Origin of the sequence: Pseudomonas sp. MH9.3, assembly GCF_034354675.1 — a bacterium.
Taxonomy (GTDB): domain Bacteria; phylum Pseudomonadota; class Gammaproteobacteria; order Pseudomonadales; family Pseudomonadaceae; genus Aquipseudomonas.
On sequence record NZ_CP133785.1, the window covers coordinates 115343 to 171908 of the forward strand.

At 59.7% G+C, this 56566-nt stretch carries 51 protein-coding genes, 1 tRNA gene and 3 pseudogenes (2 of these 55 cut by a window edge); 29 read left to right on the plus strand and 26 right to left on the minus strand.

All coding sequences use genetic code 11. From position 1 onward, the window contains the following. The 3 genes from RHM60_RS00515 to mnmH all read left to right on the plus strand — a co-directional run. On the plus strand, nucleotides 1-698 hold the 3' portion of the coding sequence (locus RHM60_RS00515) for a TerC family protein (protein ID WP_209980917.1). Its footprint begins 52 nt before the window's first position; only the last 698 of its 750 coding nucleotides appear in the window; the start codon falls outside the window, past its left edge; its stop codon occupies nucleotides 696-698. A 93-nt stretch (nucleotides 699-791) separates the two neighbouring features. Beyond that, the gene (gene selD / locus RHM60_RS00520; protein WP_209980919.1) at nucleotides 792-1826 is read left to right on the plus strand and encodes a selenide, water dikinase SelD; all 1035 of its coding nucleotides are present in this window, start codon (nucleotides 792-794) and stop codon (nucleotides 1824-1826) included. Further along, nucleotides 1826-2929 (plus strand): tRNA 2-selenouridine(34) synthase MnmH, encoded by a 1104-nt coding sequence (mnmH, locus tag RHM60_RS00525; protein WP_322213248.1) that lies wholly within the window; start codon nucleotides 1826-1828, stop codon nucleotides 2927-2929. Before selD ends, mnmH begins: the two co-directional genes overlap by 1 nt. A gap of 118 nt (nucleotides 2930-3047) precedes the next feature. On the opposite strand, the gene RHM60_RS00530 is transcribed toward mnmH, so the two are convergent. Both RHM60_RS00530 and RHM60_RS00535 read right to left on the minus strand, forming a co-directional pair. Beyond that, on the minus strand, nucleotides 3048-4103 hold the full coding sequence (locus RHM60_RS00530) for a permease (protein ID WP_231421735.1): 1056 nt from the start codon (nucleotides 4101-4103) through the stop codon (nucleotides 3048-3050). 58 nt (nucleotides 4104-4161) lie between these two features. Beyond that, nucleotides 4162-4863 carry a histidine phosphatase family protein gene (locus RHM60_RS00535; protein ID WP_231421736.1) on the minus strand — a complete coding sequence of 234 codons (702 nt, stop codon included), beginning with the start codon at nucleotides 4861-4863 and terminating at the stop codon, nucleotides 4162-4164. A 253-nt stretch (nucleotides 4864-5116) separates the two neighbouring features. Between RHM60_RS00535 and RHM60_RS00540 the strand changes: the two genes are divergently transcribed. The 3 genes from RHM60_RS00540 (at nucleotide 5117) to hemB (ending at nucleotide 7739) form a co-directional block, all read left to right on the plus strand. Continuing rightward, nucleotides 5117-5815 carry a glutathione S-transferase N-terminal domain-containing protein gene (locus RHM60_RS00540; RefSeq protein ID WP_231421737.1) on the plus strand — a complete coding sequence of 233 codons (699 nt, stop codon included), beginning with the start codon at nucleotides 5117-5119 and terminating at the stop codon, nucleotides 5813-5815. 3 nt (nucleotides 5816-5818) lie between these two features. Further along, a complete protein-coding gene (locus tag RHM60_RS00545; RefSeq protein ID WP_231421738.1) occupies nucleotides 5819-6649 on the plus strand; it encodes a PhzF family phenazine biosynthesis protein in 831 nt (276 codons plus the stop codon). A gap of 115 nt (nucleotides 6650-6764) precedes the next feature. Further along, entirely contained in the window at nucleotides 6765-7739 is a 975-nt protein-coding gene (gene hemB, locus RHM60_RS00550; RefSeq protein WP_209980932.1) for a porphobilinogen synthase, read from the plus strand. 105 nt (nucleotides 7740-7844) lie between these two features. Here hemB and RHM60_RS00555 read toward each other — a convergent pair whose 3' ends face one another. From RHM60_RS00555 to RHM60_RS00585, 7 genes are all read right to left on the minus strand, one after another. After that, nucleotides 7845-8153 (minus strand): contact-dependent growth inhibition system immunity protein, encoded by a 309-nt coding sequence (locus RHM60_RS00555; RefSeq protein ID WP_322213249.1) that lies wholly within the window; start codon nucleotides 8151-8153, stop codon nucleotides 7845-7847. A 122-nt stretch (nucleotides 8154-8275) separates the two neighbouring features. Further along, the gene (locus RHM60_RS00560) at nucleotides 8276-8632 is read right to left on the minus strand and encodes a hypothetical protein (protein WP_322213250.1); all 357 of its coding nucleotides are present in this window, start codon (nucleotides 8630-8632) and stop codon (nucleotides 8276-8278) included. Between the two features lie 722 nt (nucleotides 8633-9354). Continuing rightward, on the minus strand, nucleotides 9355-9711 hold the full coding sequence (locus RHM60_RS00565; RefSeq protein ID WP_322213251.1) for a hypothetical protein: 357 nt from the start codon (nucleotides 9709-9711) through the stop codon (nucleotides 9355-9357). A gap of 491 nt (nucleotides 9712-10202) precedes the next feature. Beyond that, nucleotides 10203-10580 (minus strand): hypothetical protein, encoded by a 378-nt coding sequence (locus tag RHM60_RS00570; protein ID WP_322213252.1) that lies wholly within the window; start codon nucleotides 10578-10580, stop codon nucleotides 10203-10205. A 2-nt stretch (nucleotides 10581-10582) separates the two neighbouring features. Continuing rightward, nucleotides 10583-10714, minus strand: a complete 132-nt coding sequence (locus RHM60_RS00575; RefSeq protein WP_322213253.1) for a hypothetical protein — start codon at nucleotides 10712-10714, stop codon at nucleotides 10583-10585. Between the two features lie 129 nt (nucleotides 10715-10843). Continuing rightward, entirely contained in the window at nucleotides 10844-11248 is a 405-nt protein-coding gene (locus tag RHM60_RS00580) for an Imm50 family immunity protein (protein WP_322213254.1), read from the minus strand. Continuing rightward, nucleotides 11245-15966, minus strand: a complete 4722-nt coding sequence (locus RHM60_RS00585; protein ID WP_322213255.1) for an RHS repeat-associated core domain-containing protein — start codon at nucleotides 15964-15966, stop codon at nucleotides 11245-11247. Before RHM60_RS00585 ends, RHM60_RS00580 begins: the two co-directional genes overlap by 4 nt. 245 nt (nucleotides 15967-16211) lie before the next feature. Between RHM60_RS00585 and RHM60_RS00590 the strand changes: the two genes are divergently transcribed. The 3 genes and pseudogenes from RHM60_RS00590 to RHM60_RS00600 form a co-directional block, all read left to right on the plus strand. Beyond that, nucleotides 16212-17297, plus strand: coding sequence for a DUF1615 domain-containing protein (locus tag RHM60_RS00590; protein WP_322213256.1), 1086 nt, complete (start codon nucleotides 16212-16214; stop codon nucleotides 17295-17297). Nucleotides 17298-17505: 208 nt separating this feature from the next. Continuing rightward, nucleotides 17506-17607: pseudogene (locus tag RHM60_RS00595) on the plus strand (DUF1615 family protein); the annotation flags it as partial. A 218-nt stretch (nucleotides 17608-17825) separates the two neighbouring features. Next, nucleotides 17826-17927 (plus strand): annotated as a pseudogene (locus RHM60_RS00600) (DUF1615 family protein); the annotation flags it as partial. A 150-nt stretch (nucleotides 17928-18077) separates the two neighbouring features. Here the strand turns inward: RHM60_RS00600 and RHM60_RS00605 are convergent. Genes RHM60_RS00605 through RHM60_RS00615 form a run of 3 tightly spaced genes read right to left on the minus strand, consistent with a single transcriptional unit; the run spans nucleotide 18078 to nucleotide 20663 of the window. After that, complete coding sequence (locus RHM60_RS00605) at nucleotides 18078-19259, minus strand: acetyl-CoA C-acetyltransferase (protein WP_322213257.1); 1182 nt, start codon at nucleotides 19257-19259, stop codon at nucleotides 18078-18080. 11 nt (nucleotides 19260-19270) lie between these two features. Continuing rightward, nucleotides 19271-19930, minus strand: a complete 660-nt coding sequence (locus RHM60_RS00610) for a CoA transferase subunit B (protein ID WP_322213258.1) — start codon at nucleotides 19928-19930, stop codon at nucleotides 19271-19273. Nucleotides 19931-19964: 34 nt separating this feature from the next. Next, entirely contained in the window at nucleotides 19965-20663 is a 699-nt protein-coding gene (locus RHM60_RS00615; RefSeq protein WP_231421746.1) for a CoA transferase subunit A, read from the minus strand. 131 nt (nucleotides 20664-20794) lie between these two features. On the opposite strand from RHM60_RS00615, the gene RHM60_RS00620 reads away from it, so the two are divergent. Beyond that, entirely contained in the window at nucleotides 20795-21697 is a 903-nt protein-coding gene (locus tag RHM60_RS00620) for a LysR family transcriptional regulator (RefSeq protein ID WP_322213259.1), read from the plus strand. Nucleotides 21698-21754: 57 nt separating this feature from the next. On the opposite strand, the gene RHM60_RS00625 is transcribed toward RHM60_RS00620, so the two are convergent. The 6 genes from RHM60_RS00625 to RHM60_RS00650 all read right to left on the minus strand — a co-directional run bounded on the left by RHM60_RS00625 (nucleotide 21755) and on the right by RHM60_RS00650 (nucleotide 29638). Further along, nucleotides 21755-22084 carry a hypothetical protein gene (locus RHM60_RS00625; protein WP_057009060.1) on the minus strand — a complete coding sequence of 110 codons (330 nt, stop codon included), beginning with the start codon at nucleotides 22082-22084 and terminating at the stop codon, nucleotides 21755-21757. A gap of 695 nt (nucleotides 22085-22779) precedes the next feature. Further along, complete coding sequence (locus RHM60_RS00630) at nucleotides 22780-23625, minus strand: NAD-dependent protein deacetylase (protein WP_322213260.1); 846 nt, start codon at nucleotides 23623-23625, stop codon at nucleotides 22780-22782. An 8-nt stretch (nucleotides 23626-23633) separates the two neighbouring features. After that, the gene (locus RHM60_RS00635; protein WP_209980949.1) at nucleotides 23634-24074 is read right to left on the minus strand and encodes a CBS domain-containing protein; all 441 of its coding nucleotides are present in this window, start codon (nucleotides 24072-24074) and stop codon (nucleotides 23634-23636) included. A 128-nt stretch (nucleotides 24075-24202) separates the two neighbouring features. Then, nucleotides 24203-26152, minus strand: coding sequence for a DNA topoisomerase III (locus RHM60_RS00640; RefSeq protein ID WP_322213261.1), 1950 nt, complete (start codon nucleotides 26150-26152; stop codon nucleotides 24203-24205). A gap of 151 nt (nucleotides 26153-26303) precedes the next feature. Continuing rightward, the gene (locus RHM60_RS00645; RefSeq protein ID WP_322213263.1) at nucleotides 26304-27926 is read right to left on the minus strand and encodes an MFS transporter; all 1623 of its coding nucleotides are present in this window, start codon (nucleotides 27924-27926) and stop codon (nucleotides 26304-26306) included. A gap of 65 nt (nucleotides 27927-27991) precedes the next feature. Next, the gene (locus RHM60_RS00650; protein WP_322213265.1) at nucleotides 27992-29638 is read right to left on the minus strand and encodes a GMC family oxidoreductase; all 1647 of its coding nucleotides are present in this window, start codon (nucleotides 29636-29638) and stop codon (nucleotides 27992-27994) included. 129 nt (nucleotides 29639-29767) lie between these two features. Between RHM60_RS00650 and RHM60_RS00655 the strand changes: the two genes are divergently transcribed. Continuing rightward, on the plus strand, nucleotides 29768-30661 hold the full coding sequence (locus RHM60_RS00655) for a LysR family transcriptional regulator (RefSeq protein ID WP_322213266.1): 894 nt from the start codon (nucleotides 29768-29770) through the stop codon (nucleotides 30659-30661). A gap of 304 nt (nucleotides 30662-30965) precedes the next feature. Here RHM60_RS00655 and RHM60_RS00660 read toward each other — a convergent pair whose 3' ends face one another. Then, entirely contained in the window at nucleotides 30966-32312 is a 1347-nt protein-coding gene (locus tag RHM60_RS00660; protein ID WP_322213268.1) for a glutamine synthetase family protein, read from the minus strand. 11 nt (nucleotides 32313-32323) lie between these two features. After that, nucleotides 32324-32881, minus strand: coding sequence for a helix-turn-helix domain-containing protein (locus RHM60_RS00665; protein WP_209980961.1), 558 nt, complete (start codon nucleotides 32879-32881; stop codon nucleotides 32324-32326). A 394-nt stretch (nucleotides 32882-33275) separates the two neighbouring features. Between RHM60_RS00665 and RHM60_RS00670 the strand changes: the two genes are divergently transcribed. After that, a complete protein-coding gene (locus RHM60_RS00670; protein WP_057009067.1) occupies nucleotides 33276-33584 on the plus strand; it encodes an RcnB family protein in 309 nt (102 codons plus the stop codon). Between the two features lie 95 nt (nucleotides 33585-33679). Here the strand turns inward: RHM60_RS00670 and RHM60_RS00675 are convergent, their stop codons facing one another. Both RHM60_RS00675 and RHM60_RS00680 read right to left on the minus strand, forming a co-directional pair. Further along, entirely contained in the window at nucleotides 33680-33952 is a 273-nt protein-coding gene (locus RHM60_RS00675) for a DUF1652 domain-containing protein (RefSeq protein WP_057009068.1), read from the minus strand. 103 nt (nucleotides 33953-34055) lie between these two features. After that, entirely contained in the window at nucleotides 34056-35552 is a 1497-nt protein-coding gene (locus tag RHM60_RS00680) for a helix-turn-helix transcriptional regulator (protein ID WP_322213269.1), read from the minus strand. 196 nt (nucleotides 35553-35748) lie between these two features. Between RHM60_RS00680 and RHM60_RS00685 the strand changes: the two genes are divergently transcribed. The 8 genes from RHM60_RS00685 to RHM60_RS00720 all read left to right on the plus strand — a co-directional run bounded on the left by RHM60_RS00685 (nucleotide 35749) and on the right by RHM60_RS00720 (nucleotide 47148). Beyond that, nucleotides 35749-36717, plus strand: a complete 969-nt coding sequence (locus RHM60_RS00685) for a hypothetical protein (RefSeq protein WP_322213270.1) — start codon at nucleotides 35749-35751, stop codon at nucleotides 36715-36717. Between the two features lie 120 nt (nucleotides 36718-36837). Beyond that, nucleotides 36838-37458 (plus strand): hypothetical protein, encoded by a 621-nt coding sequence (locus RHM60_RS00690; protein WP_122457676.1) that lies wholly within the window; start codon nucleotides 36838-36840, stop codon nucleotides 37456-37458. Between the two features lie 69 nt (nucleotides 37459-37527). After that, nucleotides 37528-37872, plus strand: a complete 345-nt coding sequence (locus RHM60_RS00695; protein WP_322213272.1) for an FKBP-type peptidyl-prolyl cis-trans isomerase — start codon at nucleotides 37528-37530, stop codon at nucleotides 37870-37872. Between the two features lie 656 nt (nucleotides 37873-38528). After that, complete coding sequence (gene mgtA, locus RHM60_RS00700; protein ID WP_209980975.1) at nucleotides 38529-41234, plus strand: magnesium-translocating P-type ATPase; 2706 nt, start codon at nucleotides 38529-38531, stop codon at nucleotides 41232-41234. Between the two features lie 93 nt (nucleotides 41235-41327). Then, nucleotides 41328-42044 carry an MgtC/SapB family protein gene (locus RHM60_RS00705; RefSeq protein ID WP_057009078.1) on the plus strand — a complete coding sequence of 239 codons (717 nt, stop codon included), beginning with the start codon at nucleotides 41328-41330 and terminating at the stop codon, nucleotides 42042-42044. Nucleotides 42045-42340: 296 nt separating this feature from the next. After that, a complete protein-coding gene (locus tag RHM60_RS00710) occupies nucleotides 42341-42967 on the plus strand; it encodes a response regulator transcription factor (RefSeq protein ID WP_209980979.1) in 627 nt (208 codons plus the stop codon). A gap of 36 nt (nucleotides 42968-43003) precedes the next feature. Then, complete coding sequence (locus RHM60_RS00715; protein ID WP_322213273.1) at nucleotides 43004-46597, plus strand: transporter substrate-binding domain-containing protein; 3594 nt, start codon at nucleotides 43004-43006, stop codon at nucleotides 46595-46597. Between the two features lie 134 nt (nucleotides 46598-46731). Then, on the plus strand, nucleotides 46732-47148 hold the full coding sequence (locus RHM60_RS00720; RefSeq protein ID WP_209980983.1) for a chemotaxis protein CheY: 417 nt from the start codon (nucleotides 46732-46734) through the stop codon (nucleotides 47146-47148). A gap of 2 nt (nucleotides 47149-47150) precedes the next feature. Here the strand turns inward: RHM60_RS00720 and dkgB are convergent, their stop codons facing one another. Further along, nucleotides 47151-47969: a 2,5-didehydrogluconate reductase DkgB gene (gene dkgB, locus RHM60_RS00725; RefSeq protein WP_209980986.1), complete on the minus strand. Its 819-nt coding sequence runs from the start codon at nucleotides 47967-47969 to the stop codon at nucleotides 47151-47153. A gap of 162 nt (nucleotides 47970-48131) precedes the next feature. Continuing rightward, nucleotides 48132-49217 (minus strand): 3-deoxy-7-phosphoheptulonate synthase, encoded by a 1086-nt coding sequence (locus RHM60_RS00730; protein WP_322213274.1) that lies wholly within the window; start codon nucleotides 49215-49217, stop codon nucleotides 48132-48134. Between the two features lie 611 nt (nucleotides 49218-49828). Between RHM60_RS00730 and RHM60_RS00735 the strand changes: the two genes are divergently transcribed. Together RHM60_RS00735 and RHM60_RS00740 are read left to right on the plus strand one after the other, a co-directional pair. After that, complete coding sequence (locus tag RHM60_RS00735; protein WP_322213275.1) at nucleotides 49829-50578, plus strand: carbon-nitrogen hydrolase family protein; 750 nt, start codon at nucleotides 49829-49831, stop codon at nucleotides 50576-50578. Beyond that, nucleotides 50579-51010 (plus strand): GNAT family N-acetyltransferase, encoded by a 432-nt coding sequence (locus RHM60_RS00740; RefSeq protein WP_209980992.1) that lies wholly within the window; start codon nucleotides 50579-50581, stop codon nucleotides 51008-51010. Nucleotides 51011-51044: 34 nt separating this feature from the next. Here RHM60_RS00740 and RHM60_RS00745 read toward each other — a convergent pair whose 3' ends face one another. Further along, complete coding sequence (locus tag RHM60_RS00745) at nucleotides 51045-51224, minus strand: DNA-binding protein (protein ID WP_231421757.1); 180 nt, start codon at nucleotides 51222-51224, stop codon at nucleotides 51045-51047. Between the two features lie 142 nt (nucleotides 51225-51366). Between RHM60_RS00745 and RHM60_RS00750 the strand changes: the two genes are divergently transcribed. The 5 genes from RHM60_RS00750 to RHM60_RS00770 all read left to right on the plus strand — a co-directional run bounded on the left by RHM60_RS00750 (nucleotide 51367) and on the right by RHM60_RS00770 (nucleotide 55096). Further along, nucleotides 51367-51750, plus strand: a complete 384-nt coding sequence (locus RHM60_RS00750; RefSeq protein ID WP_209980994.1) for a helix-turn-helix domain-containing protein — start codon at nucleotides 51367-51369, stop codon at nucleotides 51748-51750. Nucleotides 51751-51900: 150 nt separating this feature from the next. Continuing rightward, on the plus strand, nucleotides 51901-52542 hold the full coding sequence (uvrY, locus tag RHM60_RS00755; protein WP_003190387.1) for a UvrY/SirA/GacA family response regulator transcription factor: 642 nt from the start codon (nucleotides 51901-51903) through the stop codon (nucleotides 52540-52542). 1 nt (nucleotide 52543) lies between these two features. Beyond that, nucleotides 52544-54367: an excinuclease ABC subunit UvrC gene (gene uvrC / locus RHM60_RS00760; RefSeq protein ID WP_209980996.1), complete on the plus strand. Its 1824-nt coding sequence runs from the start codon at nucleotides 52544-52546 to the stop codon at nucleotides 54365-54367. A gap of 32 nt (nucleotides 54368-54399) precedes the next feature. Then, complete coding sequence (gene pgsA, locus RHM60_RS00765) at nucleotides 54400-54960, plus strand: CDP-diacylglycerol--glycerol-3-phosphate 3-phosphatidyltransferase (RefSeq protein ID WP_003232771.1); 561 nt, start codon at nucleotides 54400-54402, stop codon at nucleotides 54958-54960. A gap of 60 nt (nucleotides 54961-55020) precedes the next feature. Beyond that, nucleotides 55021-55096: transfer RNA gene (locus RHM60_RS00770), tRNA-Gly, on the plus strand. A 175-nt stretch (nucleotides 55097-55271) separates the two neighbouring features. Here the strand turns inward: RHM60_RS00770 and RHM60_RS00775 are convergent. Continuing rightward, a pseudogene (locus RHM60_RS00775) lies at nucleotides 55272-55608 on the minus strand (dienelactone hydrolase); the annotation flags it as partial. Between the two features lie 174 nt (nucleotides 55609-55782). Between RHM60_RS00775 and RHM60_RS00780 the strand changes: the two are divergent. Both RHM60_RS00780 and RHM60_RS00785 read left to right on the plus strand, forming a co-directional pair. Continuing rightward, on the plus strand, nucleotides 55783-56397 hold the full coding sequence (locus RHM60_RS00780) for a TetR/AcrR family transcriptional regulator (RefSeq protein WP_322213281.1): 615 nt from the start codon (nucleotides 55783-55785) through the stop codon (nucleotides 56395-56397). Nucleotides 56398-56470: 73 nt separating this feature from the next. Further along, a protein-coding gene (locus RHM60_RS00785) for an efflux RND transporter periplasmic adaptor subunit (protein ID WP_322213282.1) crosses the window boundary here: on the plus strand, nucleotides 56471-56566 show its 5' portion. 1005 nt of this gene lie beyond the right edge of the window; the window shows 96 of its 1101 coding nt (coding positions 1-96); it begins with the start codon at nucleotides 56471-56473; its stop codon lies beyond the right edge, outside the window.

The following is a 56566-nucleotide window of genomic DNA, read 5'->3' on the forward strand; positions in this document are numbered from 1 at the left end:
CGACCCTGATCGTCATGGAAATCGTGCTGGGCATCGACAACCTGATCTTCATCTCGATCCTCACCAACAAACTGCCGGAGAAACATCGGGCGAAGGCGCGGCGCATCGGTATCAGCATGGCGCTGATCCTGCGTCTGGGCCTGTTGAGCACCATCGCGTTCATCGTGCAACTGACGGCCCCGGTGTTCGAGATCTTCGGCCAGGCGTTTTCGTGGAAAGACATGATCCTGATCGCCGGTGGCCTGTTTCTGGTGTGGAAGGCGACCACCGAGATCCATCACAGCATGGACCCGGAGCCAGAGGAAAAGACCAGCACCGGCAACGCCGTTACCATCGGTTTTGCCGCGGCCATCGGCCAGATCCTGCTACTGGACCTGGTGTTCTCCATCGACAGCATCATCACCGCCGTGGGCATGACCGAACACTTGCCGATCATGATCATTGCCGTGGTGACCTCGGTGATCGTGATGCTGGTGGCGGCCGAACCGTTGGCCAGGTTCATCAACGACAACCCGACCGTGGTGATGCTGGCCCTGGGCTTTTTGATCATGATCGGCATGACGCTGATCGCCGAAGGCTTCGGTGCCCATGTGCCCAAAGGCTACGTGTATGCGGCCATGGCCTTCTCGGCGGTGATCGAATGCCTGAACATCGCCCGGCGTAACCGCCACAAGCGTTTGCTTGCTGCCCGTCAGTAAGCGCTGAAACAAACAGGCCGGCTGCGCTCACAAGCGCAAGCCGGCCTTTTGCTGTCTGCTAGAATCGTCCCACTTGATAGCTTGAGGTTTCCCATGAACGAGCCGATTCGCCTTACCCAGTACAGCCATGGCGCGGGATGTGGCTGCAAGATTTCGCCCCAGGTGCTGGAAGTGATCCTTGCCGGCAGCGGCGCGCAAAACCTCGACCCCAAGCTGTGGGTGGGCAACGCCTCGCGCGACGATGCGGCGGTGTACGCCATCGACGACGAGCGTGGCGTGGTCTCCACCACTGACTTTTTCATGCCGATTGTCGATGACCCCTTCGACTTCGGCCGCATCGCCGCCACCAATGCCATCAGCGATATCTACGCCATGGGCGGCGACCCACTGATGGCCATCGCGATCCTTGGCTGGCCGGTCAATGTGCTGGCGCCGGAGGTGGCTCGCGAAGTCATCCGTGGCGGCCGTTCGGTGTGCGACGAAGCCGGCATTCCATTGGCGGGCGGTCACTCGATCGACGCGCCCGAGCCGATCTTCGGCCTGGCCGTTACGGGCCTGGTGCACAAGCGCCACATGAAGCGCAACGACACCGCCACCGCCGGTTGCCGGCTGTACCTGACCAAGCCCCTGGGCATCGGTATCCTCACCACGGCGGAAAAAAAGGGCAAGCTGCGCGAGTCGGATATCGGCCTGGCCCGGGACTGGATGTGCACCCTCAACAAACCGGGCAGCCGCTTTGGCAAGTTGGCCGGGGTGACCGCCATGACCGACGTCACCGGTTTTGGTCTGTTGGGCCATCTGGTGGAAATGGCCGACGGCAGTGGCCTTACGGCGCGCATCGAATACGAAAAGGTCCCACGCCTGCCAGGGGTGGAATACTACCTCGACCAGGGCTGCGTGCCCGGCGGCACCTTGCGCAATTTCGACAGCTACGCGAAAAAGCTTGGGCGCGTGCAGGAGCTGCACAAGCGCGTATTGTGCGACCCGCAAACCAGCGGTGGCCTGCTGATCGCCGTCACGCCTGAAGGCGACGCCGAGTTTCACGCCGTGGCGGCGGAGCTGGGCCTGAACCTTACGCCAATCGGCGAATTGCTCGAGCGACAGACCAACGCGGTCGAGGTGATTTGATGGCGGCCGACATCACCGATTACCGCGACATTTTCCTCAACGACCGGCCGATGATGGACATCCGCGCGCCGGTTGAATTCACCAAGGGCGCGTTCCCGGGGGTGATCAATCTGCCGCTGATGACCGACCACGAGCGCCAGCGGGTCGGCACCTGCTACAAGCAGCAGGGCCAGCAAGCCGCAATCGTCCTGGGCCACGCGTTGGTGTCCGGGGCGATCAAGGCTCAGCGTATCGAGCAATGGGCGCACTTCGCCCAGGCCCATCCCCATGGCTACCTGTACTGCTTTCGCGGCGGGCTGCGCTCGCAGATCGTGCAGCAATGGCTGAAGACCGAAGCCGGCATCGAATACCCCCGCGTCGGCGGTGGCTACAAGGCCATGCGTACGTTCCTGGTGGACACCATCGAGCAAGCGACTGCCCAGTGTGATTTCGTGCTGCTCGGTGGCATGACCGGCACCGGCAAGACCGAGGTGCTCGGCCAGTTGCACAACGCCCTTGACCTGGAAGGCCACGCCAACCATCGCGGCTCCAGCTTCGGCAAGCGCGCCACGGCGCAACCGTCCAACATCGACTTCGAGAATCGCCTGGCGGTGGACCTGCTGAAAAAACGCGCCGCCGGCGTCGAGCAGTTCGTAGTCGAGGACGAGAGCCGCATGATCGGCAGTTGTGCGTTGCCGCTGCCGTTGCACAAAGGCATGCAGCGCTTTGCGATGGTGTGGCTGGAAGACAGCGTGGAAGGGCGCGTGGAACGGATCCTGCGCGACTATGTGGTGGACCTGTGTGCCGAGTTCATTACAGTGTTTGGCGAGCAGGGCCAGGCGCTGTTTGCCGAACGCCTGACCCAGAGCCTGGCCAATATCCACAAGCGCCTGGGCGGCGAACGCTTCCAGCGGTTGCAGGCGATTCTGCAGGACGCTCTGGCGGAGCAGGCGCGCAGTGGCGAGGTGCATTTGCACCGGGTGTGGATTGAGGGGTTGTTGCGTGAGTACTACGACCCGATGTACGCCTTCCAGCGCGAGAGCAAAGGTGCACGGATCGAGTTTGCGGGGGAGCAGGGGGCTGTCGTGGAGTATTTGCGCGAGCGTGGTATACGGCACGGTTAAAGGGTTGGTCTGACGGGCCTCTTCGCGAGCAAGCCCGCTCCCACCTTTTGGATGTATTTACAGATCAAAATGTGGGAGCGGGCTTGCTCGCGAAAGGGCCATCAGCCTCATCCGAATTCTAGAGAATCACCGCCCCGATCAAGCCACAGACCACCCCGATCAGCATGGTCAATCCGGCCACCGTCACCAGCACCCGCGCATCGAAATCCTTGCGCAGCATCAACAGCGACGGCAGGCTCACGCTGGGCAGGGTCATCAGCAGCGCCACCGCCGGGCCGGTGCCCATGCCAAGGGCCATCATGGTTTGTACGATAGGAATCTCCGCCGCCGTAGGAATCACGAACAGCGTGCCGACAATCGCCAGCGGCACCAGCCACACCAGGCTGTTGGCCATTGCGCCGTCCACGTGGGGGAACAGCCACACCCGTGCCGCGCCCAGGACCAGCACCGCCAGGATGTACACCGGGATGGTGCTCCAGAACAGCTGCCACAGGGTACGCAGCCAGCGGCCGAGAAACGGTTGCGCGTCCACCGTGCTCACATCGGCCACAGCTTCCAGCGCGGCCTCCGGCACCTGCTCGGGGCGTGCGATACGCTGCGCCACGAGGGACACGCCCACCACCAGCACAATCCCTGCCACCAGCCGCAACGCGGTAAAGCCCCAGCCCAGCACGAAGCCCATGAACACCAGAGTGGCCGGGTTCAACACCGGGTTGGCGATCCAGAACGCCAGCGCCGCGCCCACCGATACCTGCTGACGGCGCATACCCGCCGCCACAGGCGCGGCGCAGCAACTGCACATCATCCCCGGCAGGGCGAACAACCCACCGCGCAGGGTCGAGCCAAGCCCGGCACGGCCGAACAGGCGCAGCAGCCAGTCACGGGGGATCAGCACTTGCAGCAATGAGCCAAGAATCACCGCCAGTACGGCGGCTTTCCAGATCGCCAGGAAATACACCTGGGCGTAGGCCAGCGCGGCCGCCAGGGGCGCGCTTTGCTGGTCATTGAGAATCGAGGCGCCGATGCTGTGGTTGTCGGCCGCGACAAACGCCTTGAAGTAGTAGGGCGACCACTTCACATAGTAGAGGCCGACACAGGCCACCAATAGGAACAGCGCCGGCTTCCACCAGAAAGACCAGCCCCGGTTGGGCTGGGTGGAGATGAGGTTGGACATGCTGATAATCCGCAGAGGAGTCGATAGCGCAGCATCATACGCCCCTGCCGCTCAACCTTCAGATATCTGCACTCACCTGTGTCGCTTCCGGGCAGCTTTGCTCGCCGTTGTTCAGGCCCTGCTTATAGTTGCGACTCAACAACGACGCCTTGCCGTTGTGCCAGGTCAGCGTGAGCACGTAGAGGGTGTCGTAATCGCTGCCGGACCAGTCTTCGGTGATGGTGTGCTTCTCGCCCACCGCTTCGCTGGCCACCTTGTTGATCAGTTCCGGCAGATAGCCGTGAGACCAGGCGGTATAGATGGTCGCGTTGTGGTACTTGTCTTCCACCAACTCGTCGGCCAGGGCGCTGGTGTCGTTGGCCGAGAACTTGATGTTGACCGGCAGGCCGAGCTTGATCGCGCTGGGGCTGATGGTCATCAGCGGACGAATGTAGCTGTAGGAATTATCCTTCTCGCCTTCCTCGATATTGCGCGTCGGGTTGGCTGCAAACACGTAATTGGCCTTGCCGAATTTTTCCGGCAGCACCGTGGCCAGGTTCATCGCACGGTTAAGGCCCTGGCAATTGAGCTGACCGAGGCCGCCGGCCGGTTTTTCGCCGTGGCGCAAAAATACCAGGGTTTGCACGCCGTCCACCGGCTGCGCGCGGCTTTCACGGGCGTCAAGGACGGCAACCATGGCGCCGCTGACCAACAGCATCGGTAACATAATGTATGAATAGCGTTTGAAACGTTGCACTAGGCGCAGAGGCTTGATCTTCATGATAGGTTCGAGTCTTCGTGCGTCAGGTTAAGGCCGACAGGCCCGGCCACAGTGGCGCTTGGTGCGTGCTGCGGTGTTCCTTGTCGATATAGCAAGGTGCCTCCATTCACCCAAGAGGGCGCACTTAAGAGTGCATCGGGGCACTTTGGTTCGCGCTCGCGGCAGATTAGCGCACCATTGTTGCGCAATGATGACGCATGCACGAAGGCGGGCAGATGACTATGATGGTGAGTTTCCGCCCAGGGGTTTCCCGATGAATCCACTCGCTGCCTTCCCGATCAACGCCAAATGGCCCGCCCAGCACCCCGAACGCCTGCAGCTGTATTCGTTGCCCACGCCCAACGGTGTCAAAGTCTCGATCATGCTGGAGGAGCTGGGGCTGCCCTATGAGGCGCACAAGGTCAGTTTCGACACTCAGGACCAGCTCTCCCCCGAGTTCCTGTCGCTCAATCCCAACAACAAGATTCCCGCCATCATCGACCCCAATGGCCCCAGCGGCCAGCCGCTGGCGTTGTTCGAGTCCGGCGCGATCCTCATCTACCTGGCGGAAAAAACCAGCCGGTTGCTCTCCGAAGACCCGGCCACCCGTTACGAAACCCTGCAATGGCTGATGTTCCAGATGGGCGGCATCGGCCCGATGTTCGGCCAGCTCGGATTCTTCAACAAGTTCGCCGGCAAGGCTTACGAAGACAAACGCCCCCGCGATCGCTACGCCGCCGAATCACGGCGCCTGCTCGAGGTGCTGGAAAAACGCCTGCTGGGCCGTACCTGGATCATGGGCGACGACTACAGCATCGCCGACATCGCAACCTTCCCCTGGATTCGCAACCTCATCGGCTTCTATGAGTCCGGCGACGTGGTGGGCATCGCCGACTTCCCCAATGTACTGCGCGCGCTGGATGGCTTCGTCGCCCGGCCGGCAGTGATCCGTGGCCTGAGCATACCGAGCTGACCCATGCCGACTTTTGATTTCAAGCAACTGGATGTGTTCAGCAGCGTGCCGCTCAAGGGCAACCCGCTGGCGGTGGTGCTGGGCGCTGACAGCCTGACCGACCAGCAGATGGCCGATTTCGCCAAGTGGACCAACCTCAGCGAAACCACGTTTTTGCTGACGCCACGCGATCCAAGGGCTGACTACCGCGTGCGCATCTTCACCACCCTGCGGGAACTGCCGTTCGCCGGGCACCCGACCCTTGGCAGCTGTCACGCGTGGCTGCAGGCCGGCGGTGTGCCGAAGGGCGAAGAGATCATTCAGGAGTGCGAAATCGGCCTGGTGCGTATCCGGCGCCAGGGCGACGAACTGGCGTTTATTGCGCCGCCGTTGTTGCGGTCCGGCGAGGTGGAGGCTTCATTGCTGGAGCGCGTTCGCCTGGGGTTGGGCCTGGCGCCCGGTGCCATCCTGCGCAGCCAGTGGGTCGACAATGGCGCCGGTTGGCTAGCTGTGATGTTGGCCGACCGACAGAGCGTGCTGGACCTGCAGCCCGATTACGCGCAACTGCTTGGCCTGGCGGTCGGCGTGATTGCGCCGAGCGACGTGGGCGACACTCAGTTTGAGGTCCGCGCCTTTGTCGCGGGCGACGGCGCTCCGGAAGATCCGGCCACCGGCAGCCTGAACGCGGGTGTCGCACAATGGTTGCTCAGTGAGGGCCTGGCGCCTGAACATTACGTGGTCAGCCAGGGCACGGCGATGGGCAGGGCAGGGCGCATCCACATCGAACGCCAGGGCGATGAGATCTGGGTCGGTGGCGCCGTTGCGGTGTGTATCGACGGGCGTTTGCAGCTCTAGCGCAAGGCAATTGTTACAGGCCATGCAACAGACTATTGGGCCTTCGGCGTTTGTGCCGTGCAATCAAGGGGCATAAGCTTTTGCCCAACTGTTTCCGCCGTTTTTCAGGAGTTCCATGACCAGCCAGTTCCCCCAGTCCCGTCCCCGCCGCCTGCGCCGCTCACCACAGTTGCGCGGCTTGTTCCAGGAAAACGAATTCACCCTCAATGACCTGGTGCTGCCGATCTTCGTCGAGGAGGAAATCGACGACTTCGTGCCGATCACCAGCATGCCGGGCGTGCAGCGTATCCCCGAGAAGAAGCTTGCCGGTGAAATCGAGCGCTACGCCCGCGCCGGCATCAAGTCGGTAATGACCTTCGGCGTGTCCCACCACCTGGACGCCAACGGCAGCGACACCTGGCAGGAACGCGGCCTGGTCTCGCGCATGTCGTCGATCATCAAGGACGCCGTGCCGGAAATGATCGTGATGTCCGACACGTGCTTCTGCGAATACACCGATCACGGCCACTGCGGTGTGATGCACGGCGCCCATGTCGACAATGATGCGACCCTGGTCAACCTCGGCAAACAAGCCGTGGCCGCCGCCCGCGCCGGCGCCGATGTGATCGCCCCGTCAGCCGCGATGGACGGTCAGGTCCAGGCCATCCGCCGCGCCCTGGATGACGCCGGCTTCACCCACATCCCGATCATGGCCTACTCCACCAAATTCGCCTCGGCCCTCTACGGCCCCTTCCGCGAAGCCGGCGGCAGCGCCCTCAAGGGCGACCGTAAAAGCTACCAGATGAACCCGATGAACCGCCGCGAAGCCGTCCGCGAATCGCTGCTGGATGAACAGGAAGGCGCGGACGCATTGATGGTCAAGCCAGCAGGCGCCTACCTCGACATCATCCGCGACATCCGCGAAGCCTCGCGCTTGCCGGTGGCGGCGTATCAGGTAAGTGGTGAGTACGCGATGATCAAGTTCGGTGCCCAAGCGGGTGCGATTGACGAAGATCGCGTGGTGCGGGAGACGTTGGGGTCGATAAAAAGAGCGGGCGCGGATTTGATTTTTACGTATTTTGCGATGGAGTTGGCGTTGGCGGGGATTTGAGGCATCCATTACCTCTCATGGCTAGCGAGCTTGCTCGCGTGGGGCTGCGTAGCAGCCCCACAGCTCACGCTCACCAGTTTTTATGTTTTATAACGTCGTAACTATTTATTTTTTGAGTAAATAGTGGTCGAATTTTTCCACTACATGATTCAGCCATAGCAGCCCTGATGTCCACTGGTTGGGGTAGTAATAATTGCAATACTGTTTATAGAACAGGTCCTCCTGAAAACTCTGTTCAGTTGTGAATGATTGTGCCAACTGTAAGATTTCACCTCTCACAGTCATGATCGTATCTCTGGAAGAGTCCAGTAAGAAGCTATCAATTACCTCATCCGCTGTGGCGTGTTCTTCCGGCCAGTCCTGGTGGAAATAGGCGCCGAAAAATTGTTGAAGTTCAGTTAATTGCTCGTTCATGTGTGGTTGCTTAATTTAAGGCGGCCAATTGCGTTTTATGGATTTTGAATGGGCTGCTCAATTGTATGCGGTTCACTGATTTATAGCGGTGAACGAGTTATATGCAAGAGTTTATGTGGTTTTCATTTTTCGCCTATCTCAGCTTCGTACCTTTCAAGGCGCTCTAATAAGACATGCATGAACTGTCGTTTGTCGATTATTTCATCGTCGAAATAAGTATCAAAAAGATAAAATACAGATTCGAAATCTTCATCGCTGTTCAGGAAATGTTGGAGCGTGTCGATATACCACTTACGGTGAGTGGGGTCGTAAGATTTGAACTCAGGCTTTGTCAGCTCATCGAATAGTTCCGAAAGCTCTTTATTGTTGTTTATGTTTTTCGAGGTGATAAAAGACTCCCTTTCAATGTCGTCGTAATTTTCAATGCTGTAAGTGAAAAGCAGGCTTCGTAAAATAGAAAGCTTTGGCTGGTAGATCATTTTAGAACTCCGTGTAGGCGGTGATAGGATTGCCGTCATTGTCTAGTATTACTATGGCTTTTCTCTGTGTTCCATATTTCAGGGGGGCTTTTTTGTAGCCCTCTCCGATTATTTTTCCCATGTCGATGGGGTCTCTAGATATTGCAATGTTTGTGCGTCGTAATATAATTTTTGCACGATAGATCGCGTTTAGTTGATCCCGGTGGCTGAGATACCGTGTTGCAGCTGTAGGTGTTTTTGGCTCGCCCCTGTTTATGCCTCTAGAGTATCTTTCAATTTCTCCTGTGGTAGGGGGTTTTGCTGTCTGAGCTCTTTCAAGCTGGAAGCCTCGAGTTGTTTGTGCTCCATGTTTTCTAAAAGTGTGCTTTTTTGGAATTTTTTTCTATCTCGGCTACACGCCTATAGGCGTAGCCTCTGCGAGTTCTTCAGTTTTTGCCTGCCGCTCAGCTCTTGAAGATTGCGGTACCTCGCGTTCACCGGTTTTTTACGCTCTATCACTTATCTTTTGAGTAAACAGTGGTCGAATTTCTCTACTGCATGGTTCAGCCATAGCACTCCTGATGACCACTGGTTGGGGTAGTCAGGTAAATAGGAGCAGGTTGCGAGACTCGTGTGTGGTTACTTAATTTATGGCGGCTAATTGCATTTTATGGATTTTGAATGGGGGGGCTCAGTTGTATGCGTTTTCCTGATTTGCAGTGGTCAATGAGTGTCTATGGTTTTCATTTTTCGTCTATCTCAGCTTCGTACCTTTCAAGGCACTCTAATAAAACATGCATGAACTGTCGTTTATCGATTATTTCATCGTCGAAATAAGTGTCAAAAAAATGAAATACAGATTCAAAGTCTTCATCGGTACTTAAGAAGTGGTTAAGTGTGTCAATGTACCACTTGCGTCGAGCAGGTTCGAAAGAAATAAAGTCGGGTTTTGTCAGGCCGTCAAATAACTCCGACAGCTCTTTGTTGCTGTTGATGTTTTTTGAGGTGATAAATAGCTCTCTTTCGACGTCGTCGTAATTTTCAAAACTATACGTAAAAAGCAGACTTCGTATGATGGAAAGCTTCGGTTGATACTTCATTTAGAAATCCGTGTAAGCGGTGATTGGGTTGCCGTCTTCATCTGATATTACTGAGGCTTTCCTTTGCTTTCCATATTCTATCGTGCGCTTTTTTAACCCTCTTCAATTATTTTTCCCATGTGGATAGGCTCTCGTGACGCTTCAGGCCCTGCGTTCTGAAATATAAATTTTGCACGGTAGATTGTATTCAGTTGGTCCCTGTGGCTGATATATCGTGTTGCGGCGCTAGGTGTTTTTGGCTGATCGTTTTTGCGCAACCAATATGCCTTTCAATTTATCCTGTGGTCGGATTTTTTGCTATCTGAACTCTTTCAAGCTGGGAGCCTCGAGTTGTTTGTGCTCCATGTTTTTCTAAAAAGTGCGCTCTTGGGAATTCTTCTTCCATCTCCGCTAAACGTCTATAGGCGTTAGCCTCGCTTTCGAAGCGGCAAGTGGGGAGACTAACTATTTGTTAAATGAGCCTGTTTTTTTGGCGAACCTAGCTATTCACTTTAATATCTGAGGTTTGAATGGCTTTTTTCTTCAGATACACTCGTGTACTGTTTTAAACAGTTGACTAGGATTTGCATGAACTTCCGTTGATCTGCAACAGGTTCGCTGAAATAGGTTGCCATTTTTTTAAATACGGCATCGAAATTGTCGTTGATCGATAGATAGTAATCAATCGAACTGATGAACCACTCTTGTTCTGGTTTTGTATAGTCTAAAAACTCTGGCTTTGTCAGTTTTTCGAAAAGCTCGATGAGCTCTTGTTCGTTGTTTATGTCCTTCGAAGAAATGAATTTTTCACGTTCTAGGTCATCCGTATTTTCAATGTCGTAAGTGAATAGCAGTCCACGTATTATCGATATACTCGGTTTTTTATTCATGTTCATTGCTCGGTATAGGCAGTTTTGGGTTTTCCATGGTTATCAAGTATTACCCTTGCTTTGCGCTGTTGGCTATATTCCAGCTCTTTCGAATATCCCTCGCCAATAATTTTCCCCATATCCATAGGCTTCATGGATGCAATATGTCCATTTCTTCTAAAGATTAGCTGTGCACGATATATCGAGTTTAATTGATCCCTGTGGGTTAGATGGGGTGTTGCAGCAGGTGGGTACTTTAGTTTTTCTTTTTTATTTTGCCTTGTTCAGTAACAAGCTGAATCTGGATCGTTCATGTATACGGATGGTCCGCTAAGAGAAGGATATTTAGTTCTAAACTCAATTAATGATCCTGCAGATTCTGCTCTTACGGAAAAGAAATTTTCGTGTTTGTGTACTGACATGTTGAGCGTATCCAATGTGGGTAAGTTTTTTATGATGAGGTCAGTGATTCCGCCGCAGCTAAGCCCTACTCGGCAAGTATTAAAGCCTTCTGCAATCCATTTTTCAGGCGGTCTGTCTGGTATTTCAGGTATATCAAACTCCATGTTTATATGGGATCTGTTGTTGTCTATGTTGAAGGAAAAAAGGGTTATTTTTCCTATCAGGATTGGCGTAGTGAATACATGATTAAAAAAAATACTCCTTTCAAAATCATTCCAGAATTTCATTTCTTTGCCTCAAAATAATAATGATCTTTTGCTCCAGTTACGTTGCCAGTACGTGTGTTTCCCACGGGACGTAGGTTGAAATGGGCTCCTTGATCACCCACGCCTCCTGGTGCTCCAAATTTATGTCCTGCGCTGTGCTCTTGGATAACTACTATCGAGCCATTCTCCCGGGTAAACTCGTACTCTCTTGTGATAATCGGTTTCCCATCGATTTTTCGTATCTCTTGACCTTGCTTATCTTTCATTCTTATATACCTAAACTGACCGTAGGCCCCAATTTCGGTGTTGAATACTGTGTTTGGATGCTGGCTCATTGGCACTTTTGCATCTGACTTCGCTTGTCTAAAAGCGCCGGTACGGGAATGGATGGGATCTTCAGGTTCTGGTGAGTTATTGCAAGATTTTTTGCTTTTTTTGTTACCAGGACAGTCAGCGCTTAGACCTCGCGGGTCCACCCACCCCGTAGGATTCGGCACGTACTGGTACGCATTGATCCCACCCGCCAGCTTCACCGGGTCCGGCGTCAGATAGCGTCCAACATCCGGATTGTAGTAGCGATGTCGGTTGTAGTGCAGGCCGCTTTCTTCGTCGAAGTATTGGCCTTGAAAGCGCAGCGGGTTGTCGACTTTTCCGACGTCGAGGCGGCTGATGTGGCCGTAGGCGCGGTAGTGCGCGGACCAGACGATTTCGCCGTCTGCGGCGGTGAGTTCCTGTGGGGTGCCGAGGTGGTCGAGTTGGTAGTGGTAGGGCTGGGTGGCGTTGGGACCGAAGCCTTCCAGCAGGGCCAACGGCCGGAAGCTGTCGGGTTCGTAGAGGTAGCTGCGGTGGCGGTCGGCGTGGTGTTCGGCGATCAGTTTGTCGCCTTGCCAGAAAAACTCGGTGGTTTTGTCATCGACGGTTTTGCTGATGCGGCGGCCAAAGGGGTCGTAGCGGTAGTGGGCGGTTTGGCCGCTGGGTTGGGTGATGCTGGTTAAACGATGCTGGCAGTCGTAGCGGTATTCGGTGATCAGTGCGTGAGCTTTGCCACGGCGTTCGCGGATCAGGTTGCCGAAGGCGTCGTAGTCGTAATGCCGGTCGCCCTGGATCATCAGGCGGTTGCCGGCGACGATGTCCGGGCCGGGGCGGTCGTGCATCAGCAGGTTACCGGCCGGGTTGTGGCCGAAGCGTTCCTGTAAGTCCTGCGAATGGTCGGCGCGGGTCAGGCGGTGGAGCGGGTCGTAGGCGTAGTGGTGTTCGCCTTTGCGGGTGTCGACGATGCGGGCGAGGTTGCCGGATTTGTCGTAGTCGTATTGGCGGCGGTAGTGGCGGTTTTCCTGTTGCGTGATGGCGTGGGCGTGCAGGCGGTTCTGGTCGTCGTAGTGGTAGTGGCTGATTAATTCGCCTTGCTGTCGTTGCTGCTCCTTGCCCGCTTTGAATAGATGCGAGGTGAGCACTTCACCGTTGAGCTGAACCGTCGCGAGGTGGCCACCTTTATCGTGGTTAAACGTGACGCGGTTGTTGTCCGGCAGGCGCAGGCGTTGCAGTTGGCCGCAGGCGTCATAGCCATAACGCAAGGTGCCCCAGCCTTGATGCTCGGCGGTCAGGCGGTTTTGTCGATCGTATTCGTAGGCCAGCGCCCAGTGACCGTCTACGACGCTGAGGAGATTGCCCTGGCGGTCGTAGGCATAGTCAACAAGGGCGCCATCGGGCAGGGTTTTTCTGACAAGGCGTCCGGCGTGGTCACGCGCGTAGCGGGTAACCAACTGACTGCCATCGTCGCCGTATTCAGTCTTTTCCTGCAGATTGCCGTTGAGATCATAAACGTAGGCGGTACGCTGGCCGTCAAAGCCGATTTCCTGCTGGATCAACCCGTTGGGGTGATAAGCGAGCCGGTAGGTCTCGCCCACCTCGTTTTCAATCTCGGTCAGCAGCAACCGAGTATTGTCGTAGCGGTACTGGACCTGCGTGCCGTCGGCATTGAGCCGTCGACTGATCAGGTGCAGCCCGTCGGCATACTCGTAGCGGGTGACGTGGCCCAGTTCATCGCGTTCGGCGGTGATTTTTCCGTAGGCGTTGTAGCTGTATTCCCTGCATGCACCGCCCGGCAATATCAGGCGAGTCAGCCGGCCCACGCTGTCCCACTGATACTGGGTCAGCGCCCCATGCTCATCCTCGCGGGCAACCTCCCGCCCGAGGTCGTCATAGCGATAGCGCCTGATCCCGCCATTGGGCAACTGTTCCTCAAGCAGTTGCCCGCGCTCATTCCACACCAGCCGCTGACAACTGTGATCGGGATACCAGACGCCAATCAACTGCCCGTGTTTGTTGTAGCTGTAGTCGGTTATATGGCCGTCTGGATCGGTCCTGCGCGTTACGTCGCCTTGTTCATTACGCTCGTATTTCCAAACTGCTTCACCACGCCTTACAACCCGTACGAACCCGTTGTCATGCTCGTAGGACGTCGGCTCATCGTCTCCGGGAAACAGCGCCACCAAGCGCCCAGCATCGTCATACTGATACGCCGTCACCGCGCCGAGTGGGTCCTGCTCAACCGTCAGCCGGCCTTTTTCATCGTAGGATTTGAAGTGTTGAGCGCCGTCCGGATCAACCCGCTGCACCAGCCGCGCCCGCGGGTCATGCACATACACTTCCTGACTGCCATCGGCGTTATGCACGGTGACGCGCCCGTCATCACCCCACACATAGCGCGTGTCCATCTGCGCAAAACTGGCCCAGTGCCGTACACAGCGCGCCGCCTTGCCGGAACGTTCCCACGCCCAGAAGAAACTCGCCCCACCGGCCAGCCCACGTTCCAGAATCACGTGCTGCTCGTCGTACCGATAAACCTCGCTTTCACCTACGGCATTGGTCGCCGACACCAGTCGGCCTGTGTCGTCGTAGGCGTAGGACACAACCGTCTGCTCAGTGACCCACTCGTAAGGCTCACGCCCCTTGGCGCGATGCACCTGATAGTCCACCGCGCCAATCCGACCCTGCGCATAACGCAACCACAGCGAGCGCCCGGCGCCGTTGTCCAGCCGTTCAATGCGCCCCAGCACGTCGCGGAAAATGCGCAGCCGGTTGTCATACGCATCGCTGATCGACACCAGCACGCCATCACGAAAGTGGTAAAACCGCGACGCCTGGGCCAGTACCAGTTCATCCGGTAAATCGCCCAGGAAGATCGCCGCTTCCGCCAGGCTGTTGGTGATCGCCGGGCGCGAAACGGTCGGCAAGGGCAGGGTGGTCGAGCGATTTTCATGGTCGGTCCACACCACCGAATCGCCGGACACCACCAGCCGCTGCGCCAGGGCATGACTCCAGCCAAATCCCAGCCCAACGTCGATTTCCACCGCACTGGTGCGATACACCCGCGTCCACTCAAACGGTAAAATCCCGTCCAGCGTGCCGTCGGTGAGGGTGAGCAATTCCTCGCCGGTGACCATCGACACCGGGCAGCCGTTGGTCACGGTTTTATCGGAAGAAGCAGACGCATCCCCCGCCGGGTTTTTCGCCGAAACCGGCACGTCATCCACGGGCAATTCGTGCACGAGTGCGGTGCGCTGCTGCTTGCTGCGCACTGCCGGCACGGCGTTCGGCACCAGCTCCTCGCCCACCTTCAGCGGCGCCACCGTCTTGATCGGCGTGGCCGCACTGGCTAACAACACCGGCTTCAGCGCATCGGTATGCTCGTCCAGGTTCGCCTTGCCAAACTGACTGGCTATCTGCTGCAACCACTGGCGTGTACGGTGAGACTTGATGCGGCCGAGCACTTTCGTACTGATGCGCACCGCCATGCCCATCCCGGCCGTTGCCATCGCCAGCAACAAATTGATCAGTACTTCGGCGCCGAGCTCTCCCAGCATTTCGTTCATGTAGGGCGGCGGTAGCAGGCGCATCCAACTGACCAGCGCCGCCAGGTACACGAACAACAAGGGTTCATCGCTGAGCACCAGCAGCCCCTTGGCGAGGGTCTCGGCACTCAACGCCAGTAACTGGTCAAGTTCTGCCTGTGAGAGGTAATGCAGCAGCTTTTCAGCATTTGCCAGCGGGGCTGAAAGCCACTCCAACAGCTGCTTGATGCTGTCCCACAATGAATACAGCGCTTCGCCGAAGCCCTGGGCATAGGCTCGATGCAACGAGCGATAGCGCTTGAGAAAATTCGCCTCGGAATAGCCCTTCCACAAGGGTTCGAATGTGTCGTGCCATTCATTGCGCAGCCAACTTTCGAGGGGGGCGATCACCGATTGATAGGAGGCGTACAGCGCCTTGAAGTGCTCCTGGGAAACGTTGGGGTAAAAGCTGATGCGGTAACGCTGGTTGCGATCACATTCCTTGACCTCAAGAATGCCGCTGGGCCCGATGGTGTGATGGATGGGCTCGCCCAGCGGCCCGCCGTTCGGGTCAATTCGCTGCAGCACCACCGGCGTATTGCCAATGGGCACAAAGCGTGAACTCTCGAACATATGCACCAGGGTCAGCGTGCCGTCAGCAGGGCAGGCGGCGACGGTGCTGCTGGGGAAGAGTGAACGGGTGATCGGCGTGACCACCACCTCGTCGCCGACCTTGAACACCTGCTCGATATCGAGCGCGGAAAAGCTGAAATAGCTTTGCGCCCATAGATCGTAGGAATTGAGGCAACGCCGGAAATCGCCGAGAACGGCTTCGACGTCCCGCGTCTTCGAGTCCATGGCGGCCAGCACCAGAAAGCCAATGGCCTGGCTGGTAGGGTTGATCATGAGACAGCCCCGGCAACCAGGGCCTTAACGAACAAATCCATCTGCAATCCTTCGCACTGTGTGATCAGGCGACGGACTTTGCCGAGGTGTCTGGAGGAGGGGAGTAGAGGTTATCCGAGGCTCATGTGGGAGATTTCAGCGGGATGTGTCCCCTTTCAAATGGCGCAGGGTAGAGTGGCGAACCCGCGTTAGACTTGCCTGTCGATATCCGCACTGCCTGGCCCGTCGTTATCCAAGGAAGCTCCATGTACTCAACACGCTTGATCCTCAGCCTCACGACTTTGCTGGTGCTGGCCGGCTGCTCAACGTCACGCAGCCCGCAGCAGCCGGAACGCAGCGAGGCCGAGGTGAAGGCGCAGATCGTGCGCCTGCTGCCCGCCAAAGTCGCCGACCGCAACGGTTGGGCCCAGGACATTTACACCGCGTTCGACACCCAGCACATCTATCCCAGCACCGAAAATATCTGCGCCGTGCTGGCGGTGACCGAACAGGAATCCACCTACCAGGTCGACCCGCCCGTGCCGAATATGGGCAAGATCGCCCAGGATGAAATCCTGCGCCGCGCCGGCAAGGTGCATGTGCCGGCGTTTGTGGTCCGCAGCGCCTTGCAGGTGCGTTCGCCTGGCGGCAAGACCTACGCCGAGCGCCTGAATGCCGCGCGCACCGAGAAGGACCTCAGCGGTATCTTCGACGATTTCATCAGTATGGTGCCTCTGGGCAATACGCTGTTCGGCGGCTTCAACCCGGTGCACACCGCAGGCCCGATGCAGGTCAGCATCGAGTTTGCGCAGAAGCAGGCGCGCGATTATCCCTACACGGTGGACGGCACGATTCGCCGCGAAGTGTTCACCCGCCGTGGCGGCATGTACTTCGGCATCGCTCACTTGCTGGGCTACCCGGTCAATTATGAACAACCGCTTTATCGCTTTGCCGACTTCAATGCGGGATGGTACGCAAGCCGCAATGCCGCGTTCCAGGCGGCGGTCAGCCGCGTTTCCGGCAGTGAGTTGGCGTTGGATGGGGACTTGATTCGCTACGGTTCGGTACTGCCCGGCACTACCGAGCTGGCGGTGCGCTCGCTGGGCGCGAAACTGGACATGCGCAACCCCAGCATCCGCAGCCAGCTGGAACAGGGCGAGCAATTGGATTTCGAAGACACGACCCTCTACAAGCGCGTGTTCGCCCTGGCCGACAAGGCGGCTGGCAAGCCGCTGCCGCGTGCCGTGTTGCCGGGCATTGTGCTCAAGAGCCCGAAGATCACCCGAAACCTCACCACGGCGTGGTTTGCCAAACGGGTGGATGAGCGTTATCAGCGCTGCATGAAACGCTGAGCCTCTCCGACTGTGATGAAGAGCACCATGTGGGAGGGGCTTGCTCCCGATAGCGGTGATGCAGTCACGGGTGTGCTGACTGAACCGCCGCTATCGGGAGCAAGCCCCCTCCCACAGTTGGACTGTATTGGTCTGTGAAATCAGCTGCGTTCGAGGGCCAGGGCCCCGGCCTGACCGCCGCCGATGCACAGGAGACCCAGGCCTCTTTCGCAGCCAGTTGGAACAGGGCGAGCAATTGGATTTCGAAGACACGACCCTCTACAAGCGCGTGTTCGCCCTGGCCGACAAGGCTGCCGGCAGGCCGCTGCCGTAAGCGCTGAGCCTTTCCAGTCATGATGAAGAGCACCATGTGGGAGGGGCTTGCTCCCGATAGCGGTGATGCAGTCACGAGTGTGCTGACTGAACCGCCGCTATCGGGAGCAAGCCCCCTCCCACAGTTGGACTGTATTGGTCTGTGAAATCAGCTGCGTTCGAGGGCCAGGGCCCCGGCCTGACCGCCGCTGATGCACAGGAGACCCAGGCCTCTTTCGCAGCCAGTTGGAACAGGGCGAGCAATTGGATTTCGAAGACACGACCCTCTACAAGCGCGTGTTCGCCCTGGCCGACAAGGCTGCCGGCAGGCCGCTGCCGTAAGCGCTGAGCCTTTCCAGTCATGATGAAGAGCACCATGTGGGAGGGGCTTGCTCCCGATAGCGGTGATGCAGTCACGAGTGTGCTGACTGAACCACCGCCATCGGGAGCAAGCCCCCTCCCACAGTTGGACTGTGTTGGTCTGTGAAATCAGCTGCGTTCGAGGGCCAGGGCTACTCCCTGACCGCCGCCGATGCACAGGGTGGCCAGGCCTTTTTTGGCGTCGCGCTTGATCATTTCATGCAGCAGGGTCACCAGCACGCGGCAGCCTGAAGCGCCGATCGGGTGGCCGATGGCGATGGCGCCTCCGTTGACGTTGACCTTGTCGGCGTCCCACTCCAGTTCCTTGCCCACCGCCAGGGCTTGCGCGGCGAAGGCTTCGTTGGCTTCGATCAGGTCCAGGTCGGCGAGTGTCCAACCGGCCTTGTCCAGGCAGCGGCGGGTCGCCGACACCGGGCCAATGCCCATGATGGCCGGGTCGACGCCGGCATTGGCGTAGCCAGCGATACGCGCCAGCACCGGCAGCCCGAGTGTCTTGGCTTTGTCCGCGCTCATCAGCAACACCGCCGCAGCGCCGTCGTTGAGGCTGGAAGCGTTGCCGGCCGTGACGCTGCCGTCTTTCTTGAACGCGGGCTTGAGTTTACCCAGGGACTCGGCCGTGGTGCCGGCGCGTGGTTGCTCATCCACGGTAAAGGCTACGGGGTCGCCCTTGCGCTGGGGAATCAGGACCGGCGTAATCTCATCGACAAATCGCCCGGCTTCAATGGCCACAGCGGCTTTTTGCTGGGACGCGGCGGCGAAGGCATCCTGCGCTTCACGGCTGATGCCGTACTTGTCCACCAGGTTCTCGGCGGTGATGCCCATGTGGTAGTCGTTGAACGCATCCCACAGGCCATCGGTGATCATGCTGTCGATCATTTTGGCGTGGCCCATGCGCAAACCGGTGCGCGCGGCCGGCAACACATAGGGGGCCAGGCTCATGTTTTCCATGCCGCCGGCGATGATCACCTCGGCATCGCCGCAGCGAATCGCCTGCGTGCCGAGGTGCAGGGCCTTGAGGCCCGAACCGCAGACCTTGTTCAGGGTCAGGGCGGGTACGGCGTGGGGTAAACCGGCGAGGATCGAGGCCTGGCGTGCCGGGTTCTGACCCGAGCCTGCGGTGAGCACCTGACCGAGGATTACTTCATCTACCTGGGCCGGGTCCAGGCCGGTCTGCTCCAGCAGGCGGCGGATCACGGCGGCGCCGAGTTCCGGTGCCGGAATAGTCGCCAGCGAACCCTGGAAGCTGCCCACGGCGGTGCGGGTGGCAGCAACAATCACGACGTCTTGCATGGCATCGGTCCTCACTGGAAATGCATTTCCGGAACAGAGTCCGGGACGATGAGTTTACCGGCGGTCTTGCTCACAATTTCTTCAACGCTGACGCCTGGTGCGCGTTCCTTGAGGATAAACGCGCCATTGTCGATTTCCAGGTAAGCCAGGTCGGTGAGCACACGCTTGATGCAGTGGGCGCCGGTCAGCGGCAGGCTGCATTGGCTGAGCAACTTCGACTCACCGTCCTTGGACGCGTGGGTCATGATCACGATGATGTTTTCCGCACCGGCCACCAGGTCCATGGCGCCGCCCATGCCCTTGACCATCTTGCCGGGGATCATCCACGAGGCGATGTTGCCCTGCACGTCGACTTCAAACGCGCCGAGCACCGTAAGGTCGACGTGGCCGCCGCGAATCATCGCGAAGGACTCGGCGGAGGAGAAGATCGAGGCGCCGATACGCGCGGTCACCGTCTGTTTGCCGGCGTTGATCATGTCGGCATCAAGCGTCTCTTCAGTAGGAAACGGGCCCATGCCCAGCAGGCCGTTTTCCGATTGCAGCATCACTTCCATGCCGTCGGGGATGTAGTTGGCCACCAGGGTTGGAATGCCGATGCCGAGGTTCACGTAGAAACCGTCCTGCATTTCGCGGGCGACGCGTTGAGCCATTTGTTCGCGGGTAAGCGCCATTTCTTGAGTCCTTATTGTCAGGGCCTGAGGCAGATTATGTGCGGACGGTGCGCTGTTCGATGCGCTTTTCGAAGGTGCCGCAGATGATCCGGTCGACGTAGATGCCAGGGGTGTGGATCTGCGCCGGATCCAGCTCGCCCGGTTCGACTATTTCCTCGACTTCCACCACAGTGATCTTGCCGGCGGTGGCGGCCAGCGGGTTGAAGTTCTGGGCGGTGTGGCGGTAGATGACATTGCCGAAGTGGTCGGCTTTCCAGCCTTTGACGATGGCGAAGTCGCCGGTGATGGATTCTTCCATCAGGTAGGGGCGGCCGTTGAATTCACGGGTTTCCTTGCCTTCGGCCACCGGGGTGCCAACGCCGGTGGCGGTGAAGAACGCCGGAATGCCGGCGCCGCCTGCGCGCATTTTTTCCGCGAGGGTGCCTTGCGGGGTCAGCACCACTTCGATTTCGCCACTGAGCAGTTGCTTCTCGAACAGGGCGTTCTCACCCACGTAGGACGCGATCACTTTGCTGATCTGTTTTTCTTCGAGCAGCACGCCGAGGCCGAAACCGTCGACACCGCAGTTGTTGGAGACCACGGTCAGGTCGCGCGTGCCCCTGCGCTTGATCTCGTTGATGAGGTTTTCCGGAATGCCGCACAGGCCAAAACCACCGGCGAGGACGGTCATGCCGTCTTCCAGGCCTGCCAGGGCTTCCTCGTAGGACGCCACGCGTTTATCGAAACCTGCCATATGCACCTCTTTTATTATGTGTGGGCCAGCCAATGAGCCGAGTGTTGCGCCGCCGCATTGATTTGTTAAGTTGTTTTTTAAGGTTGATTGATTTAGAAAACAGCATAGTCGAGCCACCGCCCGGAGCAGTCATGACCGTCAAACAGCTGCGTGCCTTCCTGGCCGTGGCGCAAAGCCTGAGTTTCGCCGCCGCGTGTGAGCGCCTGCACCTGTCCCAGTCGGCGCTCAGCCTGACCATCAAAGGGCTGGAGGAAGGCCTGGGCGGTCGTCTGTTCAGCCGCACCACGCGCAATGTGGCGCTCACCCCGGAGGGCGAATCCCTCCTGCCGCTGGCGCGTCGGTTGATTGCTGACTGGGACAATGCCGAAGACGAACTGCGTCAGCGTTTTACCTTGCAGCGCGGGCGGGTGACCGTGGCGGCGATGCCATCGTTTGCCGGCAACCTGCTGCCGCCGATCCTGACCCTCTTCCGCGCGCGTTACCCTCAGGTGAACGTGACCGTGCATGACCTGATCAATGAGCAGGTGCTGGAAATGGTCCGCGACCGCCAGGTGGAGCTGGGCGTGGCGTTCGAGCCGGGTGAAGGTTCGACATTGGCGTTTACGCCTCTGTATCTGGACCGCTTCATTGCCGTAGTGCCGGGCGACTCACCCTTGGCGCGGCACACGGCAATCAACTGGCGAACCTTGCTCGAATACCCATTCATTACCTTGCAGCGACCGTCCACGGTGCGGGTGATGCTGGAGGAGCACCTCGGTGCGTTGCACATGAAGCTGCCGGTGGCGCTGGAAAGCCATCAACTGGCGACGGTGGGCAAGATGGTTGCCAGTGGCCTGGGCGTGAGCGCCGTGCCGGCGTTATGCAGAGGGCAGATGGAGGAGGCGGGCGCGCGGTGCATTACCTTGACCGGTCCGGTGATCGAACGGCCGATTGGCGTGTTGACCAAACCGGGGCATGAGCTGTCGGCGGCGGCGCAAGTGTTGTTTGATATCTTTCGGGATGAGGCGCAGAAGGGAAAGTTTCCAAGGTTCTGAGTGACGGCACGGTCACTTCAGGGAGCAGGCAAACCTGCTCCCTGAAGTTGCACTTGGCTAGTAGTAGCGATCAATCACTTTAACTTGCGAGCTGTCTTTGAAAGAGGCCCAGGCATTGTTGATTGTGTCGAATACCTGCTCGATAAAGTTGCGATCGGCGGCTGCTTTCTTGCCGACATAACCCTGGCCGCGACGGTACATCTTCAGGCGCGCCGCCAGCTCTCGGTGGCTGCGGTCGAAATCGGCTTCTTCGGAGTGGGGCGCCAGGCAGTCAATTTTCACTTCGCCCGATTTTTCCACCCACAGGATATGGTCGTCGAGTGTGTCTTTCTGCGCGGCGAACATCTCAGCCAATTCATCGATAGTGGGTTGGTTATTCAGATTCATGTGTAAGCCCCTTGACCAGTTGGTGATCTATCCGTTAATTCCGTTAAAACTGCTTAGTTGTCTCCGGCTCAAAAAACCGGGCGTCAGTGACGGTCTGCCAAATACGGGCAGGGTCTTGAAACTGATGCATGTAGTCTTGCTGATGAACTGCTACGCAATGCATTCATAACGAAGACAGGCAGCATTTGAGCGCCTGTACCCAACCCTTGCGGGGCAGGTCAGCTTCATCAATCTGCCTTGTGGGCAGTGCACATCCGGAAAAAACAGCTCGGCGGTCAGACGAGCGTCTTCAAAACACCTGTTACCAACGCTCCCGATGCGGGAGACGTCTAGATCATGCAAGGACAAAAACGCCGCGTCAACGATTATGTAGTGATTATTTTTGCTCACTACATAAAATGCTTTGATGACGGGAGAATGCGTAAAAACGTGACCTGGGCGTCATTTTTGGAGCGGTGGGTCGCCTCTGTGGCAAGCCGACTTTGTGGCGAGCGGGCTTGCCCCGCGTTGGGGTGCGAAGCGCCCCCAATCGAGCAAAACGCGGTGTACCTGATACGGCTCAGCGCCTGGCTTTGGGGCTGCTGCGCAGCCCAACGCAGGACAAGCCTGCTCGCCACAGGGAGTCTGCGCTTAACTGAACGGCATTAGGGCAAGCCCGCTCGCCACAAGGCATTTTTGATGGGCAGTGTTTTTTGCTAGCTCAATCGCTCGGCAAGCAAGGGCAACAAATGCTCACAGGACGCTTCAATCTTCACCTGCAACAGCTCATCGCCACGGGTCTTGCCTAAATTGATGGCGATCACCGGCTTTTCCTGTTCAACCATTGCTTTGCACAGACGAAACGCCGAATAGGCCATCAAGGACGACCCCACCACCAACAGCCCATCGGCTTGCTCCACCGCCGTCATGGCCCTGGCGGCGGTAGCCGGTGCTACATTCTCGCCAAAAAACACCACGTCGGGCTTGAGCCGCTCGCCATTGCAGCGTGGGCATCGGGGCACCTGGAAGCGTTCTTCGAATGTGGGGTCTAGCAAGGTGTCGCCGTCCGGTAATTGCACGGCATGTACCTGGGCGAGGTAGGGATTGTCGATCTCCATCTGTCGCTGGATTCCATCGCGCGGGCTGCGCTGCTGGCAATCCAGGCACAGCACCCGATGCAGGCTGCCATGCAGCTCGATCACATCCTGGCTGCCGGCCTGATCATGCAGGGTGTCGACATTTTGCGTGATCAGCCCGCTGATGCGCTGGCGGTGTTGCAGGGTCGCCAGTGCCAGGTGGGCCGCGTTGGGCTGCGCGATGCGCACCTTCGGCCAGCCCAGCATCGCCCGCGCCCAGTAGCGACGGCGCGCTTGGGGGGTGGCGAGAAATTCTTGGTACATCATCGGCGCCTTGCCACGGCGCACGCCTTCGCTGTCGCGGTAGTCGGGGATGCCCGAGGAGGTGCTGATCCCCGCACCGGTCAGGACCAGAAAGCGCCGTTCGCTCATCGCCCGGTGCAGGGTGTCGAGTTGATCGGCAAGATGTTCCAGCGTGTCGAGCATGGGTTCCCCTATTCGCCGCGAATGTATTGCTCCAGTTGCCTGATCAGGTCCGTCTGTTCGGCAATGGCTTCCTTGACCAAGTCGCCAATGGACAGCAAGCCCAGCAGCTTGCCATCTTCTACCACCGGCAAGTGGCGCAGGTGACTGTCGGTCATGATGTTCATGCACTCCTCGACACTTTTATGGGGCTCAACGGTAATGACCGGCGAACTCATGACCTGATCGACCCGCGTGGTCACCGACGACAGCCCCTTGAGGATGAGTTTGCGCGCGTAGTCACGTTCGCTGATGATCCCTACCACCGCACCGTCCTTGACGACCGGCAAGGCGCCGACGTTTTTTTCCGACATGCGCACCAGCGCTTCAAACACGGTGTGGTCCCATTGAATGGTATGCACGTCGTGATGCTTCTGGTCCTTGGCTTTGAGCAGTTGTGCAACGGTTTTCATGGCGGCCACTCCGGTATTGTTGTTGGTGAGTCAGGGTCCTACAGAATCCTAGACGGCCCACAACCGGGCAAGGTCCAAAGCGGCGTTAAACCCGTCGAAAAACGTCATTTACCGGATTTTTTAGTGTTTTAACCTGCTTTGGTCGGCTTTTTCGCGCGCTTGGCGCTGGTCGCCGCCTTGCGCGGGGCGCTCTTGCGTTTGTTTTTCCAGGGCGTGGCAGCCCGGCCTGCCGGGCTGGCCGGGCCGGTGATGGTCATGCGCATGCCATTGCACCGGGCCACCTGCTTGCTCATCCAGGCCGCTTGTTTGGCGACGAATTCCTCAAGGCTCATTTCGCCGCTTTGCACCATGTCCAGCGCCTGCTCCCAGATGGCGGTAGTGCCGGGGTCGGCAATGGCCCGGGGCACCGCGTCGATCAGGCTGAACGCCGCCGGCGTGGCCGACAGCGCCTTGCCATTCTTTACCAGGTAACCGCGGTCCAGCAGGCCCTGGATTATCCCGGCGCGGGTGGCTTCGGTGCCGATGCCGGTGGTGTCCTTGAGTTTTTGCTTGAGCAGCGGGTCCTGCACCAGCTTGGCGACGTTCTTCATCGCCTTGATCAGGTCGCCTTCGGTGAACGGCTTGGGCGGTTGGGTCCACAGGTCCTTGAGGTTGACCCTGGCCACCGCGTAGTCCCGACCTTGCGCCAGCATCGGCAACGCCTGGGGCGCAGGGGTTTCGCGGCCTTTGGCGGGGGCCAGTGCTTCGGGCAGGGCGCGCTTCCAGCCCGGCTCGATCACTACCTTGCCCACCGCGCGCAACGCCTGGCCGGCGCAGTCGAAATCGGCCTGGGTACGATCGTATTCATGGTTGGGCAGGAACTGCGCCAGGTAACGCGCACGAATCAGCGTATACACCGCTCGCTGCTTGCCGGCGAGTTGCCCGACATCCTTGCCGGCCCCGGTGGGAATGATGCCATGGTGGGCGCTGACCTTGCTGTCGTTCCAGGCCCGCGAGCGGCGCTGGGGGTCGATATGGGGCATCAGCTCGTTCACCGCGGCATCCGCGCGGCCCAGCGCCGCGAGAATCTTCGGCGCGTCGCTGTGCTGGCTCAAGGGCAGGTAGCCGCAGTCGCTGCGCGGGTAGGTGATGACCTTGTGCGTCTCGTAGAGGGATTGAGCGATATCCAGGGTTTCCTGGGCGCCGAGGCCGAGCTTCTTCGAGCAGATTTCCTGCAGGGTGCCCAGGTCGAAGGGCAGGGGCGCCACCTCACGCATGCGCTCGGTGCGCAGCTTCACCAGCCGGGCGCTGGCGGCCTGGTTCATCGCTTGGGCGGCGTCACGGGCGATTTGCGGGTTGAGGCAGCGGCCCTGGTCGTCACAGGCATCCTCTGCGGCACGCCACTGAGCAGTGAAGGTGATGGCGTCGTGGCGCAGGTCGACATCGATGGCCCAGTACGCCACCGGCACGAAATCGGCGATGCTGCGGTCGCGGTCCACCACCAGGCGCAGGGTCGGGGTTTGTACGCGACCGACCGGCAACACGCCCTGATAACCGGATTGACGACCCAGCAAGGTAAACAGGCGGCTCATGTTCATGCCGATCAGCCAGTCGGCGCGCGAGCGACCCAGGGCCGAGTGGTACAGGCTGAAGGTTTCGGCGCCGGGCTTGAGCGCGGCAAGGGCCTTGCGGATGGAGGCGTCGTCCAGCGCCGACAGCCACAGCCGCTGGATCGGCCCGCGATAACGGCAATGCTCCACTAGCTCACGCGCGATCATCTCGCCCTCACGGTCCGCGTCAGTGGCAATGATCAGTTCCTGGGCTTCCCCCAGCAGGCGCTTGACTGCCTTGAACTGGCTGGCGGTCCTGGGCTTGACCTGCATTTTCCATTTTTCCGGGACGATCGGCAGGTCGGCCAGTACCCAGCGCTTGTATTTGACGTCGTAGGCGTCGGGCGGAGCTGTTTCCAGCAGATGGCCGATGCACCAGGTGACGGTGACCGCATTGCCCAGCCAGCAACCGTCGCCGCGGCGACTGGCGCCGAGCACGGCCGCGATATCCTTGGCCTGGGAAGGTTTTTCACAGAGGTACAGCCGCATGGTCATCACATCAGCTTGGGTTGATGCCTTGCAGGATGCTTAGTCGAAGGCAATTGAGCAACCATTATCTGTATGGATGTACAGCTATTTGTGTATTCATTGCAAAACCCTGTGGGAGAGGCTTGCTCCCACAGGGATTTCCACCGATCAATCAGTTGTTATCGATGTCGACGTGGCGCGTTTCCTTGAGGCAGAACAGCCCTACGATCAGGCTCACACCCGTCACTACCACCGGATACCACAACCCGTAGAAAATATCCCCGGTGTACACCACCAACGCAAACGACACCGTCGGCAGGAACCCGCCGAACCAGCCGTTACCAATGTGATAGGGCAGGGACATCGAGGTGTAGCGGATGCGCGTCGGGAACAGCTCCACCATCAGTGCCGCCAGCGGGCCGTAGCACATGGCCGCGATCAGGATGAGTGCGACGATCAGCACCACCACCATCACCTTGTTCACCTGGGCCGCATCCGCCGAACCCGGGTAGCCGGCCAGGGTCACCGCGCCGCGCAGGGCGGCTTCGTCGAAGCCATCGATGCGCACGTCACCCACGCTCACCTGCACTGGGCTTCCAGCCGGTGCGGCAGCGCTGGTGTAAGGCAGGCCCTGTTTGACCAGGAAGGTCTTGACCTTGTCGCAGGGGCTGTCAAACCGCGCCTTGCCCACCGGGTCGAACTGAAACGTGCAGGTGGCGGGGTCGGCCAGTACGGTGATCGGCGCCTGTCGGCTGGCCTGGTCCATGGCCGGGTTGGTGTAGTGCGCCAGGCTCTTGAAGATCGGGAAGTACAGCACGGTTGCCAGCAGCAGGCCGAGCATCAGCACCGGCTTGCGCCCGACCTTGTCCGACAGCCAGCCAAAGAAGATAAAGAACGGCGCACCGATCACCACGCTGATGATCAGCAGCATGTTGGCCAGGGCCGGGTCCATTTTCAGGAACTGGGTCAGGAAGAACAGCACATAGAACTGCGCCGCGTAGAAGGTCACCGCTTGCCCGCCGTTGATGCTGAACAGGGCGATCAGCACCACCTTGAGGTTTTCCCATTTGCCGAAGGAATCGCGGATCGGCGCCTTGCTGGCCTTGCCTTCCTCTTTCATCTTCAGAAAGGCCGGCGACTCATGCAGGCTCATGCGGATCCAGGTAGAAATGCCCAGCAGCACGATGGAGAACAGGAACGGTATGCGCCAGCCCCACACTTCGAATTGATCGCCCGTGAAGTAACGGCAGGCCAGCACCACCAGCAGCGACAGCAGCAGGCCGAGGGTGGCGGTGGACTGGATCCAACTGGTGTGCAGGCCGCGTTTGCCTGCGGGTGCGTGCTCGGCCACGTAGGTCGCAGCGCCGCCGTATTCGCCGCCCAGTGCCAGGCCTTGCAGCATGCGCAGCACGATCAGGATGATCGGCGCCGCGATGCCGATGCTGGCGTAGGTCGGCAACAGCCCGACGCAGAACGTGGCCACGCCCATCAAAATGATGGTGACCAGAAACGTGTATTTGCGCCCGATCATGTCGCCCAGGCGGCCGAACACCAGCGCGCCGAACGGGCGTACCACAAATCCTGCGGCGAAGGCCATCAAGGCAAAGATAAACGCCGTGGTGTCGTTGACCCCGGCAAAGAACTGCTTACTGATCACGGCCGCTAGGGCGCCGTAGAGGAAAAAGTCATACCACTCGAACACTGTGCCGAGGGAGGAGGCGAAGATGACTTTTCTGGAGTCGTTACCGGCGCTGGCAGGCAGTGCGGCGCCGAGCGGTTGAGCATGTTCTGACATCGGGTAGTCCTCACAGTGATTATTTATTGTTGTTCCACTGTCGGCGTCAAAGGTGACGCCGCTGTTCAGATTGCATGAACCCGTTCTTTCTCCGGGGCGAGGCTCCTTGTGGGCGGTGAAAGGATCAGCTGCGCAGCCTTCTCGGCAATCATCAGCGTGGGTGAGCAGGTGTTGCCGGAGGTGATGCGCGGCATGATTGAGGCGTCGGCAATGCGCAGCCCCGGTACGCCGTGTACTCGCAGTTGCGCGTCGACCACGGCGTCTTTGTCGCTGCCCATGCGGCAGGTGCCCACCGGGTGGAAAATCGTCGTGCCGATACGGGCGGCGGCTTCGTGCAGTTGTTCTTCGGTCTGCAACGCTTCGCCCGGCAGGTATTCCACCGGTTTGAACTGGCTCAGCGCCGGTGCGGCGACGAGGCGTCGGGTCAAGCGAATGGCGTCGGCGGCCACGCGCAGGTCTTCGGGATGGCTCAGGTAATTGGGCTGGATCAGCGGCGCATCTGCCGGGTTGGCCGAGCGAATATCGATACGCCCGCGGCTCTGCGGGCGCAGGTCGCAGACCGACGCGGTAAACGCCGGAAACCCGTGCAAAGGCTCACCGAAACGCTCCAGGGACAGCGGCTGCACGTGGTATTCAAGGTTGGCCGAGGTCTGTTCGGGCCCCGAGCGGGCAAATGCGCCGAGCTGGCTGGGCGCCATCGACAGCGGGCCGCTGCGGTCATACAGGTATTGAAGGCCCATGCCCATCTTGCCCCACACGGTGCCGGCGATCTGGTTGAGGGTGCGGGCGTTTTCCAGTTTGTAGATCAGCCGCAGTTGCAGGTGGTCCTGCAGATTGCCGCCGACGCCCGGCAATTCATGCAGCACCTCGATGCCCAACGGCTTGAGCACGCTGGAGGGGCCAATGCCCGAACGCTGCAGGATGCCCGGCGAGCCCACGGCACCTGCGCACAACACGATTTCCTTGTGCGCTTTCCAGGTTATCTGCTGGCCATGTTGACGGCCGACTACCGCTGACGCACGGCCGTTTTCGAGTACCACGCGGTCGACTTCCACGTCGGTCAACACGGTGAGGTTGGGTCGCTGGCGGACGGGTTTGAGAAACGCCTTGGCCGCGTTCCAGCGCACCCCGGCTTTCTGGTTGACCTGGAAATATCCGCAGCCTTCATTGTCACCCTGGTTGAAATCACTGACCGAGGCGATGCCACTTTGCGCCGCCGCATCGCGAAAGGCATCGAGGATCGGCCAGTGCAAGCGCTGCTGCTCAACGCGCCATTCGCCGCCGTCATTGTGGAACTCCGAGCCACCGGCAAAATGGTTTTCGCTGTGCTTGAACAGCGGCAGTACGTCCTTCCAGGCCCAGCCGGGATTGCCGGCGGCCGCCCAGCCGTCGTAGTCCAGGGCCTGGCCGCGCATGTAGATCATGCCGTTGATCGACGAGCAGCCGCCCAGCACCTTGCCCCGTGGATAACTCAGCGCACGGCCTTGCAGGCCTGCCTGTGCTTCGGTCTTGAAGCACCAGTCGGTGCGCGGGTTACCGATGCAGAACAGGTAGCCGACGGGAATGTGAATCCAGGGGTAGTTGTCGCGGCCACCGGCTTCCAGCAGCAGGACGCGGTGGGCGGGGTTGGCGGACAGTCGATTGGCCAGCAGGCAGCCTGCGGGGCCGGCACCGACCACCACGTAATCGTATTGCGCAGTTGCAAGAGGCATCTGGGGTCTCGCTTGTTTTTCTTATTGGTTCCATCCTAGTTGTTAGTTTTCGTCTTAAAAATGTTAGTTTTTGCCCAGCTGCTGTGCGTTTTTAAACAGCGCTGCCCGAGGCCACGCAATGGAGGCGACATGTTCGACTGGAATGACCTGCGGTTTTTTCTCGAGTTGCAGCGCAGCGGTCGCCTGCTCACCGCCGCGCAGCGCCTGAAAACCACACATGCCACGGTGGCCCGGCATATCGAAGCGATTGAAAAGAGCCTCGGCACCGCATTGTTTGTGCAGCATGCCCAGGGCTACGAACTGACGCCCTCCGGCGAAGTGCTGCTCAAGCACGCCGAAGCCATGGAAAACCTTGCGTTGCTGGCCGAAGACGAACTCACCCACTCCGCCGCGCCCCTGGGCAAGATTCGCCTGGGCGTAGCGGAAGGGTTGGGCGTGATGTTCCTGGCCGGGCGCATGGGCGGCCTGTTCGAGCGTTATCCCGGTCTGGAAGTGGAGCTGGTGGCGGTGCCGCGCTTCGTCAGCATCCTCAACCGCGAGGCGGAAATCAGCATCCACCTGGAGCGTCCCAGCGTCGACCAACTGGTCACCCGCAAACTCACCGACTACCGCCTGGCGCTCTACGCCAGCCGTGCCTACCTGGACCGCCACCCGCCGATTGAAAAGCGCGAAGATCTCGCGGCCCATGCCTGGATCGATTACGTCGACGACCTGCTGTTCAGCCAGGAGCTCAAATTCCTCAGCAGCTTCTGCCGCACCCCCAAAGTGGTATTCCACAGCACCAGCGTCATCGCCCAGCATCAAGCGGCGCGCTCCGGCTTGGGCATCGCCGTACTGCCATGCTTCATGGCCGCCGGCGACCCGGACCTGATCGCGCTGCTACCGGAGGAAGGCATTCAGCGCAGCTACTGGATCAGCTCACGCCGGGAACTGCATAAATCGGTGCGGCTGCGGGTGTTGTGGGATTACGTGGTGGAGTTGTGTGCCCGAGAGCAAGGGTTGTTGCTCGGCACGCCTATCTGACGAAACCGGGTAAAAAGGTGGGAAGCTTGGCGCTGTCGTGCAGCCAGTTGCAGCCTCTGTGGTAAGCAGGCTTCTTGTGGCAAGCCCTAATGCCGTTCAGTTAAGCGCAGATTCCCTGTGGCGAGCAGGCTTGTCCTGCGTTGGGCTGCGCAGCAGCCCCAAAACCAGACGCTGAGCCGTATCAGGTACACCGCGTTTTGCTTGATTGGGGGCGCTGCGCACCCCAACGCGGGGCAAGCCCGCTCGCCACAAGCCTGTAATCGCCTGAAAAGGTGATTTTCGTCCCTGAAGAACAACGCCAGGTTCAGAGAAACCAGCGATATTCCCGCGCATTAATCTCCTGCTGAAACGCCAGGTGATCCTGGCGCTTGTTCTCGCAATACACGTCAACAAACTCTGCGCCCAGCGTGTCGCGCACGACCGTGTGAGGCTGCATGGCGCGGACGGCGTCGAGCATTTCCACGGGGAAGTCGGTGCCGCTGCTGCGGTCGTCGTTCAGCGGGGCGATGGGTTCTTGTCGGGTTTCAAGCCCGTGTTCGAGTCCGGCCAGGATTGCCGCCAGCACCAGGTAGGGGTTGGCGTCGGCGCTGGCCAGGCGGTGTTCGATACGCAGGTTGCGCGGGTCGGACTCGGGGATGCGCACGCACGCGTCGCGGTCTTCGAAGCCCCAGCTGGCGCGGGTGGCGGCGTTGACTGTGCCGCCCAGGCGGCGCAAGGCGTTGTGGTTGGGGGCGAAGATCGGCATGCAATGGGGCAGCAGTTGCAGGCAGCCGGCCACCGCGTGGCGCAGCGCTTGCTGCTGGTGCGCGGCCAGCAGGTTGTTGCCTGCGCCGTCGTACAGGCTGACGTGCACGTGCATGCCGCTGCCGGGAAATTGCAGGTAGGGCTTGGCCATGAAGCTGGCGCGGTAGCCATGCTTGAGCGCCACGCCGCGTGTACTGCGGCAGAACAGGGCGGCCCAGTCGGCGGCGCGCAGGGCGTCGTCCGAGTGGCCGAAATTGATCTCGAACTGGCCGGGGCCGATCTCGGCAGTGATTACGGTGCTGTCGATGCCCTGGTCCCTGGCGGTTTGCGCCATGTCGTCGAGCACGGCGCTGAACCGCGACAGCCGCTCGATGTGCAGGTTGGGCTGGTCGTCGGTGTCATCGCTCAGCGGGTCGCGGGGGAATTGCGGCAGGCCATTGGCGAGCTTTTTATCGAACAGGTAAAACTCCAGCTCGAACGCCACCACCGGGTGAATACCCTTGTTCTGCAAGCGCTGCAACACTCTGGCCAGCACTTCGCGGGGTTCGAACTCGATGGGCGCGTCGGTGCCGTCGGAGGTGATCAGCATCTGCCCCAGGGGCTGTGACTCCCAGCTCACCGGCTTGAGCGTGCCCGGCACCAGGCGGCGATTGGCGTCCGGGTCGCCATCGTTGAAACAGTAATCGCCGATCTTGAACAGCCCGCCCTGAACCCCCAGCAGCACGGCGTTCTGGGGCAGCTTCAAGGGGCTGCCGGCGGCGACTTTTTCGAGCATCTCCACCGGGTACCGCTTGCCATAGAAATGCCCGGGAATGTCCAGAGCGATCAAGTCGACATAGCGCACATCGGGGTACTTCTGGCGAAACGCGCGCACTTCGGCCAGCAACGTGCAGGATGGGGTTTTCACAGGGGTTGCTCCTAGTTGTACACCCACAGCACGCGGGCAGGCACATCGGTAAGGTTGGCGTAGCGACAGTGGGCGAAACTGGCCAGGTGGAAACTGTCGCCCGGGCCGAGGGTGACGCTGTCGGCCTCGCCCTCCACCCACAGCGTCAACTCGCCTTCGAGCACGAAGCCGGCCTGCTCGGCGCGGTCGCTCATGCTCTGTTCACCACTGTTGGCGCCGGGCGCCAGCAGGCTGTCGAGCATGGAGAAGGCGCCGTTCATGCTCGGCGAGACGAGGATGTCGGTAATGCCATTGGCGTAATACACCGTGCGCCGCTCGTTGGGGCGCGTGACCCAGTCCACCGCCTTGGGCTTGGGCAGGCTGTAGAAATAGGTGGTGGGCACGTCGAGGGCATGGCTGATGGCGGTGAGGTCCGCCACGGTCGGGCGCGACAGGCCGCGCTCCACCTGGGACAGAAACCCTACGGATCGCTCGATCTTTTGCGCCAGCTGAGCGAGTGTGAGTTTCTTGTGCTTGCGCAGATCGTGGATCAGGGCGGCGAGGGTGGCGAGTTCTTCTTGTTGGGTCATGAAATTAATGTCGATAAATTTCATGAAAAATTACAGGATAAATTTCATGCAGGCAACCCGTGCCAAGGATCGATGCCGAACCTTGGCGAGCGGGCTTGCCCTAATGCCGTTCAGTTAAGGAAAATGTGTGGGCTTATTGTGGCGAGCGGGCTTGCCCCGCGTTGGGGTGCGAAGCGCCCCCAATCGAGCAAAACGCGGTGTACCTGATACGGCTCAGCGCCTGGCTTTGGGGCTGCTGCGCAGCCCAACGCAGGACAAGCCTGCTCGCCACAGGGAATTTGCGTTTTATTGAGCGGCATCTGGGCAAGCCCGCTTGTCACAAAAACATGGCCTGAATGATTCCACGCGGCTGCGGTCGGAATCTGGGTACGCGTCATTAATTGAAGGAGCACCCATGAAGTCCAGATCCCTAGCTGCCTGCGTTCTCGTTGCTGCAAGCCTGTCCACCGCCAGCTTTGTGGCCCAGGCCGGTGATACCCCCCAGGAAACCGTGCAGCCTTCCAACATCAATGCCCGTGACTTGAAAGAGGGCGACCGCGCGCCGGATATCCTGATGCGCGAGGAATCGGCGGTAAAAGACTGGAAAAAACGTGGCCTCAAGGACCCAGGTGAAAACAACCAGTGGGCTAAGGCGGCCGACAAGTACGTACTGCTCAAGACCACCAACGGCACCATTCTTGAGATCACCCCGGCGAAGAAATAATCGCGCAGCGCCCTGCATCAAGGTAACCGGCCGCAAGGGTCGCGTTACCTTCCTACAGATGGGGGGAGTTTATCGTCGGGAGAGGGTGTGCTGTTTTATCGGGGCGTGATTGACGGCCAATCATCCAGCGTGAGCTTGCCCACGGTGTTGCTTTGCAGTTCGTAGCGCAACTCTTCGACCATTCTGGTCACTTCCTCCGGGGTATGCAGCCGGTTGGTGGTAATTCCGGTGACGACCAGGTCCACCCGGCCGGTCTCGGCGTCGTAGACCTTGAGGGTCAGTGACGCATCCCGGCACAGGGTGAACTCACAGGTTAACGGCAACAGGCCTTCCTCGATGCAATTGCGCAATTGAGAGACGGTGAGCATGCATTTTCCTTCAGGGCATTCAATGCGGTCCCTTCAAGGTTATTGATCGCTCCCCCGCGCCAGAAGGCGAATTCGCACTAGAGGCACTAGTGCATTTGCATGTCTAAGGCTTGTTTTTCAGGCGCAGTTCTCCGGCAAACAGTCCGCGTTCACGGGCCCAGACGATCGCTGCGCTGCGGCTGTGCACCCCCAGTTTGGAATACACCGTGGCCACATGATTACGCACGGTATTGGGCGCCAGCTTCAGGCGCGAGGCGATTTCCTTGTCGGCCAGGCCTTCGCAGATCAGCCCCAGTACATCGCGTTCGCGCGCGGTCAGGTCGGTGAAGGTCACGTTCGGCAGGTTGGGGCTGTTGACGCTTTTGGCGTTGGCCAGCTTCTCGATCAGGGTCTGGCTGAACCACGAAGCGTCCTGCATCACTTCTTCGATGGCTGCCACCAGTTCCAGCTCCGAGCGTTTGCGTTCGGTGATGTTCATCAACACCAGCAGGTAGCAGGGCACGTTTTCGATGCTCACGGTGTCGGCGGACACCACGCAGTCGATCACTTCATTGCCTTTTTTGCGCACTTTCAACTCTTGCCCGTCGAGGTTGCCGACCTTTTCCAGGGTCGCGAACAACTGCGCGCCGGCTGAAGCGCTGTCGATAAAGTCGATGTCTTCGATGGCCTTGCCGATCAGCTCCTGGCTGATATAGCCGGTGATGTTCATGAACGCTTCGTTGACGTCTACCACCTGGCGGTTGGCGGCATTGCACACCAGCGTCGGCACGGGCGTGAGGCGGAAGGATTTGGCAAAGCGTTCCTCGCTCTGGCGCAGGGCGATTTCCGCCTTGCGCCGTGGCTCCAGGTCCATGAAGGAAAACAGCATGCAGTCTTCCTCGTTCATGTCCAGCGGCTGCCCGGCGACGATCACCAGTTTGCTGCCGCTTTCTGGCAGTTTGAGTTCGGCCTGCATTTGCGGGATGGTCGCGCCTTCCCCCAAGCGCTGGATGGCCAGGTCCTTGCGCTCGGCCTGCTCCAACACGTCCAGTTCATACACGGACTTGCCGATGACCTGGTCGCGGTTGTAGCCGGTCATTTCCAAAAAACCCTGGTTGACCTTGATGTAGCGCAGATCACTCAGGCGGCAGATCACGGCGGGCGCCGGGTTGGCGTTGAAGGTTTTTTCGAAGCGCTGTTCGGCGCTGGCCCACTCGGTGGCGTCGCTGAGGATCAGCACCAGCAATTCAGGCTCACCCTTGGCATCGGCGATCACCAGGCTGCGCAGGCGGTGCACCCAGGTTTTGTCCGGGTCGGCGGTGGACGTGACTTCGACCACCACATCGCTGAATTCATCGCCGGCGGCGGCTCGGGCGAGGGGGTAGTTGTCCGCCTGCACCGGGTGATTGTTTCGATAGCGCAGAGCAAAGCGTTCGGCGTATTGCCGGCCGTCGCTACCGAGGCCCATCACATCGCCGACGCCGTGCATGGCCAGCGCGGCTTCGTTGGCCCAGAGGATGGTCTGGTCGACCTCGGCCAGGATCACGCCATCGGATAAGCCCGAGATGATCTGCTGCAATTGGCGGCGGTTGGTTTCTTTGGCAAGAACGTCCTGTGTCATGGGCTCTCCGATTTTTAAGTGCATGAAACTACGACAGGGGAGGTTCGTGAACGTGCAGAAAAAATGATCCCGTTCAGGTGCGAATGCACCAGTGCGGATAGTGCAGATGGGCCAAGACTGAACGTATGTCGTTTCGCCACACTCACAAGATCAAGGCACTTTGCCTTGCTTCTATAACTTGTGAAGGACCTCTTGTATGACCACTGTCTATGAAACCAACCGTTCGTTGTTTCGCGTGTCCTGGAGCTCGGTATTGGCCGGTAGTGCAATTGCACTGGTGACCTATCTGGTCTTGAGCGTGCTCGGCACTGCAATCGGCGCCAGCGCCGTCAACCCGATGGAAGCGGGTAACCCGCTGAGTGGTTTCGGCACCGGTGCCGGGATCTGGCTGTTCGTTTCGACGCTGGTGGCGATCGCCGTCGGTGCATTCGTGGCCGGGCGTACTGCGCCGGATCGCGGCGGTCTGCACGGCGTGCTGACCTGGACCCTGACCACCCTGTTCACCACCTGGCTGCTGGCCGGCTTGGCCTCAAGCGTGGTCGGCACTGCCGGCAATGTAGTGGGCAAAGGCCTGTCGGCTGCCGGTAGCGGTATCGCCGCCGCCGCACCGGGCATCGGTGACAGCATCAAGCAGCAATTGAACGAGCAGGGCATCCAGCTGGACTGGAACAGCCTGCAGGGTCAACTCGACACCTTGCTCAAGCAGACCGGCAAGCCTGAGTTGGACCCGTCCAACGTCGAGCAGAAAACCGATCAGGCCGCTGCTGATGGCAAGCAGTCGGCAACCGATGCTGCGAACAATCCTGCCCAGGCCGGCGATGAGTTGAAGCAGTGGTTCGAACGCGTCAAGGCTTCGGGCGAACCGGCGCTGAACGCTGCCGATAAGGAAGCACTGGTCAATATCGTTGCTGCGCGCACTGGCAAGAGCAAGGCAGAAGCTACCCAGATCGTCGACAACTATGCCCAGGCTTATCAGCAAGCCATGCAGAAGGTTGAAGAACTGAAGCAGCAAGCCGAGCAGAAAGCCCGCGAAGCCGGTGAAGTGGCCGCCAAGCAACTGTCGCGCGCTGCCTGGAGCACTTTGGCGATGCTGTTGCTGGGCGCTGCCTTGAGCTTCTTCGTAGGCCGTTTCGCACTGACCAGCCGTCGCGTGCCATTGGCCTGATTCAAGCCAGTGCTTGCGCCACGGTTGTGGCGCCGGCGCTGGAGACGCGATGAGCAGTCGGCATCGACGTCAATGAGTGCGTAAAATGGGCGCCTTTCGCATATCACGCAAAGGTGCCCCTTGAGCGCAGGCAAAGCTGTCGGACTGTTGGTCCTCACTTCCCTACTGGCCGCGTGCGGCACCTCGCCGCCGCGCAGTCCCAATGACCTGTGTGCCATCTTCCGCGAAAAGGACGACTGGTACGACGCCGCCAAGGTCACGCAAAAGCGCTGGGGCGTGCCAATCGAAGTACCGTTCGCCATCATGTATCAGGAGTCGGGTTTCCGCCACGACGCCAAGACCCCGCGTAAATACCTGCTGTGGATCATCCCCTGGGGCCGCGTCTCTACCGCATCCGGCTACGCCCAGGCCAAGGATGAAGTGTGGAACGACTACCGCAAAAGCACCGGCCGCAGCGGCGCCGATCGTGAAGACTTCGACGATGCCATCGACTTCGTCGGCTGGTACATGGACAAGACCTACACCATCAACGGCGTCTACAAATACGACGCGTACGGCCAATACCTGAACTACCACGAAGGCTGGGGCGGCTACCGCCAGCGCACCTACGCCGGCAAGCCCTGGCTGCTCCCGGTGGCGGGCAAGGTGCAGGCGCGTTCGCAGATGTATGCGCGCCAGTATGCCGGGTGCAAGGATGATCTGGGGCGGGGATGGTGGAGCAGGTTCTGGCGATGGTTGTAGGTTGATCGCTTGATCGTTCCCACGCAGGTGCTGCTGCACTTGCCGCACGTATTCGTCAATGAGGGCTCCATGAACAAAGACCAATTGCAGATCACCGATACGCGGCCGGGCACTGGCAAAGCCGTGGTCAAGGGCGCGCTGATCACCACCCAATACACCGGCACCCTGGAAGACGGCACGGTGTTCGATTCGTCCTGGGAGCGGGGCAAGCCGTTCCAGTGCGTGATCGGCACCGGGCGTGTGATCAAGGGCTGGGACCAGGGCCTGATGGGCATGCAAGTGGGCGGCGTACGCACCTTGTTCGTGCCCGCGCACCTGGCGTATGGCGAGCGGTCGATGGGCGCGCACATCAAGCCCAACAGCAACCTGCGCTTTGAGATTGAGTTGCTGGAAGTGTTGACGCGCGAGGATTGAGGTCAGTTGGTTGTGGCTGTGGCTGTGGCTGTGGTTGTGGTTGTGGTTGTGGCGAGCGGGCTTGCCCCGCGTTGGGCTGCGCAGCAGCCCCACATCCAGCCGCTGCGCAATATCGCGTTCTGGAAGGGGGCGCTTCGCACCCCAACGCGGGGCAAGCCCGCTCGCCACAGCGCCAGGTCGGGGAATTAGCGGGGGCTTTCATTGATCAAGGGGCTTGAAAATTGGTTCCTGAACCCACCCTGAAGAATTTTCGTATTCACCATTTCGACACTTTCCTACGGTTTACTCTGCCGGCACCGGGGCGTAAGCTTCGCGCGTTTTCATCAATAGCGGAGACCCTCAGTGGGTACTTGTTCGAGCGACAGTTGTCGGCCGGTCTCGGTAACCGGCACGTACTTGGCAAGGTAACGCGCATTCTTTTCGATGCCGTTGTCTCGCCAAAAAAGCGAGAAGCGGCATCCCGGTAGCGGCCAGTCCTGGCCCTGCCTCGATCCTCTCTCATCGACGCTGACCAGCCACCCGATTAACCTCGGGAGGCTACGGACGCGCCTGCCTGTTACGGCAGGCGGGCCAAATCTGTCTGTGCCTGTGAAACGGGCGCGGTGCAGAGGGCAGTACCTGCACGACGGGTTTTTACCTCGCGCAGGAGTAACACCATGAAACTCACGCTGCTCAAAGAGTTCTTCGCAGGCTTTCTGCGGACCCGCCATATCGCCCGGCATTTTCGCCGCCTGGCGATGCTCGAAACCGTGACCGACGCCAGCGTCAGCCGTGAAGTGCCGCCGACGTTGGCGCAAACCCTGGTGGCCGCCGCCAACAGTAATGCCGGGCAATTGCTCGGCACGCTGGGCAGCCATGCCGAGGGCCTGAGCACCCAGGACGCCGACGCCCTGCGCGTGCAATACGGCCTCAATGAAGTCGAGCATGAGCAGCCGCTGCCATGGTGGGTGCACCTGTGGCACTGCTACAAGAACCCGTTCAACCTGCTGCTGACCTTGCTGGCAGTGATCTCGTGGCTGACCGAGGACATGAAAGCCGCCACGGTGATTTTCTCCATGGTGGTGCTCTCGACCCTGCTGCGCTTCTGGCAGGAGGCCAAGTCGAACAAGGCTGCCGATGCGCTGAAAGCGATGGTGAGCAATACCGCGACCGTGCTGCGCCGCGATGCCGCCAAGCGTATTGAGCTGCCGATCAAGCAACTGGTGCCGGGCGACCTGATTGTGTTGTCGGCCGGCGACATGATCCCGGCGGACTGCCGCGTGCTCACGGCCAAGGACCTGTTCGTCAGCCAGGCGGCGATGACCGGTGAGTCGATGCCGGTGGAGAAATTCGTGCAGCAGCAGGACGCCGCCACGCGCAACCCGCTGGACCTGGAAAACATTCTGTTCATGGGCACCAACGTGGTGTCCGGCGCCGCCACCGCAGTGATCCTGGCGACCGGTAACAGCACCTATTTCGGCGCGCTGGCCCAACGCGTGACGGCCACCGACCGCGCCACTACGTCGTTCCAGCATGGCGTGAACAAGGTCAGCTGGCTGCTGATCCGCTTCATGTTCGTGATGGCGCCGGCAGTGCTGTTCATCAATGGTTTCACCAAGGGCGACTGGACCGAAGCGCTGTTGTTTGCGCTGTCGATTGCCGTGGGCCTGACCCCGGAAATGCTGCCGATGATCGTCACCTCCACCCTGGCCAAGGGGGCGGTGTTTCTGTCGCGCAAGAAGGTCATCGTCAAACGCCTGGACGCGATCCAGAACTTCGGCGCCATGGACGTGCTGTGCACCGACAAGACCGGCACGCTGACCCAGGACAAGATTTTCCTGGCACGTCATGTCGACGTGTGGGGCGAGGACTCCGACGACGTACTGGAAATGGCCTACCTCAACAGCTACTACCAGACCGGGCTGAAAAACCTGCTGGACGTGGCGGTGCTGGAGCACGTGGACGTACACCGCGAGTTGAACGTGGGCACGGCCTTCCACAAGGTCGATGAAATTCCGTTCGACTTCAATCGCCGACGCATGTCGGTGGTGGTCGCCGAGCAAGGCTTGCCGCACCTGTTAATCTGCAAGGGCGCCGTGGAAGAAATCCTGTCGGTGTGCACCAGCGTGCGTCACGGTGACGTCAACGAGGCGCTGACCGACGAGTTGCTGGCGCGTATTCGCCAGGTCACTGCAGCGTTCAACGAAGAAGGCCTGCGCGTGGTGGCGGTGGCCGCACAACCTATGGCGCCGGGTCGCGATACCTACAGCCTGGCGGATGAAAACAACCTGACCCTGATCGGCTATGTCGCGTTCCTCGATCCCCCCAAGGAAAGCACCGCGCCGGCGCTCAAGGCGCTCAAGGCGCATGGTGTTGCGGTCAAAGTACTCACCGGCGACAACGAACTGGTCACTGCCAAGATCTGCCGCGAAGTAGGCCTGGAACAGCAAGGCTTGCTGATGGGCAATGACATTGAAGACATGAGCGACGCCGAGCTGGCCAAGGCGGTGGAAACCACCAATGTGTTCGCCAGGCTCACACCCAGCCACAAGGAGCGCATCGTGCGCCTGCTCAAGGCCAACGGGCACGTGGTCGGGTTCATGGGCGACGGCATCAATGATGCGCCGGCGCTGCGTACCGCCGATATCGGGATTTCGGTGGACAGCGCGGTGGATATCGCCAAGGAAGCGGCCGACATCATTCTGCTGGAAAAGAGCCTGATGATCCTCGAGGAGGGCGTGCTCGAAGGCCGTCGTACCTTCGCCAACATGCTCAAGTACATCAAGATGACCGCCAGTTCCAACTTCGGCAACGTGTTTTCGGTGCTGGTGGCCAGTGCGTTTATTCCGTTCCTGCCGATGCTGCCGATGCACCTGCTGGTGCAGAACCTGCTGTATGACATTTCGCAGATCGCGATTCCGTTCGATAACGTTGACGAGGAGATGCTCGCCAAGCCGCAACGCTGGCAGCCGGGGGACGTGGGGCGCTTCATGCTGTTCTTCGGGCCGATCAGTTCGATCTTCGACATCACCACGTTTGCCCTCATGTGGTACGTGTTCGATGCCAACACCCCGGACCACCAGACCCTGTTCCAGTCCGGCTGGTTTGTGGTGGGGCTGCTGACCCAGACGTTGATCGTGCACATGATCCGCACCCCGAAAATTCCGTTCCTGCAAAGCCGTGCGGCGATGCCGTTGATGGTGATGACCGGAGTGATCATGGCCGTGGGGATTTTCCTGCCGATGGGGCCGCTGGCGCATTACTTCAAGCTGCAGGCGCTGCCATCGCTGTACTTCGTGTTCCTGCCGGTGATTCTGCTGGCGTACATGGCGCTGACCCAGGCGGTGAAGGGCTACTACATCCGTAAATTTGGCTGGCAGTAAGACTTTATTGGCAACATTGCCTGCCCCTGTGGAAGCCAGCTCTCACAGGGGCAGCGTCGTTTTAATCAATGGCTGCAGACAGGGAAATTTTTTATGCAGGCAATCCATAACATTAACCTCGATTCGTTGATCGATACCCTGGTCAGCCTCACGGCCGCGTTTATCTTCGGTGGCCTGATCGGCTTCGAGCGCCAATACCGTCAGCGCACGGCGGGCCTGCGTACCAACGTGCTGGTGGCGGTGGGTGCGGCGATCTTCGTCGACATGGCCAGCCGTCTTGGCGGTGCGGAAGGCGCAGTGCGGGTGGTTGCCTATGTGGTCTCGGGCATCGGCTTTCTCGGGGCCGGCGTGATCATGCGCGAAGAAGGCAATGTGCGCGGGCTCAACACGGCGGCCACGTTGTGGGGCTCGGCTGCGGTAGGCGCCTGTGCCGGTGCCGACCTGATTCTGGAAGCGTTGTTGGGAACTCTGTTCGTGCTGGCCGCCAATACCTTGCTGCGGCCGATCGTCAATAACATCAACCGGCAACCGCTGGACGTGGTATCGGCCGAGGTGACCAACATCCTCTATGTCATCGCGCGGCGCAGCCAGCAACAGGCGGTGATGGTGTTGCTGGAAGCCGAGCTGGCGCGCTGCAATTACCCGGCCAGTGACATTGATGTGCGGCCGTTCGGCAGCGAGGAAGTGGAGATCGAGGCCACCCTGGCCGCCACATCGGTGGATGGCGACGAGCTGGACGCGCTGGTGGCGCGTATTTCCGGCTCGACCCTGGTGGTGCAGGCGTTCTGGAGTCCGAGTACCACCGACTGACGGGGCGCGCGCAAGGCGCGTCCAAGGTGCCGGCTCTTCAGGCGTTGCGAGGATAAGTCCTACGCGTGGTCAGGAATATCCCTTCGGTTCAGGCGTTATTACGTTGCTAAGGTTGCGCTCTCGCTGCTATCCGGCGGCAAAAAATCGGCTGTGCCTATCCGAAAATGCTTTCAATCGAGGGGACCAGGCTGACCCGGTGTTGAGCAAGCGCAGTGCCGCCGGTCGGAACTGTCATTTCTCACAGGTACCTGCGTTTCGTGTGATGTGTGAATGTACTGGCGTCTCAGGGGAGTGTTATGAGTAAAGCGTTAATCGTCGATGATCACCCGTTTATCCGTCAAACCGTCCGGTTCCTGCTCAAACAGGAGGGTTTCACCGAGATCGATGAGGCGGGTAATGGCGCGGACGCGGTACAGAAGGCTCGGGAAGGTCGCCCGGACTTGATGATTCTTGACCTGTCCATTCCGAAGCTGGGTGGGCTGGAGGTGATCAGTCGGGTCAAGACACTGGGCTTGCCGTGCAAGATGCTGGTGCTGACCGCGTCCCTTGCGGAGTTTTTCTCTGCCCGCTGCATGCGCGCCGGCGCCATGGGGTTTGTCGCCAAGACCGGTGAACTGGACGAGCTGCAGAAGGCGATCAAGGCGGTGATGTCCAATTACAGCTGCTTTCCCAGCTTGCCGAGCAGTTCGGTACGGCGTGACGACTTGCAATCCACCGAGCTGCAACTGGTGGAGTCGCTGTCTGATCGCGAGTTGGAAGTCCTGCGCATGCTCGCACTGGGGCTGGGCAACAACCAGATTGCCGAGCAGATGCTGCTCAGCCATAAAACGATCAGCACCTACAAGACACGCCTCAAGGAGAAGTTGCGTATGTCCTCGGTGGTGCACATCGCAAAATTTGCCCAGCGCAACCACTTGATCTGACCGCACATGAGGTTCGTCAGGATTCGCCCCTTCATCATGGCCCTGTTACTGGCCTGGCTGCCGATGGTGGCGGCCGCTCTCGACGAGCCATCCTCCCTGCGTTTATTGGCGCATTCCAGTTTTCATGGTCCGTCCCCGGTATTGAAGGAGTCCGACTGGCGCTGGCTGCGTGAGCGGCGCACGTTGCTGATGGGGATTTCCGCCCCCGATTACGCGCCGTTTGACCTGACGAACAACAATGGTGAGTTCCAGGGCATCACCGCTGATTTTGCGGCGCTGATCAGCCAGGCCTTGAATGTCACCATCGAGGTCCGATCCTACGAGACCCGCGATGAAGTGATCGAAGCCCTCAAGCAGGGCGCCGTGGACTTCATCGGTTCCGCCAATGGCTATGAAGCCGCAGACCCGCAACTGGTGATGTCGCGCGCCTACGCCAACGACCAGCCGACCCTGGTCACTCGCACGGGTGACAGCCAGGCGCTGACCAGCGACCTTGCGGGCAAACGCGTGGCGATGCTTTATCACTACTTGCCACCCGAAATGGTGCGCGGTTTTTACCCCGATGCGCGTTTGGAGCTGTTTTCCTCGACGTTCGAGGCGATCGGCGCGGTGGCGTTCGGTCGCGCCGATGTGTATCTGGGCGATGCCATCAGCACCAATTACCTGATCAACCGTAACCATCTGAATAATGTGCGCATGGTGGACTTTTCCACCCTGGAAGTCAGCCCGTTTGCGTTCGCCCTGACGCGTGACAACAAGCAGTTGCTGGCAATTATCAACGCTGCGCTGACGGTGGTGCCGGCCAGCGAGCAAATGGAGATTCTGCGCCGCTGGAGTGGCGGCAACCTGGGGATTGTCGGCGCCGAGCGCTTGCAATTGAGTGCCAGTGAACAGCGTTGGCTGGAGAAACATCCACGGGTCAAGATTGCGGTGCCCGACAAGTTCATGCCGCTGTCTCTGATCGATGACCAGGGGCAATTCGAAGGGCTGAGCGCCGAGTTGCTGTCCCGTATCAGCCTGCGCACCGGCCTGAAATTCGATACCGTGCCGGGCCGCTCGATCCCGCGGCAGATCGATCAGGTGAGTGCGGGCGGAGCGGACATGCTGGCGGTGGTGACGCCCAGTGTCGAGGGCGCCGAAAAGGTTCGTTTCACCCGGCCCTATCTGACCAACCCGCTGGTGCTGGTGACCCGTGGCGAAGAGCGCAGCCCGCTTACGCTGGAGGACATGGTGGGTAAGCGCCTGGCGCTGATCGGCGGCAGTGGCCTGCACGATACGATTGCGCAGAACTTTCCCGGTATCCGTTTCGTGGACGTCGAGAACCCGGAACAGGCGCTGGCGCTGGTGGCCAATGGCGGCGCAGAGGGCGCGGTCAACTCGCTGCTCAGTGCGCGCTTTATGATCGCTCGGTCTTACCGCGACCGCCTGCGCGTTACCAGCACGATCGGCTCGGACCCCGTGCGTATCGCCTTCGGGGTCAACCGCAGCCAGCTGGAACTGTTTTCGATCCTCGACAAGGCACTGCTGAGCATCACGCCGCAGGAAATGGATGAAATCATCGGCCATTGGCGCAATGAGGTCATCATCGAGGACAGTTACTGGCTGCGTCATCGCAACATCATCCTGCAAGGGTTCGGCCTGGCTGCGCTGCTGTTGGTGATCACCCTGGGCTGGGCCATTTATCTGCGCAGCCTCATCCGCAAGCGAGTGCAGGCCGAGCGCGCCTTGAGCGATCAGATGCGCTTCATGAGCGTGTTGATCGACGGTACGCCGCATCCTATTTACGTGCGTGACCGCCAGGGACGGTTGATGGCCTGCAACAACGCGTACCTCGACGTGTTCGGCTTCAGGCTCGAAGAGGTGATAGGCAAGACCGTGGTCGAAACCGACACCGGCAACCCGCCCCAGGCGCAGCTGTTCCATGAGGATTACATGCGCCTGATGACCAGCGGCGTGCCGCAGATTCACGACAGAATCCTCAAGGTGCCGGGTAACAAGGTGCTGACCATTTACCAATGGATGCTGCCGTACCGCGATGGCGATGAGAACGTGGTGGGCATGATTGCCGGTTGGGTGGATGTGAGCGAACGGCAACGGTTGCTCGGTCAGTTGCAGGAGGCCAAGGAAGATGCGGACGCCGCCAACCGCGCGAAGACCACGTTCCTGGCGACCATGAGTCACGAGATTCGCACGCCCATGAACGCGGTGATCGGCATGATCGAGCTGGCCCTGGCGAACGCCGAGCAGGGCCGCCCCGACCGCGATGCCCTGCAGGTGGCGTCGGTGGCGTCACGCGGCATGCTGGAGTTGATCGGCGATATCCTGGACATCGCCAGGATCGAGTCCGGCCACCTTTCGCTGGCCCAGGAGCCGGCCAATCTGCATGAACTGCTGCTGTCGGTGGCGCGAGTGTTCGAAGGGCTCGCGCGGTCCAAGGGCCTGGCGCTGCAGGTGGAACTGGATCCGTTGATGGATTGCCCGGTGCTGGTTGATCCGTTGCGATTCAAGCAGGTGATGTCCAACTTGCTGAGCAATGCGATCAAATTTACGTCGCGGGGCCAGGTGCGGTTGGGAGGATGCGTTTCGCCGACCAGCGATGCTGACCAACTGGAGTTCAAGTTGTGGGTCGAAGACGCCGGAATCGGCATCAGTGCGCAAGACCAGCAGCGCCTGTTCAACCCGTTTATCCAGGGCAGCAACAGTGAGCAATCGGCGCGCAGCGGGTCCGGGCTGGGGCTGGTGATCAGCCGCAACCTGTGTGAAATGATGGGGGGCAAACTGCACCTGAGCAGCGTGCTGGGCAAGGGCACGCGGGTGGATGTGGTCGTGACGCTGGCCCGCACCGCGCGGTTACCCACCGAGCATCCGGCGCCGGTCGCGCGGGTGCAACCGGTTAAGGCATTGGACATCCTGGTGGTGGATGACTATCCGGCTAACCGCGTGCTGCTGGCCCGTCAATTGAGCTTTCTGGGGCATCGAATCAGGACTGCGGATGAGGGCAATCAGGGGTTCGAGCTATGGAAAACTGCACCTGCGGATGTGGTCATCACCGATTGCAACATGCCGCTCAAGAATGGCTACGCATTGGCCCGTGATATTCGCGCGTATGAACGCGAGCACGGCCGGGTGCCATGCCTGCTGCTGGGTTTTACCGCCAATGCGCAACCTGAAGAAACCGAACGCTGTCGCGAGGCCGGCATGGACGGTTGCCTGTTCAAACCGGCGGGCCTCGAAGACTTGCGCTCGGCGTTGGCCGCGCTCACCGATCAAGCGTCAGCTGCGGGCCATGCCGCTGTAGTTGACTTGGGCGCTCTGGTCTCGCTGACTGGCGATAATCGCGCCGCGCTGCTTGAGCTGCTGGCGCCGTTGCTCGACAGCCTGCAGACTGACCGCGCGCTGCTTTCGAGGCTGCACAGTGAGCTCGACTTTCACGCGTTGCATGATCTGGCTCACCGCGTCAAAGGCGGCGCGCACATGGTCAGGGCCCACGTGCTGATCGCGTGTTGCGACACGCTGGAGGCGGCTTGCCTGCGCCAGGAGCGCAACGCACTGGTTGCGGCGGTAGAGGCGGTAGGCGTGGCGATTGACGATGTGCATCACGGCTTGAATGCTTATTGCAACCAGCCTTGACTGTGATTTATGGCCATTCGGTAAGTTTGGGACAACTCCTACGCGAAGGGGGAACAAGCCTGATTTTGTCTGCGGGATATGTCTGGAAAATGGGCCGCGCTCACTGACGAGCTCCGCCTGCGCAGGTACCCGACATGCCGAACAAAGCACTGACCATCCTGATTGCCGATGAACAGCACCTGCAACGACTGCACATCGAGAGAATGCTCAATCAGCTGGGATATCACCGCATTCTGCCGGTGCAAACCTTCGAAGAAGTCCAGATCCTGACGGGCATTCCGGCCGAGCCCTTCGATGTATTGATCATCAATGCGGGACTGGCGGCCCAGGCGACCGGGCCCCAGCCCCAGGCCCGTCATGTGTTGGTGTACGACCATCTGAACCTCGCCGCACCCGCCGGCGCAATGTCGACGTTGCCGGTACGTTTGCCCGGCGTTCCGGACACGGTCAACCTCAAGCACTTCATGGACATCATCGATCCCCCTGGGGCTTCGCGGGGGCTGCGGGTTTTACCGTGGCTGCGGGAGTTGTCCCGCAAGCCGGCTGCCTGAGTTCAATCCCACTGCGGTGCGATGCTCTTGGGGCTGGTCAACCGATGGCCACGTTCCAGGCTGGCAATTTGCGTCATGTCGTCCGCGCTCAAGGTCAGTTGCAGGGCTTTCAGGTTGCTCGCAAGGTTGGCGCGTTTGGTCGACGACGGAATCACCGCGTGGCCCAGTTGCATGGCCCAGGCCAGCGCCACTTGCGCCGCAGTGGCTTGGTGGCGTTCGGCGATTTGCTTGAGTACCGGATCGTTGAGCACTTCGCCATAGGCCAGGGTCATGTACGAGGTGATCTGGATATCGTTGGCGTGGGCGAATTCCACCACCTTGCGGTTTTGCAGGTAGGGGTGCAGCTCGATCTGGTTGGTGGCGATATTCTCCGCGCCTACGGCGGCAATCGCCTGTTTCATCAGGTCGACCGTGAAGTTGGAGATGCCGATCTGACGCGTCAGGCCCAGGCGCTTGGCTTCCAGTAACTGGCCCATGAACTCGGCGACGGGTACCTGGTTTTCCGGTGACGGCCAGTGAATCAGCGTCAGGTCCAGGTAATCGGTTTTGAGCTTGCGCAGGCTCTCCTGCAGGCTGGGAATCAACTGGTCCTGGGCGAAATTGGATACCCATATTTTGCTGGTGATGAACAGCTCGTCACGTGGCACGCCACTGTCGGCAATCGCCTGACCAACCTCGGCTTCGTTCTCGTAGATCTGCGCCGTGTCGATGGCGCGGTAGCCCAGTTCCAGGCCGGTGCTGACGGAGTCGATCACCACCTGGCCCTTCAAACGGAAGGTGCCAAGGCCGAAGGCGGGGACTTTTTGCGTTGGGATGGACATCGGATGCTCCTGAACGGGTGTGAACAATGGAGTCGAGTATCCACGCGTCGTTCCGTTGGAAAAACCGCTGAATCCGCAAAGGACTGTTGACCGAGTGGCACGAATAGCGGTGCGACTCGATCAACGGTGGGAGGAAGCAAGCCCCCTCCCAGACTTTGATCTTTAGCGGTCAGGCGAGTGTGCGGGGGCGCGCAAGCGTTCGGCCGCACCGCGCAGCAATTGCTCGGTGGCGGTCCAGCCCAGGCAGCCGTCGGTTACCGAGACGCCGTATTTCATCGACGCGCTCAACGGCTGGCAGCCTTCGAACAGGTGGCTTTCGAGCATCATGCCGATCAGCGACGTGTCGCCCTGCAAGCGTTGCTCCAGCACCTCGTTGAACACGGCCGGCTGACGCAGCGGGTCCTTGCCGCTGTTGGCATGGCTGCAATCGACCATGACGCGTGCGGCCACCTTGGCGTTGGCGAGGTCTCGCTTTACCTGTTCTACACTCTGCGCATCGTAATTCGGCCCGCGGTGACCGCCGCGCAGCACCAGATGGGTATCGGGGTTGCCCGGGGTCTGGATGATCGCCGGGTGGCCCTGGCTGTCGACACCGAAGTGGCGATGGGGGTGGGCGGCCGAGCGCATCGCGTCACAGGCAATGGCGACGCCGCCGTCGGTGCCGTTCTTGAAGCCCACGGGCATGCCCAGGCCGCTGGCCATTTCGCGATGGATCTGCGATTCGGTGGTGCGTGCGCCAATTGCGACCCAACTGAGCAGGTCATCGAAGTAGCCGGCTGCCATGGGCTGCAGCAGCTCGGTCGCGACCGGCAGGCCCAGGCGCAGCATTTCGCGCATCAGCTCGCGCGACAGCGTGAGGCCGGCGGCCATATCGTCGCTGCCGTCCAGGTGCGGATCGTAGGCCAGGCCTTTCCAGCCGATGGTGGTGCGGGGTTTCTCGACGTAGGCGCGGATCACCAGCAGCATCTGGTCACTGACGTCCAGTGCCAGCTTCTTCAGGTTGCGGGCGTATTCCATGGCCGATGCCGGATCGTGGATCGAACACGGGCCGACAATCACCAGCAAGCGTGAGTCTTCGCCATTGAGAATGGCGCGCACGGCTTGGCGATGGGCGTGGATCTGTTCATTGAGGAACGGACTGAGGGGCAACTGGTGCTTGAGTTCAAGCGCGCTGGGCAGGCGCCGGGTCAGGGCTTCATTGGCGCAGGTCAAGGCGTGGAGGGGCAGGGCGGCGACGGAGGAGTTCATATTCAGGGCTTCCTGGGCAAGCGGCGGGCTATTCCCGCGCACTTGGCCTACTGGGGTGTTCGACAATTGGCCGGGTTGGCTACGGGTGTGGATTTGCCACCAGCGGGTGACCGATCGGAGGCGGCAGGCTGTCCCGAGCGGAGCTGGCTAAATCGCCATGCAGTGCACGTGTCGTAACGGTAATAGGTGGCGTAGTTCATGGCTTGATTCCTTGTGTGTACGTGCAAAGTTGTTAAGGGCTGAAAAAACAAAACCCCCGATCGGGGAGCCGACCGGGGGTTAGATTTCTCTGGTAGGCGACCCCTTGAACAGTGGGCGCCGATTTCAGGTATCAGGCGCGCCAGTGGCTAAACCAATACCCAAAATAAAAGCTGACCAGCGCGCTCAAACCGCTCACGCGGGCAGCCGCAACCGAGCGCTGGACGCTGGCAGCCGGGCTAACCTGAGGGTGAGTGAGTTGCAGCATGGTCGCTCTCCGAAATGATGGTGCCGAGCTTACTAGAGGCGCCCTGGCAGATTCAATCAGTAATTTCTATTGCCCGCAGGTACTTACCGCTATGGGGTGAGTGCCGATATGCTGGTCGCCTGTTGATGATTGATCGGATGCGACCATGACTGCCCTGACCCTTGCTGCTGCGCAATCCATTTCCATTGCTGGCGATGTGCCGGCGAATATCCAACGGCATGTGGCGCTCATGCGCGAGGCGGCTGAACAAGGCGTGCAATTGCTGATATTTCCCGAGCTGTCGTTGACCGGGTATGAGCCTTCGTTGGCGGCTGAACTGGCAATCGCTCCGGAGGACGCGCTGCTGTTACCGCTGCGCGAAATGGCGCGCGAACTTCAGATAACGGCGGTGGTGGGCATGCCGATTCGATTGACGCCGCAGGCAGGCGTGCTGATTGGCGCGCTGGTGCTGGGCGCGGACGGCAGCCTGGCGCTCTACACCAAGCAGCACTTGCACCCCGGCGAAGACGTGGCCTTCGTAGCAGGGCAAGGTGGTGCCGCTCTGGAATGGGGGAGCGACCGAATCGCACTGGCGGTATGTGCAGACTTTTCCCGCGCCAGTCATCCTCTTGCTGCGGCGCAGTCAGGTGCCAATATATATGCCGCCGGTGTGCTGATCAGCGAAGGAGGGTACGCAGGGGACAGTGCGCAGTTGCAGGGCTATGCCGTTGAACACAAACTGCTGGTGTTGATGGCCAACCATGGTGGACCCTCGGGTGGCTGGGCCTGTGCCGGGCGCAGCGCAATCTGGGCGGCGGATGGCCGTTTGCTGGTGGCTGCGCCTGGCATCGGCGAGGCACTGGTAATCGCCCATCGTGATGGCGCCCAGTGGGCTGGCCGGGTGGTGGCGCTGTAAATGGCCTTTCACTTTCGCGCAGCCACGCAGCAGGACTTGGCTTTTGCCCGCACGCTCACCCACGAAGCCATGAACAATTACTACCAGCAGTACGGCTTGCTGTGGTCTGACAGAGGCTTCGACATGGCCTGGGCAGATCGGGAAAACTGGTTGATTTGCCGCGACGCCGATGTCCTGGGTTTTATCAGCCTGAGTCGCGACAGCCGGGCGCTCTATATCCGCGAGCTGCATATGATCGAGGGCTGTCGTGGTCTGGGTGCGGGAAGCTGGGTGCTGCAACAGATGGCGTTAAAAGCGCAGGCGCCAGGCCTGTTGCGGTTGACCGTGTTCAAGACCAACCCGGCGCGCAGGCTCTATCAGCGCATGGGCTTCAGCATCGTCGGTGAAGAGAATTGTTTCTGGCGAATGGAGCAGATTTGCCGCGCAAGCTGACCATGCGTCAAATCCTAATAAGCGCATACTGCCTTCAGGAACCGAATTCCTGATCTTCGTTCTGGCTCTCAGCCTCAGCAAGGATGATCCCTTCTTTCATGCCCAAAAGGACCGCTACCTTATGGGCCTCCCCACGCCGCCCCTTTTTGCGCCCAGCGAACACTTGATAGGTGGTTGCCGGATCCACACCCTGTTCACGGACGAACGCTTGCACAGACTTTCACTGGTGTTCCAGCCAGGCCTTGGCTTGTGCAGCGGTCCGAATTCCGGGCATAGTTCAAAACCGTTCAAGTTTGTTTAACCAAGCGGTGAGTGTTTCATCTCTTGGGGGGGGTCAAATAGGATCATGCATCCAAATGAGTGGAATCAGTTCACGTTTAAGGCAAGAAAGAGAGCGGCTTGGCATGTCGCAAAAAGTTTTTGGTGAGATTGGCGGCGTGGAGGCCAACGCACAAGGTAAATATGAAAGTGGCGGCCGGGCGCCTAAAGCCGACTACCTGTCTCGTGTGGCGGAGAAAGGCGTGGACGTGCTTTACGTGCTGACGGGCAACGCTACGCCGATTCAACTGGCGCATCTGAGCCAGATCGAAGAAAAAGTGTTGGGTGATTACCGCACGATGTTCAAGGAGGACCAGGATGCGATCCGCCGTCTGACGTCGACCCTGGCTGAGCACTCCCTTAAGGTGAACGGCAGAGTTACGGCGAACGGCAAATCCAGGCAGCCGCTTCAGGATTCCTGACGGTTTACCCAGGAAAAAGCGCCGTTCGTCATCCGACGAACAGGCGCGCGGCGCCAAAAAATCATATATGACACGTGCAACTAGGTCTGTGCCTTGGTTTTTTGCTAAGGTGTTCGGCAATGTATAAAGACCATTTCGCGAGGTGTCTGCTTGATTAGGGTGCTAGTAGTCGATGACCATGATCTCGTTCGTACAGGCATTACACGAATGCTGGCTGACATCGACGGCCTGCAAGTAGTCGGCCAGGCCGAATCAGGAGAAGAATCCCTGATCAAGGCCCGGGAGTTGAAACCCGATGTGGTGTTGATGGACGTCAAGATGCCCGGAATCGGCGGGCTTGGGGCAACGACCAAACTGTTGCGCAGCCATCCGGACATCAAGGTCGTGGTGGTCACCGTGTGCGAGGAAGACCCGTTTCCAACTCGCCTGTTGCAGGCCGGTGCCGCCGGTTACCTGACCAAGGGCGCAGGCCTGGCAGAAATGGTACAGGCCATTCGCCTGGTATTTGCCGGCCAGCGGTATATCAGCCCGCAGATCGCCCAGCAGTTGGCCATCAAGTCTTTCCAGCCCACCAGTGATTCACCTTTCGATGCGCTGTCGGAGCGGGAAATCCAGATTGCCCTCATGATCGTCGGCTGCCAGAAGGTGCAGACGATTTCGGACAAGCTGTGCCTCTCACCCAAGACCGTCAACACCTACCGTTATCGCATTTTCGAGAAGCTCGCCATCAGCAGTGATGTTGAATTGACCCTGCTTGCGGTGCGTCACGGCATGGTGGACGCCAGCGCCTGACATGACCACGCCGTTCGATCCAAGTGCCTTCCTCTCGACCTGCAGTGGCCGCCCCGGCGTGTACCGCATGTTCGACAGCGAGGCGCGCCTGCTGTATGTCGGTAAAGCCAAGAACCTGAAGAACCGTCTGGCGAGCTACTTTCGCAAGACCGGTCTGGCGACCAAGACCGCCGCCCTGGTGGCGCGTATCGCCCAGGTCGAAACCACCATTACCGCCAACGAAACCGAAGCGCTGCTGCTTGAGCAGACGTTGATCAAGGAATGGCGGCCGCCCTACAACATCCTGCTGCGTGACGATAAATCCTACCCCTACGTCTTTTTATCCGATGGCGCCTTTCCGCGCCTGAGTATTCACCGTGGGGCCAAGAAGCAGAAGGGCAAGTATTTCGGACCCTATCCCAGCGCTGGCGCGATTCGTGAAAGCTTGAGCCTGTTGCAAAAGACCTTTTTTGTGCGCCAGTGCGAAGACAGTTTCTACAAGAACCGTACGCGACCGTGCCTGCAGTACCAGATCAAGCGGTGCAAGGCGCCTTGTGTCGGCCTGGTCGAGCCTGCGGAGTACGCCGAGGATGTGCGCCATTCGGTGATGTTTCTCGAAGGGCGCAGCAATGCCCTCACCGATGAACTCTCCGGCGCCATGGAGCAGGCGGCCAGTACCCTGGATTTCGAGAAGGCCGCCGAACTGCGCGACCAGATCTCGCTGTTGCGTCGCGTGCAGGATCAGCAAAGCATGGAGGGGGGCACCGGCGACGTCGATGTGATCGCCGCCTTCGTCAACCCCGGCGGTGCCTGCGTGCACCTGATCAACGTTCGCGGTGGCCGGGTGCTGGGCAGCAAGAACTTCTTCCCGCAAACCGGTATCGACGAAGAAGTGGCCGAAGTCATGGCTGCGTTCCTCGGTCAGTACTACGTGAGCAGCCCGGAGCGCGATCTGCCCTCGGAGCTGATCGTCAACGTGGTACACGAAGACTTCCCCACGCTCATCGAAGCGATTCACGAGCTGCGTGGCCGCGAGCTGGACATCAGCCACCGCGTACGCGGCACCCGTGCGCGTTGGCAGCAATTGGCCGTGACCAACGCCGAACAGGCCCTCAGCGCGCGCCTTGCCAATCGGCAGCACGTTGCCGCACGGTTTGACGCGCTGGCCGAAGTCCTCAAACTCGAGGAGCCACCACAGCGCCTGGAATGCTACGACATCAGCCACTCCAGCGGCGAAGCCACCGTGGCCTCCTGTGTGGTGTTCGGGCCGGAAGGACCGATCAAATCCGATTACCGGCGCTACAACATTGAAGGCGTGACGGCCGGCGATGACTACGCGGCCATGCACCAGGCCCTCATGCGCCGCTTCAGCAAACTGAAGGAAGGTGAGGGCAAGCTGCCCGATATTCTCTTGGTGGACGGCGGCAAGGGCCAGCTGTCGATGGCCCGCGACGTGCTTAATGAACTGGCAGTGCCGGACCTGATCCTGCTCGGCGTAGCCAAGGGGACGACGCGCAAGGCCGGTTTCGAGACCTTGTACTTGAATGATGCCGCCCATGAGTTCACCTTGAAGGGCGATTCACCTGCGCTGCACCTGATTCAACAGATCCGCGACGAAGCCCACCGATTCGCCATCACCGGCCACCGCGCCCGTCGTGGTAAAACCCGGCGAACCTCAACCCTGGAAGGGGTGGCAGGGGTAGGGCCGACGCGCCGACGTGACCTGCTTAAACATTTTGGTGGCTTGCAGGAGCTGTCCCGTGCCAGCATTGACGAAATAGCCAAAGCACCCGGTATCAGTAAAAAGCTCGCTGAGCTGATTTATGCAAACCTGCACAGCGAATAGAATGCCTTTCCACCTCGTAGCCAGTTGTGCCGATGAATATCCCTAATCTGATCACCGTTCTACGCGTCCTGCTTATCCCGATTTTCATTCTGTTGTTCTATTTGCCCTACGAATGGAGCTATGCGGCGTCAAGTTCCGTGTTCGCTTTCGCCGCCGCCACCGATTGGCTCGACGGCTACCTGGCCCGCCGACTGGAGCAGAGCACGCCGTTCGGCGCGTTCCTCGACCCCGTGGCCGACAAGCTCATGGTGGCCGTTGCCCTGGTATTGCTGGTGCAGGAACACGGCAATCTGTGGCTGACGCTGCCGGCCGCGGTCATCATTGGCCGGGAGATCGTGGTCTCGGCCCTGCGCGAGTGGATGGCCGAAATCGGCGCCCGCGCCCACGTTGCCGTTTCCAACATGGGCAAGTGGAAAACCGCCGCGCAAATGCTTGCGCTGGTCATTCTGCTGGCCAACCCGTCGGACTTCTCCTTCTGGGTGCTGACAGGCTACGCCTTGTTGTTGATCGCCGCCGGCCTGACCCTGTGGTCCATGCTCCAATACCTGCGCGCTGCCTGGCCGCATCTGCGCACTACCGTCGAAAAGAAATAAAACTTTTTTGAATCAAGGTGTTGACGAGCGCCGAGGATTCTATAGAATGCGCGTCACCAAGCGGGAATAGCTCAGTTGGTAGAGCACGACCTTGCCAAGGTCGGGGTCGCGAGTTCGAGTCTCGTTTCCCGCTCCAAGATTCAAAAAAAAAGCCACTCAGATGAGTGGCTTTTTTTTTGCCTGAGAAATGTCTGTACTCAGGTTGACAGGCTACTTTCGGCTAAAAGCGGACGCTGGATAGCGTAGGCAGCATGTCTCCGAGATCGCAGTCTCCATCCGTGGTAATCAGTAGCGATTGCCCTGCGTATCGGTTAATGCTGAAACCACTTCGCCAGAAAACGGCTGATCTGCTGAATCACTGCCCGCGGCCGAGCCCCTCACCATCCCGGCAAATCAGCCATCCCCGGGCGAGCTCTCTTCAATCAACGCCATACCGCCCGGCCTGCAGATTGACCTAAAGCTGAAGTGCGTGGCGTCGCCAATCTCCACATACTGCGTGGTTGTTTCAGGCATGCGCTTGACCCTGTCGGCGGACTCCAATTCGGGCGACATGTCCTCCGTTGGCACCCCCCCCGCAATCACCAGAGCCAGCACCGGCAGGGCGGCCAAGCTGGCGCTGGTGACGCCGCGCGCCAGGCCCAGGTCCAAAAGTGTGTTCTGGCATCGGTTCTTCCTTGGTTACCCATTGAGGCTTCAGCGTGTGGTTCGTCAGGGCCAGGGTCAATAGCTGGCTGTGGACACGCAACAATTGATCAAGCTGGTGACTATATTTAAAAGTCGTCACTATTTGTCAACGAGTACTCACAGCGCTAAGCTGGAAACATGACTAATCAAATCAAGACGCCGCCATCGCGCGGCCCATCCGATCACAGCATTCGCGATCAGGTTGTCGAAGCGGCAACCCAGCATTTCGGGCACTACGGGTACGAGAAAACCACGGTCTCCGACCTTGCCAAAGCTATCGGTTTTTCAAAGGCTTACATCTATAAATTTTTCGACTCAAAGCAGGCCATCGGGGAGGTCATCTGCTCGAATCGGCTGGCCATGATCATGGATATCGTAAGCTCGGCAATCAGTGCAGCACCCACTGCCTCCGAGAAGCTGCGCCGGTTGTTTCGTTCGATTGTCGAGGCGGGCAGTGACTTGTTTTTTCACGATCGCAAGCTGTATGACATTGCGGCGGTGGCAGGCCGTGATCAGTGGCCCTCCGCAGTTGCGCATGACGAGCGAATCAGCCTGTTGATCAAGCAGATTCTGCTTGAGGGCAGGGAGTCTGGTGAATTTGAGCGCAAAACTCCGCTGGATGAAGCCGTTCAAGCAATTCACCTGGTTATGCGTCCCTACATTAATCCGGTGCAATTGCAGTACAACCTGGACAGTGTGTCGACGGCGCCTGCCCACCTATCGGCCTTGATACTGAGAAGTCTCGCTCCCTGATTGTGACCATTGACTAATTTGGTCACTATGCGGAGAATCGGTTCCCTGCTCATTTCTTGAAGTAAGGGATCCCATGCTCCGGTTCAGACCCGCAACCATTGCCGCTTGCATACTTCCTTTCGTTTTGACCGCATGCGGTGAACCGTCAAGTGCGCGTGATCCTCGTAAT

Coding starts and splice junctions, on each gene's coding strand:
- RHM60_RS00580 (WP_322213254.1), bottom strand. CDS start 11,248: ATGAAATTCTGGAATGATTTTGAAAGGAGTATTTTTTTTAATCATGTA.
- RHM60_RS00640 (WP_322213261.1), bottom strand. CDS start 26,152: ATGCGGCTGTACCTCTGTGAAAAACCTTCCCAGGCCAAGGATATCGCG.
- RHM60_RS00620 (WP_322213259.1), top strand. CDS start 20,795: ATGACCGTCAAACAGCTGCGTGCCTTCCTGGCCGTGGCGCAAAGCCTG.
- RHM60_RS00585 (WP_322213255.1), bottom strand. CDS start 15,966: ATGATCAACCCTACCAGCCAGGCCATTGGCTTTCTGGTGCTGGCCGCC.
- RHM60_RS00535 (WP_231421736.1), bottom strand. CDS start 4,863: ATGAAGATCAAGCCTCTGCGCCTAGTGCAACGTTTCAAACGCTATTCA.
- RHM60_RS00675 (WP_057009068.1), bottom strand. CDS start 33,952: ATGCTCACCGTCTCTCAATTGCGCAATTGCATCGAGGAAGGCCTGTTG.
- RHM60_RS00570 (WP_322213252.1), bottom strand. CDS start 10,580: ATGAATAAAAAACCGAGTATATCGATAATACGTGGACTGCTATTCACT.
- hemB (WP_209980932.1), top strand. CDS start 6,765: ATGACCAGCCAGTTCCCCCAGTCCCGTCCCCGCCGCCTGCGCCGCTCA.
- RHM60_RS00545 (WP_231421738.1), top strand. CDS start 5,819: ATGCCGACTTTTGATTTCAAGCAACTGGATGTGTTCAGCAGCGTGCCG.
- RHM60_RS00670 (WP_057009067.1), top strand. CDS start 33,276: ATGAAGTCCAGATCCCTAGCTGCCTGCGTTCTCGTTGCTGCAAGCCTG.
- mgtA (WP_209980975.1), top strand. CDS start 38,529: ATGAAACTCACGCTGCTCAAAGAGTTCTTCGCAGGCTTTCTGCGGACC.
- RHM60_RS00715 (WP_322213273.1), top strand. CDS start 43,004: ATGGCCCTGTTACTGGCCTGGCTGCCGATGGTGGCGGCCGCTCTCGAC.
- RHM60_RS00695 (WP_322213272.1), top strand. CDS start 37,528: ATGAACAAAGACCAATTGCAGATCACCGATACGCGGCCGGGCACTGGC.
- RHM60_RS00635 (WP_209980949.1), bottom strand. CDS start 24,074: ATGAAAACCGTTGCACAACTGCTCAAAGCCAAGGACCAGAAGCATCAC.
- RHM60_RS00665 (WP_209980961.1), bottom strand. CDS start 32,881: ATGACCCAACAAGAAGAACTCGCCACCCTCGCCGCCCTGATCCACGAT.
- RHM60_RS00575 (WP_322213253.1), bottom strand. CDS start 10,714: ATGAAGCCTATGGATATGGGGAAAATTATTGGCGAGGGATATTCGAAA.
- uvrC (WP_209980996.1), top strand. CDS start 52,544: ATGACCACGCCGTTCGATCCAAGTGCCTTCCTCTCGACCTGCAGTGGC.
- RHM60_RS00565 (WP_322213251.1), bottom strand. CDS start 9,711: ATGAAGTATCAACCGAAGCTTTCCATCATACGAAGTCTGCTTTTTACG.
- RHM60_RS00730 (WP_322213274.1), bottom strand. CDS start 49,217: ATGAACTCCTCCGTCGCCGCCCTGCCCCTCCACGCCTTGACCTGCGCC.
- dkgB (WP_209980986.1), bottom strand. CDS start 47,969: ATGTCCATCCCAACGCAAAAAGTCCCCGCCTTCGGCCTTGGCACCTTC.
- RHM60_RS00705 (WP_057009078.1), top strand. CDS start 41,328: ATGCAGGCAATCCATAACATTAACCTCGATTCGTTGATCGATACCCTG.
- mnmH (WP_322213248.1), top strand. CDS start 1,826: ATGGCGGCCGACATCACCGATTACCGCGACATTTTCCTCAACGACCGG.
- RHM60_RS00750 (WP_209980994.1), top strand. CDS start 51,367: ATGAGTGGAATCAGTTCACGTTTAAGGCAAGAAAGAGAGCGGCTTGGC.
- RHM60_RS00610 (WP_322213258.1), bottom strand. CDS start 19,930: ATGGCGCTTACCCGCGAACAAATGGCTCAACGCGTCGCCCGCGAAATG.
- selD (WP_209980919.1), top strand. CDS start 792: ATGAACGAGCCGATTCGCCTTACCCAGTACAGCCATGGCGCGGGATGT.
- RHM60_RS00630 (WP_322213260.1), bottom strand. CDS start 23,625: ATGCTCGACACGCTGGAACATCTTGCCGATCAACTCGACACCCTGCAC.
- RHM60_RS00720 (WP_209980983.1), top strand. CDS start 46,732: ATGCCGAACAAAGCACTGACCATCCTGATTGCCGATGAACAGCACCTG.
- RHM60_RS00680 (WP_322213269.1), bottom strand. CDS start 35,552: ATGACACAGGACGTTCTTGCCAAAGAAACCAACCGCCGCCAATTGCAG.
- RHM60_RS00655 (WP_322213266.1), top strand. CDS start 29,768: ATGTTCGACTGGAATGACCTGCGGTTTTTTCTCGAGTTGCAGCGCAGC.
- RHM60_RS00685 (WP_322213270.1), top strand. CDS start 35,749: ATGACCACTGTCTATGAAACCAACCGTTCGTTGTTTCGCGTGTCCTGG.
- RHM60_RS00615 (WP_231421746.1), bottom strand. CDS start 20,663: ATGGCAGGTTTCGATAAACGCGTGGCGTCCTACGAGGAAGCCCTGGCA.
- RHM60_RS00625 (WP_057009060.1), bottom strand. CDS start 22,084: ATGAATCTGAATAACCAACCCACTATCGATGAATTGGCTGAGATGTTC.
- RHM60_RS00590 (WP_322213256.1), top strand. CDS start 16,212: ATGTACTCAACACGCTTGATCCTCAGCCTCACGACTTTGCTGGTGCTG.
- RHM60_RS00710 (WP_209980979.1), top strand. CDS start 42,341: ATGAGTAAAGCGTTAATCGTCGATGATCACCCGTTTATCCGTCAAACC.
- RHM60_RS00560 (WP_322213250.1), bottom strand. CDS start 8,632: ATGATCTACCAGCCAAAGCTTTCTATTTTACGAAGCCTGCTTTTCACT.
- RHM60_RS00555 (WP_322213249.1), bottom strand. CDS start 8,153: ATGAACGAGCAATTAACTGAACTTCAACAATTTTTCGGCGCCTATTTC.
- pgsA (WP_003232771.1), top strand. CDS start 54,400: ATGAATATCCCTAATCTGATCACCGTTCTACGCGTCCTGCTTATCCCG.
- RHM60_RS00650 (WP_322213265.1), bottom strand. CDS start 29,638: ATGCCTCTTGCAACTGCGCAATACGATTACGTGGTGGTCGGTGCCGGC.
- RHM60_RS00540 (WP_231421737.1), top strand. CDS start 5,117: ATGAATCCACTCGCTGCCTTCCCGATCAACGCCAAATGGCCCGCCCAG.
- RHM60_RS00530 (WP_231421735.1), bottom strand. CDS start 4,103: ATGTCCAACCTCATCTCCACCCAGCCCAACCGGGGCTGGTCTTTCTGG.
- RHM60_RS00780 (WP_322213281.1), top strand. CDS start 55,783: ATGACTAATCAAATCAAGACGCCGCCATCGCGCGGCCCATCCGATCAC.
- RHM60_RS00645 (WP_322213263.1), bottom strand. CDS start 27,926: ATGTCAGAACATGCTCAACCGCTCGGCGCCGCACTGCCTGCCAGCGCC.
- RHM60_RS00605 (WP_322213257.1), bottom strand. CDS start 19,259: ATGCAAGACGTCGTGATTGTTGCTGCCACCCGCACCGCCGTGGGCAGC.
- RHM60_RS00735 (WP_322213275.1), top strand. CDS start 49,829: ATGACTGCCCTGACCCTTGCTGCTGCGCAATCCATTTCCATTGCTGGC.
- RHM60_RS00740 (WP_209980992.1), top strand. CDS start 50,579: ATGGCCTTTCACTTTCGCGCAGCCACGCAGCAGGACTTGGCTTTTGCC.